The following is a 57,671-nucleotide window of genomic DNA, read 5'->3' as shown; positions in this document are numbered from 1 at the left end:
CCACAATTAGAATTGATAAAACATATAATGGATACAGAGTAAATGTGTACTCCTCTTTGCTTAATGGCATGGATAACTTTGAGTTATTAGGCATGCAAAAAGGAGATATTGTTTGTCGTGCTAAATTGAATGGAGAAAATGCTGAGATTGCTATAGATATACCTAAATCTGACTTAGAACAGGGGTTAATACAGTTTCAACTTTTAAATAAAAACGGCACTATATTAAGTGATGAAATTGCCTTTATTGACACTAATAATTTAGATCAAAAGGTAACCTTAACTCCATTAAAAGAAACTTTTGAGAAGAATGACATAGCTGAAATTGAAATTAATTTTGACCAACTATTAGAAGAAAACATAAAAGCAAACATGTCAATATCAGTTACACAAGTTAATCCTTCAAAGAATGATGCTAGTGATTTAGACATAAAATCTCATTTGCTTTTAAACCCTGAAATAAGAGATAATATTGAACAGTTTGATATTTATTCTTCAAATGATTTAAACAGAAAAAAAATATTAAACCAATTATTAATTTCTCAGGATGGCAAACTCATTTTAAGTGAAGACACCCCAAAAAATAATGAATTAAAGTTTTCGCCTGAATCTGGTTTAAACTTAAAAGGAACAGTTAAAGAAATACATAAAGGCAAACCTGTAAAAGCCAGTGTAACGGTTACATATAAAAATGGCAATGAAATTGGGCATGATAAAACGGTAACCGATGATTTAGGTCGTTTTAGTTTTGATGGGCTTAATTTTGACGAAAGAACTTTTGTAGCAATTAAAGCTAAAAGATTAAAAGCTAGCTATTATAGTAAAGATTTTATTATTGTGTTAGACTCCACTATTCCGCCTCAACACAAATACGCTAGTACTTCTAATGGTAATATAGTTTTAGATTCTAAAATAGAGCAAAATAAGAATATAGGATTTGCACCTCAAAAAGGCGAAGTTAAGTTAGATAAAGTAAAGATTAATGCTATTAAAAAACGTTTAGATAGGTTTTCAAAAAAAAGAAAAGCATCATTATATTTAAGCCCATCTCATACTTTAGATTTTAAAAATTTACGCATTTCTCCATCGGCTAATAATCCTATTCAAGCTTTACAAGGTAAGTTTCCTGGGGTACATGTAATAGGAGATAATATAACATTAAGAGGGAGGAATTCATTAACAGGAAATAATGAACCTTTATTTTTGCTTGATGGCTTACCTACTGATCGTGATCAAATTCTTTCATTACCAATTTTTGATATAGATTTCATTGATGTTATACAAGCTGTAAGAGCATCTGTTTATGGGTCTAGAGGAGGAGGTGGTATTATAGCTGTTTATACAGTAGATGGTTCAGAAGAAAATGAGGAAAAAAACAATAGGAATGTAACTACTAGTTTTTATCACCCAGGGTTTTACCAAGCAAGAAAATTTAATCAAGATGAAAATAACTCCTCAACACTCTATTGGAATCCCGATTTGAAACTAAACCCATCTGAAAACACGAAAATAACATTTAACACTGCCAATAAATCGGCTACCTATAAAGTTTTGCTAGAAGGCATTACTTCCAATGGAACACCTTTTAAATCTGTAGCCTATTTTGATGTAAATTAGCTACATGCTTTTAATCTTGTTTAATGAACTCCATTTCATAATTGGTAGCTGCAAGCTTCATAATGGTTTTATAAATATATTCGCAAACCTGTTTTTGTCCATTAATATTTATTAAATCAACTGTGTCTTCAGGTGTATGGTATTGAGGATGGCCTCCTGTATGCATCCCCAAAACCGAAATCCCTTTTCTGTAAAAGGATACATGATCAGAGCCGCCAACTGAACCTGCATGCACAATAGGGTTTAGACCTAATGATTTTCCTAAGGTTTGCATAAAATTTACGCCATCAGGGAAAGTGCCAGCTCCACCCATATAAACATGCTTTTCTTTATTTAATCTGCCAACCATATCCATATTAATCATTAACTTAATCTGCGATAATGGCACTAAAGGATTTTCAACAAAATATTTACTTCCTAATAAGCCTTGCTCTTCTGCCCCAAAGGCAATAAAAATAATGCTTCGTTTTAGTAGGCTTTTATTAGAAGCTATTTTTTCAGCAATTTCTAATAAAGCTGCTGTTCCACTAGCATTGTCATCTGCTCCATAATGAATTGTATTTTTCTTATCAGATTTTGACGATGGTCCGCCTAAACCTAAATGGTCATAATGTGCGCCTAGAACAATATATTCGTTTTTAAGAACCGTATCATTACCTTCAATAAACCCTACAACATTACAGGTTTTTACAACAGGTTTTTTATCAGCTCCTTTTTCTATTCTAAGTGTTGCTTTAAAGACTTGCTTATACCCTAAGTCAAAAGGTATAATTCTTATTTTTTTAAATTCATTTTTTAAATACTTAACAACACGTTTGTTTTCTTTTCCACCAGGGTATCGCCCTGCATTTGTTTCTGAAGTTAAAAATAATAAGTGATCTTTTAATTCGCTCTCTGTAATATCAGATTGAGAATACATATTATGGTTAATAATAATTAACAGCAAAAACAAAAAAAACTTACTCATAAACTCACCGTTTTTATAATCTCAAATATATAATATGTTAACTACAACTTTCATTGGTTTTGTTTATTTTTGAGGAATAAATTTATCAATCATGAAAAAAATAATACTTAATCTTTTAGTACTTACCATTATTATGGCGTGCAAAAATGATAAAAAAGAAAAAAATGTAGTAATTGTGAATTATCCCGAAACGAAAACAGTAGATACTGTAGACACATATTTTGATGTAGAAGTAAAAGACCCTTACCGCTGGTTAGAAGATGATAGAAGTAAAGAAACTGAAGCATGGGTGAAATTACAAAATAAAAGTACCTATGGCTATTTAGATAGTATTCCATTTAGAAGCGAGCTTAAAGAGCGTCTATCAAAACTATGGAATTATGAAAAAGTAGGCTCACCGTTTATTGAAGGTGAGTACACGTATTTTTCAAAAAATGATGGTTTACAGAATCAAAATGTTTATTACAGAAAAAAGGGAGATGAAGAAGCTGAAGTGTTTTTAGATCCCAACACTTTTTCTGAGGACGGTACAATTTCTATGGGCAGTGGTTTAAATTTCTCAAAAGATAGTAACATGCTGGCGTATTCAATTTCTGAAGGCGGAAGCGATTGGAGAAAAATTATTGTTATGAGTCCTGAAACTCGAGAAGTTGTTGAAGACACACTTAAAGACATAAAATTCAGTGGTATTTCTTGGTATAAAAACGAAGGGTTTTATTATTCTAGTTATGATAAACCGAAAGGAAGTGAGCTTTCTGCAAAAACCGATCAGCATAAAGTCTATTATCATAAATTAGGGACTCCTCAAAAAGAAGATGTATTAGTTTATGGTGGAACACCTGAAGAAAAACATCGTTACATTTTTGCTAGTGTAACCGAAGACAATCGCTATTTAATAGTTTCTGCCAAAAAATCTACATCTGGAAACAAGCTATTTATAAAAGATTTATCTGTTCCAGATAGCGAACTAGTAACTATTTTAGATCACACAGATAGCGATACTTATGTTATTGAAAACGAAGGAAGCAAGTTGTTTTTAGTAACCAATTTAAATGCTCCAAATAAAAAAGTTGTAACCGTGGATGCCTCAAATCCAACGCCAGAGGTTTGGGAAGATTTTATTCAAGAAACTGAAAACGTTTTAAGCCCCTCAACTGGAGGTGGGTTTTTCTTTGCTAAGTATATGGTTGATGCGATTTCCCAAGTTAAACAATACGATTATAAAGGAGCTTTAGTGAGAGACGTATCGCTTCCTGGATTAGGAACCGCAAATGGTTTTGGAGGTAAAAAAGAAGAAAAAACAGATTACTTTTCTTTTACCAACTACAATACACCTACTAGTATTTATAAATATAATGTCGAAACTGGCGAATCTGAATTATACTGGAAACCTAGTATCAATTTCAACAGTGATGCTTTTGAAAGTAATCAAGTATTTTACACATCAAAAGATGGTACCAAAATACCAATGATGATTACACATAAAAAAGGCTTAGAGCTTAATGGAAAAAACCCAACAATTTTATACGGCTATGGTGGTTTTAACATAAGCCTAACTCCTTCGTTTAGCATAACCAATGCTGTTTGGATGGAGCAAGGTGGTATATTGGCCGTCCCTAACTTACGTGGTGGTGGTGAATACGGTAAAATATGGCACGATGCAGGAACTCAGATGAAGAAACAAAATGTATTTGATGATTTTATTGCGGCAGGTGAATATTTGATTGAAAAGAATTATACGTCTTCAGATTATCTAGCTATCAGAGGTGGTTCTAATGGTGGTTTATTAGTTGGGGCTGTAATGACTCAACGTCCAGATTTAGCCAAAGTTGCATTGCCCGCTGTTGGTGTTTTAGATATGCTTCGCTACCATACTTTTACAGCTGGAGCAGGTTGGGCTTACGATTATGGTACTGCCGAGCAAAGCAAAGAAATGTTTGAATATCTAAAAGGATACTCTCCTGTACATAATGTAAAAGAAGGTGTTGAATACCCTGCGACTTTAGTAACTACTGGAGATCACGATGATAGAGTAGTACCTGCGCATAGTTTTAAGTTTGCTGCCGAATTACAGAGTAAACAAACAGGAACTAACCCAACATTAATACGCATTGAAACTGATGCTGGTCATGGTGCTGGAACACCGGTAAGTAAAACTATTGAGCAATATGCTGACATCTTTGGTTTTACCCTTTATAACATGGGGTTTGATGTATTACCAAGTAAAACAAAAGAAAAAATAAAAGGGTAATATCCTACTTAAAGAATATTTAAAAATTCGCTCATTTAGGGCGAATTTTTTTTATACTATTTTTGCAATTCTTAAAACTTTATGCTTCAAGTTAAAAACATACTATTTAGTTATAAAAAAACACCCGTTTTAAAAGCTGTTTCTTTTAACGTAAATCAAGGTGAACACTATTCAATTATAGGGGAAAGCGGTTCAGGAAAAAGTACACTTCTAAAATTATTATACGGAACATATGATTTAAGTGAGGGGCAAATATTCTGGAAACATGAAGAAATTCTTGGGCCAAAACACAACCTTATTATTGGTCCAGAATACATGAAATATGTTGCTCAAGAATTTGATTTGATGCCTTTTATTACGGTAGCTGAAAATATTGGAGCTTTCCTATCCAACTTTTATCCTGAAGAAAAAAAAGAACGCATTAAAGAGCTTTTAAATGTAGTTGAGCTAATGCCTTTTGCTAATACAAAAGTAAAGTATCTTAGCGGTGGACAAAAACAAAGAGTAGCTTTAGCTAGAGCAATAGCTAAACAACCAGAAATAATTTTATTGGACGAGCCGTTTAGTCACATAGATAATTTTAAAAAGCAATCTTTACGACGAAGCCTGTTTAAATATCTTAAAGAAAAAAACATTACTTGCATAGTAGCCACACACGACAAAGAAGATGTATTACCGTTTTCTGATCAAATGATTGTTTTACACGATGCAGAAATTATAGCAAATGGCAAACCTGAAGACATATATAATAATCCAAAAACACCTTTAATTGCTTCGTTTTTTGGAGAGTTTAATACTATAAATGATAAAATTGTTTATGCTCATCAACTTGAAATTGTTGAAAAATCAGAGCTTAAAGTAACTGTAGTTAAATGTTATTTTAAAGGTAATTACTATTTGGTTGAGGCAGATTTAGATGGTAAATCTATCTTTTTTGAGCATTTTAAGTCTTTAAAACCTGGTTTAAAAACATCTCTTAATATTAAGAAAAATAAATTACAATAGTTTTTTAATTTTAAATTTTTGATTTCTAAAAACAATCTCATCATCTATTGTTTTTCCAATTAGTAATTGTCCTATTGGAGTGCTCGGAGAAATAGCATAAAATTTATCATTAGTTGTCCTTAGCTCTCCTGCACTAATTGCTAAATAATAATTAGCTACAGTAGTATAAATTACACTTCCCAACCCAACTGTTTTAATAGATTTATCTATATCTATTCTTGAAAGTGTCTCTTTTATTTTGATAATTTCGGCTAATTGATTTCCTGCCTTTTCTCTTTCTAACTGTAGCATCGCACGACCAGTTTCATGCTTATCTCCAGCACTACTTTTGGTTTCAGATGTTAATGATTCTTGAATTTCAGCTATAGTCTTTTGAATAGTTTGTAATCTGCTGTCTGTAAATTCAAGACATAGATTGAATAATTCTTTTTTGATTGCCATTATTATATTAGTTCTGCTAATTCTTTTCCTACTAAACTGCCTATAGCAACCCCCATTCCTCCAAGTCTAACACCACAAAACACATTATTGTTTAATTGCTTAACTATAGCTTTTTTTTGGTTTCCTACGCCCATAATGCCACTCCATCTAGAATCAATTTCAAAAGGGATGTTTGGTAGAATAGTCATTTTTAAAAGACCTTCTAGCTTATTTTGAACAAGCTCTGTCTGCCCAAACGCCGAAGTCTCTTCTGCTTTAAAATCCAAATTCCTCCCACCACCCAGTAAAATCCGATTATTAATATTTCGAAAATAATAATAACCTTTATCTAAATGAAACGTACCCTTTATGTGTAAGTTTCTAATTGGTTTTGTAATTAAAACTTGTGCGCGAGCTGGTTTTACATTTTCTTCTAAAAGCTGTGATGCAAAGCCATTTGTAGCAATTAATAATTTTGAAGTTGAAAACTCAAACTGATTAGTTTTTACTTTTACAGCATTTAAGTCTTCTGAAAAACTCTTAACAGCTATATTATTTAGTATTTTAATACCCAATAGTTGTACTTTATTAAGCAAGGACTCCATCATTTTTCCAGTATCTATCTGCCCTTCAAATTGATTGAAAATATAATTAGCTTTTATGTTCTGAAAGTGGAAAGTGTTTTCTTTTAAACTATAAACATCGTTAGCAAAAAAAGGCTTCAACAAAGTGTTTATTTGTTCTTTTTTTGATAAACATTCTTCTAATAAATCATCATTATTAGAAAACAACTCATAACCTCCAAGTTGATGGTAATCAATCGTTTTATCTCCTAAAGTTTGACGCATTAATTGTAACCCATCAATTCTTTTTTTAACAAGCTGAATAATCTCTTCTTCAGAATGTGACTTTAAATCATCTACAATTTCGCTTAAACTGCCAAAGCATGCAAATCCAGCATTTTTAGTACTAGCCCCTTGTGGTAAAACACCCTTTTCTAAAACTAAAATATTGGATTTGGGAAAACGCTTTTTAAGCTGTAGTGCGCAATTTAAACCAACAATACCACTACCAACAATAGTATAATCTACATTAGTAAGCCATGATTTAATTTCCCAATAAGATAAGTTCAAAGTATTATTTTTTTTCTTGCTCTAAAGCCAACTTTAATGCTTCTAACTTATCTGGATAAGATAATGCTAAATTATGTTGCTGTGCTCTATCTTCTTTTAAATTATATAGCTGATATATAGTATCTCTGCCTGTTTCTATATTTACCCATTTATTAGTCATTTTCGACCCTTTATGAGGTGGAATCAAAACCCAATCTCCTTGTCTGTATGTTGTAATACCATTCTGCCCCAAAATAAGACCCTGTCTACCTGTCGAAGATTTTCCTAAAAATGCATCTAATATATTTTCACTATCAGGAGTTGTATTGGTTTGTCCTGTTAAAGATGCAAAAGACGCCGTAAAATCCATTTGAGACACCAATGCATCTGAAACCCCTGGTTTTATTGTTCCTTTCCACCTAACCATAAAAGGCACGTGAGTTCCTGCATCAAAAAGACTATACTTTCCTCCTCTCAGCCCTCCTCTAGGGGTGTGCTTTCCTATTTTAACAACAGCATCGTCTTTATAACCATCATCTAAAACAGGGCCATTATCACTAGAAAAAACAACTATGGTGTTTTCAGAAAGCCCTAACTTATCTAACTCATCCAAAAATTGACCTATGGCCCAATCCGCTTCAACAATAACATCGCCTCTTGGTCCTTGTCCAGACGAACCTACAAAACGAGGATGTGGGACTCTAGGTACATGGGGCTGATGTAATGCATAAAATAGAAAAAACGGATTGTCTTTATTTTTATTAATATACTTAATAGATTCTTTTAAAAAATCATCACCCATATTTTCATCAATAAATAAAGCCGATTTCCCACCTTTCATATAACCAATTCTTGAAATTCCATTGTGAATACTCATATCGTGACCATGGCTTGGGTGTACTTTCAATAATTCTGGGTTTTCTCTACCAGTAGGCTCCCCTTCAAAATTCTTTTGATAACTTACATAAATAGAGTCTTTATCGGTTAAGCCAACAACTTTATGGTTCTCGACATATACAGATGGTACTCTGTCATTAGTAGAGGCCATAATATATGCATAATCAAACCCTATTTCCAACGGTCCAGGAGCAACTTTTTTATTCCAATTCATTTTGGCATCTCCCAAACCTAAATGCCATTTACCTACAACTCCTGTTTGATATCCGGCTTCTTGTAGCATTGAAGGTAGTGTCTGTTTTCCTAATTCAAAAAGTAAAGGAGCATTTCCTGGTAAAACTTTTGCTCTTTTTGTTCTAAAAGGATATGTCCCAGATAATAACGAATATCTACTAGGTGTACAAGTTGGTGATGTTGCATATCCGTTTGTAAATCTAATCCCTTCATTAGCTATACGGTCTATGTTTGGGGTTAACAACTCTGTGGAGCCATAACTACTTACATCTCCAAAACCCAAATCATCTGCATAAATTATAACGATATTTGGATGGTTTTTCTTTTTGTTTATTTCTGAATCTTTTTTAGAATCATCTTTACAACTCACAAAAACAATTAAAAAAATTATACTCAAAATTTTGCTGTAAGTCTTCATAAGTTTTAAAGTCTTGGCTTTTTATTAGGTTAAAAAATCTAAATTAAAAAAAAACTCCGAAATTGCTTTCGGAGTCCTATTATTTATTCTTCAATTTGTTTTTCTATTACAAAATCTTCCATAAATTTAGTAGTATAATTTCCTGCTAAATAATCTGGATGATCCATTAGTTGCCTATGAAATGGAATAGTGGTTTTGATACCTTCAATTACAAATTCATCTAAAGCACGTTTCATCTTGTTAATAGCCTCTTCTCTAGTTTGCGCCGTTGTAATTAACTTAGCAATCATAGAATCATAATTTGGAGGAATAGAATAGCCCGCATAAACATGAGTATCTAAACGAACACCATGACCGCCAGGAGCATGTAAAGTTGTTATTTTTCCTGGTGATGGTCTAAAGTCATTAAACGGGTCTTCAGCATTTATTCTGCACTCAATTGAATGCAAGTTTGGTGTATAATTTTTACCTGAAATTGGAACCCCAGCTGCTACAAGAATTTGCTCTCGAATTAAATCGAAATCTATTACTTGTTCAGTTATTGGGTGTTCTACTTGAATACGTGTATTCATTTCCATAAAGTAGAAGTTTCTATGTTTATCGACTAAAAACTCTACTGTTCCTGCACCTTCATATTTAATATATTCTGATGCCTTAACTGCAGCTTCTCCCATTTTTTTACGAAGGGCTGCTGTCATAAATGGAGAAGGAACTTCCTCCGTTAGTTTTTGATGACGACGTTGTACAGAACAATCTCTTTCTGATAAATGGCATGCTTTACCAGTAGAGTCTCCAACAATTTGAATTTCGATATGCCTAGGCTCTTCAATAAGCTTTTCCATGTACATATCATCATTTCCGAATGCTGCTTTGGATTCTTGACGCGCTGAGTCCCAAGCATCTTTAAGATCTTCTGGTTTCCAAACAGCACGCATACCTTTTCCACCACCACCAGCGGATGCTTTAAGCATAACAGGGTAACCTGTTTCTTTTGCTGTTTTTTCACATTCTTCGAAAGACTCAATAATGCCTTCGCTTCCTGGCACACAAGGTACACCTGCAGCAAGCATAGTTGCTTTCGCGTTAGCTTTGTCTCCCATTCTGTCAATCATCTCAGGTGAAGCACCAATAAATTTAATGTCGTGCTCTTCGCAAATTTTAGAAAACTTTGCATTTTCTGATAAGAACCCATATCCAGGGTGAATAGCGTCTGCATTTGTTATTTCAGCAGCAGCTATAACATTAGACATTTTTAAATATGATTCACTACTTGCTGGTGGACCAATACATACGGCTTCATCAGCAAACTTGACATGTAAACTATCTGCATCAGCTGTAGAGTATACTGCTACAGTTTTAATGCCCATTTCTTTACAGGTTCTAATAACACGTAATGCTATTTCTCCTCTGTTGGCAATTAATATTTTTTTAAACATAACTTTTAAATATTTAAAATCTCAAATTCCAAACTCCTATAAATCAGAAATTGTATTTTGGAATTTTAAATTTGGTTATGATGGATCTACTAAAAATAATGGTTGATCGAATTCCACAGGCGAAGAGTCATCAACTAAAATCTTAACTACCTTTCCTGAAACCTCAGATTCTATTTCATTGAAAAGTTTCATAGCTTCAATAATACACAACACATCTCCTTCTGCTATAGTTTGCCCCACCTCAACAAATAGAGGTTTATCTGGTGATGGCTTTCTATAAAATGTTCCTATTATTGGTGATTTTATAGTTATATATTTTGAATCTTCTGTTGCTGCTGGAGCTTCAGGTTGTTGAGCTGCTGCTGGAGCACTAGCTTCGACTACTACAGGTGCTGCTGCTACTTGAGGAATTTGAGTAGCTGGTACTTGATGTACAATTGTAGTATCAGATTCTGACCCTGTTTTAATAGTGATTTTTATATCATCCATTTCCAATTTAACTTCGCTAGCACCAGACTTGGCAACAAACTTAATTAAATTTTGAATTTCTTTAATATCCATAATTTTGCTTATTAGTTAGTGGTTAGTTTTATGAATTATATGCCCATTTTAAATAAATAGACCCCCAATTAAATCCGCCTCCAAAAGCGGCAAATATTAAATTGTCTCCTTTCTTTAATTGTGATTCGTAGTCACTTAAAAGTAAAGGCAAGGTCGCTGATGTTGTATTACCATACTTATGTATATTCATCATTACCTTTTCTTCTTCCAACTCTATTCTGTTGGCTGTAGCATCAATAATGCGTTTATTAGCTTGATGTGCTACTAACCAATCAACGTCATTTTTGGTTAAATTATTTCGTTCTAAAATTTTAACGGTTGCATCTGCCATATTAAACACGGCATTCTTAAATACGGTTCTTCCTTCTTGAAAAGCACAATGCTCCCCTTTTTCAATCGCTTCTGCTGTTATTGGAAATGATGAGCCTCCGTATGTTGCCTGCAAAAATTCTCTGCCTGTTCCATCACTTCTAAGGTATTCATCTTTTAATCCAACATTTTCTTCTGTTGGTTCAAACAAAACAGCCCCGGCACCATCTCCAAATATAATGCACGTAGCTCTGTCCTTATAATTAATCATTGAAGACATTTTGTCTGCACCAATTAAAAGTACATTTTTATAACTTCCTGATTCTATATATTTCGCCGCGACCGACATTCCGAAAAGAAAACTTGAGCAAGCAGCGTCTAAATCAAAAGAAAAAGCATTAACAGCTCCAATGTTGCTTGCTGTAAAAGCCGCAGTTGATGCTGCTTTCATATCTGGTGTTGCTGTTGCAACAATTACAAGCTCTATATCTTTGGGATCTATTCCTCTTTTTTTAATAAGGTCTTTAGCTGCATTAATAGCTAAAAAAGAAGTTCCTTTGCCTTCGCCCTTAAGTATACGACGTTCTTTTATTCCTGTTCTACTAGTTATCCATTCGTCGTTTGTATCAACCATTGTCTCAAGAATTTGATTGGTTAATACATATTCTGGCACATACGCGCCTACAGCTGTAATCGCCGCTGAGGTTTTACTCATAACTTTATAGTTAATTTGACCAAAAAAACATTAAAATTGGACAAAAACGTTCAAAATTTCGTGAAAACTACTAAATTTTAGCTAAATAACACACAAATTATACGTTTTTGTCTTTTAGAAAACACATATCATAAAAAAAACGCTCACAGGTGAGCGTTTTATAATATGCGTGCATAGTATTTATGCTACGTTTTCTACTTCTTCTGAGTTGTCAATTAAAACTTGACCTCTGTAATATAGTTTCCCTTCATGCCAGTGTGCTCTGTGATATAAGTGAGCTTCACCTGTTGTTGGGCATGTAGCAATCTGTGGCGCAGTTGCTTTATAATGTGTTCTTCTTTTATCTCTTCTTGTTTTAGAGATTTTTCTTTTAGGATGTGCCATTTTTTATATTATTTATCCGTTAATAATTTCTTTAATGTATTCCATCGAGGGTCAATTTCCTCGTTAGTGTCTTTATTTTCTTTAAGCTTTGGGCTTAATTCTTCTAGTTTTTCAAGTATTTCTGAGTTTAGTGTACCATCTTCAATTCCAGGGTGTACACGCTTGATTGGTACAGAAAGTACAATTAATTCGTATATATATTGTTGGATACTAATCTCGTAAGTTCCATGAGGAACAATTAGAATATCAATGTTTTCATCATTATATTCATCTCCAAACTTAACCACTAAATCAAATTCATTTTTAATAGTTTGATTAAATGGTTCGTTTGTTAAATCGCAATTAATATTAACATACCCTGAAGCTTTAAAGTGTAACTCTAGTAGTGTTGTTTTTTTTTCTAATTCAACATCAACTTGAATGTTTACATCATTAAACTCCTCATACTCAAAATGCTCAAAGAACGTTTGCTCAATTTTATACTCAAAATGATGCTTCCCTATCTTTAACCCTACAAATGGAATTGTAAACTCTTTCAATGGCTTCATTATCACATCTATTTTGAGCCTGCAAATATATAACTTTTTTATTTACTCAACTCTACTTATAAACATTTTTTTGTTTACATCTTTTTTGGTGCTTTTTTTAACGGATTTGAAGTAAGTTGCTCGTAATCAAACCTGTTATTAAATATCTTTATGGCAGTAAACATGGCTTCTTTAAATGAGTTTTCATCAGCTAACCCTTTTCCTGCTATCTCATATGCTGTACCATGATCTGGAGATGTTCTAACTTTATTTAAGCCTGCTGTATAATTAACACCTTGTCCAAAAGATAATGTTTTAAATGGTATTAACCCTTGATCGTGATACGCTGCTATAATGGCATCAAAATTTTTGTAGTTGTTTGATCCAAAAAAACTATCGGCTGCATAAGGCCCGTAAACTAGCTTGCCTTCATTTTTAATTTTTTCAAGTGTTGGTCTTAATACATCATCATCTTCACTACCAATTACTCCATTATCACCTGTATGAGGGTTAATACCTAAAACGGCAATTTTTGGTTTTCTTATTTTAAAATCTTTCTCAAGAGATTTATAAACAGTCTCTATTTTTTTAATAATTAATTCTTCTGAGATATGCTCTACAATATCCTTTACAGGAACATGATCTGTCAACAATCCTACTCTTAAAGTATCATTTACCATAAACATTAGGCTTTCTCCTTCCAGTTCTTTAGCTAAATAATCGGTGTGCCCTGGGAAATTAAATACATCAGATTGTATATTGTGCTTATTAATAGGTGCGGTTACTAATACATCAATGGCATTGTTTTTTAATGCTTTTGTTGCCGCTTGTAATGATTTAATAGCAAACTCACCTATTTTAACGTCTTCTTTTCCAAATTGTATTTCTACATGTTCGTTCCAACAATTCAATACATTAACTTTTCCATGAGCTAATTGCTCTATGTTTTTAATGTTATTTAAACTTATTGTCGATTTAAAATGCGTTTTTAAAAACCCAATAGTTTTCGAAGAAGCAAATATTATTGGTGTGCAAAAATCTAAAATCCTATTATCTTCAAATGTTTTTAAAACAATTTCGCCACCAATACCATTTAAGTCTCCTATAGATATGCCTACAATTATATTTTCTGCTTTCTTCATAAAAAATGACAACTTTTGTTTGTAATTTTGATGTTGCAAATTTAACCAAATAAACAGATAATATTATGTTTACAGGAATTATTGAAGACGTAGGTGTTATTACCTCTTTAAATAAAGAATTAAATAATCTTCATATTTCAATAAAGAGTTCAATCTCTTCTGAATTAAAAATAGATCAAAGTGTCGCACATAATGGAGTTTGTTTAACTGTTGTTGAGATTAATGATGATGAATACACAGTTACTGCTATTAAAGAGACTTTGGACAAAACTAATTTAGAAACTTTAAGGGTTAGCGATATGGTAAACCTTGAACGTGCTATGAAACTAGGAGATAGGCTTGACGGACATATTGTACAAGGGCATGTTGACCAAACTGCTATTTGTACCAAAATTGAAGAGGACAACGGGAGTTGGGTGTTTACTTTTAATTATGATTCTAAACTAAATAATTTAACTATTGAAAAAGGTTCAATAACTATTAACGGAACTAGTTTAACTGTTGTAAACTCAAAAAAAGATAGTTTTAGTGTTGCCATAATACCTTATACTTATGAGCATACTAATTTTAAAACCTTTATGGTTGGAACCGAGGTGAATTTAGAATTTGATGTTTTAGGAAAATATGTTACAAAGCTCTTAGAGTCAAACTTTTTTAACAAATAACTAGCTTCTTTTTAGTAGCTTTTTAGCTCCATAAAATAGCGCAAAACAAGCACCTGCTATTAGCCCTCCATCTATGGGAGTACCAGGTGGGACTGGCGGTGCAGGTGGTGGAGGTCCACTTCCTTGAGAGACACACACAAAACTTATTAATACAAATAAGATTGAGGCAAATATTCTTTTATTTTGTATTGTCATTGGTACGCAAATGTATGAAAAAAAGCGAGTTAGCAAAACAAATATATAATATTTCATTAAAAAACATCTACGAAACGTTATATTTTATCGATGAAATGCAATATTCTTGTTTTAAAATACCTATTAAAAAACGCGCTTTTTTCTATAAAATTATATGAATTAAAAAAATGATCCCTCAATTTTTTTTCACAAAACAAATATATATAATTTGGGAAGAATATAAAATTAAAATATAGGTATGATTTTTAGATTGTTACAAGCTAAAAAAAGCCTCGCATTTCTGCAAGGCTTTACAATTTCTAAAAGTGGTCCCACTTGGGCTCGAACCAAGGACCACCTGATTATGAGTCAGGTGCTCTAACCAACTGAGCTATGGGACCGAAATTGGAGTGCAATATTACTACTTATTTTAATTGTTAGCAAGAAAAATTATTTCTTTATCTCTTGGCACAACTCAATTAAAACACCATTTGAAGATTTAGGATGCAAAAAAGCCACCAGCTTATTATCTGCTCCTTTTTTTGGAGTTTCGTTTAAAACTTTGAAACCTTCCTTTTTTAAGCGTTTTATCTCCGCCTTAATATCGTTTACATCAAAAGCTATATGGTGTATCCCTTCTCCTTTTTTCGCAATAAATTTAGTAATAGGGCTCTCATCATTGGTTCCTTCTAACAATTCTATCTTGTTTTCTCCTACTTTAAAAAACGATGTGTTTACACCTTCGCTAGCAACTTCTTCTATTTTATAATGTGTTTCTCCAAACAACTTAGCAAACAACTTATTAGAATCATCAAGGCTTTTTACCGCTATACCAATATGTTCAATCTTATTCATTAATGCTTCTTTTGGTTTAATATATAAATTTTACAAATCAAAAGTAAGATAATCTTTAAATATCCTTTATTTTTGCACTGTAAAAAAGCACAAATATTTATTTTAACTTATTTAAAACATGTGCTTTATAAAAAATAATTAATTGGAAGAAAGTCAAAGACAAAAAAAAATAGGATCTGTATTACAACGCGATTTGGTTGATGTTTTACAAAATGCTGCTACGCAAGGTGGCATGCAAGGTGTTTTAATCTCGGTAACCAAGGTGAAAGTAACGGTTGATCTTTCTGTTGCTAAAGTGTATTTAAGTATTTTTCCTAATAATAAAGGTGCTGCACTTATTGAAGGCATAAAGTCTAACGCGCCTTTAATTAAGCACGAATTAGCACAACGCACTAAGCATCAATTAAGGCGTATGCCTAAATTGGAGTTTTTTATTGATGACTCTTTAGAATATATTGATCAAATTGATAAGTCCTTAAAAAGAACCGAAAACCCAATAAAAGACCCATCATTTCTTGACAAACGAAAAAAATCGTAATTGGTTTAATATCCTCAAAAGCAAAATGCTTTAAATTAAAAACTCATTTTTCTTTTTATATTTAAAGCATGAATGTTTCCTTATATATCGCAAAACGTTATCTGCGTTCAAAAAGCAGTAACAATGCTATCAACATTATTAGCATCATTGCTGTTGTAGGGGTTGTATTAGGTGCTGCAGCATTATTTATAGTGCTATCTGGTTTTGCAGGGTTAAAAGACTTTACACTACAATTTTCTACAGTTGTAGACCCCGATTTGAAAGCCGAAGCTTCTATCGGGAAATCTTTTTTTATTACAGACGAAAACATCAATAAGCTAAATAATTTAGAAGATGTTGCTGTGTTTTCTAAAGTTATTGAAGAGCGTGTTATTGTTGCTTTAAACGATAAAAACTATTTAGCCTCAATAAAAGGTGTCGACGCTCAATTTAAAAAAGTAGTTGACATAGATTCTGTAATCACTCAAGGCAGTTGGTTTGATCAAAAAACTAATCAGATAGTAGTTGGTTGGGGCATATCAAACAATCTGTCTTTTGGCGTATTAGATTACGCCAAAGCCATAAATTTATATGTTCCCAAACCAGGAAAAGGTCAAATTACTTCGATTGAGAATGCGTTTAACTCTGTTAACGCTATTAATGTTGGCGTTTTTGACATTAACGAGAATTTAAACGACACCTATGTTTTTGCTCCTATTGGTTTAGCGCAAAACCTTCTAAACTATAAACCCAACCAAGTATCTGCTATAGAATTTAAGCTAAAAAAAGGTGCTGATGAGTTTAAAGTAAAAGAAGATATTCAAGCCATTTTGGGCGATAACATTATTTTAAAAAACAGAGCCCAACTTAACGATGCTCTATATAAAATGTTAAACAGCGAAAACCTTTTGGTTTATTTACTACTAACCTTAGTGTCTGGTTTATTAATTTTTAATGTTATTGGCTCAATAATAATGATGATATTAGAAAAAAAGCAATCCTTAAAAACACTTTTTAGTCTAGGGCATCCCATAAAAAAAATACGAAATATATTCTTTATTCATGGCTCAATAATGACCATTGTTGGGTGTATAATTGGTTTACTAATAGCTTTATTGATTGTGGTTTTGCAAAAAATATTTGGCTTTGTACCTATTACTCCATCATTAGCTTATCCTATGAGTATTTTATTAGAAAACTTTATAATTGTATTTTTTACAATAACTGTTTTAGGTATTATCGCCTCTAAAGTGGCATCAAGTAGAGTTACAAAAAAACTAATCCAATCTTAACATTTTGGACTAGTTTGATGCATTTAACATTCGCTCAATTTCAAACTATAATCGTAGCATAGATGAAAAAACTGTTTTTAAATTTAATTATACTTTTAAGTTTTTCTTGCATTAATTCGCAAGAAAGCAGTATTGATGAAAATAAAATCAAAGAAGATTTAAACGAAATCTTAAATGATATATCGCTAAATTATGTTTACCTACAGGATAAAAACGTAGACCTAAAATGCATCAAAATTTATTATGCTAATCAAATAAAAAACATAAAAACTGAAGAAGAAACAGTATTGTTTTTTGAATATTTACTTAATGAGTTCTATGATAATCACCTTACTTTACGAACCAACAGAAATTCTTCATATCGCCTTTTCTCACCTATTTATTCTATAATAGAAAGAGGAAAACCTATAATTTCAAATGTTTGGCAAACTCAAATAGAAAACCTGAGTGAAGATATAATTGGAGCTGAAATTATAAAATTTAATGGTATTGATTTTGAACAAGTCATCAAAGATTTTCCAACACATTGTAGCAACAAAAGTGTTCCTGAAATCAAAGAATGGATTGCTAATAAAGTTTTAGCTGGTCGCTATAATGAGCCCCGAGTATTAACTCTAAAGTTATCCAATAAAAAAGAAATTGAGCTTGATATTGATAAAATCAAAATAAAGAACAACCATGGTTTACTAACTACCCAAACTATTAACGATGTTGGAATAATAAGAATAAACAACTCACTTGGAAACGACAACTTGGTAAGTGAATTTGATAATGCCTTAAATGATTTATCAAACACAAAAGGTTTAATTATCGATTTAAGAAATACAATATTTGGTGGAGACTCATACGAAGCTCGTGGTATTATGAGTAGGTTTATAGATGAGCCAAAACCATATCAAAAGCATTCGTACATTGCAAAATCAGAAAACAATCCAGATGTTGAAAGAAGTTGGATTGAATATGTTAGTCCACGTTATGAACAGTATAAAAACCCAGTAGTAATATTAGTTGGCCGATGGACAGGGAGTATGGGCGAAGGACTCGCTATTGGTTTTGAAGGAATGGGGAGAGCAGGTGTTGTAGGCTCTGAAATGAGACGGTTAGCAGGCGAGGTTTATGATTTTGGTTTCAAGCACCAAAAGTATGGTTACAAACTTTCAACAGCAAAATTATATCATGTAAACGGAACAATAAGAGAAAGGTATGTTCCAACAAATTATGTAAAGCAATCAACAAACAAAAAGGACGAAGTGCTTGAAAAAGGCATTGAGCTAATTAACAAAATGACCGAATAAAACAAAACTGCAGGCCTTTCTAAATTTTATCTACATTCGGAATAACATTAAAGTCTTGGCAAACACATGCAAAAGCGATAGTAGTGGTTAGCTTTTGGCGAGGCGAGCATCGAGCCAAAACTAGTAACGAATAGCGCGGTGGCTTGCCATTTGCCAAACCATAAATTATTCTGTAAACTGATGTCCTGCAAACTTTTCGAGCACCTCATCAAACGCAGCAAATACATCTTTTGAGTCGTCGCTTGTTACCATTTTCATTCGGTATTCTTTAAAATGTGGAATCCCTTTAAAGTAATTAGTATAATGTCTTCTGGTTTCAAAGACACCTAAAATTTCGCCTTTCCAATCGATAGCCATTTGTAAATGCCTACGAGCAGCATCAACGCGTTCTTCTAAAGTAATAGGCGCTAAATGTTCTCCTGTTTTAAAAAAGTGCTTTACTTGTTTGAAAAACCAAGGATTCCCAATACTTGCACGCCCAATCATAGCGCCATCAAGTCCATAACTATCACGCATTTCCATAGCTTTTTCTGGAGAAGTTATGTCGCCATTTCCAAATACAGGAATATGCATTCGGGGATTATTTTTAACCTCGGCAATAGGCTTCCAGTCGGCATCACCTTTATACATTTGCGCTCGTGTGCGTCCATGAATAGCAATCGCTTTACAACCTACATCTTGTAATCGCTCTGCAACCTCAACTATTTTTATAGAATCATGATCCCAGCCTAAACGTGTTTTTACTGTAACTGGAATATTGGTGCGTTTAACCATTTCGGCAGTAAGTTGTTCCATTAAGCAGATATCTTTTAAAATACCAGCCCCGGCACCTTTACTTACTACTTTTTTTACTGGACAGCCAAAATTAATATCGATAATGTCTGGTTTTGAAGCCGAAACAATATCAATAGTCTGTAGCATGCTATCTAAGTTTGCACCGAATATTTGAATTCCAACAGGGCGCTCTTTTTCGTAAATATCAAGTTTCATAACGCTTTTAGCTGCATTACGAATAAGGCCTTCACTTGAAACAAATTCAGTATACACCACATCTGCACCTTGCTCCTTACATAAAGCACGAAACGGGGGGTCACTAACATCTTCCATTGGAGCTAATAGCAATGGGAAATCTGGTAGTTCTATGTTATCTATTTTTACCAAGTAGATTCAATTTTGGCGCAAAATTACCATTTTTTTCTTGTTAACACCCAAATACTACAAAATCCTAATATTAATTCACCTATTGTACCATACACATAAGCATCTGTTGGCATACCATCAATTATTATACTTATAAGTCTTCCAAAACCTAAACCAAACATAAAAACCATATTGGTTATCAGCGAAATTTTTAAATATTTTGCATTAAAAATACCGAGTATCCAGAGTAATGAAAACCCAATATATAAACCCATAACTGCTTTAAAAGCATTAAACTCATCAACGGTACTTAAGTGAATATCAAATTCAGAATCGGGTGCAAATCCATAAATGAAAGCAACAGGAACTACAATAATTACCGAAATGATTAAATGTATTTTATAAATGAAGTTTTGTTTTTTAGAAGTCATATTAAACCTACAGTTTCATCAAAAGTAAGAAAGATATTATTAGCATATAAAAATCCGTTATATTTATAAAAAATTCATGCCTTGCTCATTCCATTCGAACCACAACTCTTTGGTTTCAATATCAATATTCATTTAGTTTTAGAATACTTAGCCTTTTTTATTGCCTATAGATATTATGTGGTTTTAAGACGAAATAGTAATGATACTATTTCTTCAAATAATAGATTATCTATCATTCTGGGTGCTGCTTTAGGTGCTTTAGTAGGCTCACGGTTAATTGGTTTTTTAGAAAACCCAATGATTGAATTTTCTAAAGAAATCTTTATTCATTTACTCAACACCAAAACCATTATGGGTGGGTTGTTTGGTGGGTTGTTAGGCGTAGAGTTTGCTAAAAAGCGCATTAATGAAATGCAATCTTCTGGTGATCTATTTGTGTTTCCAATTATTCTAGGCATTTTCATTGGTAGAATTGGTTGCTTTCTTTCTGGAACCAATGAGTTTACTTACGGCATAGAAACCACTTCCGTTTTTGGTATGAACCTAGGAGATGGTGTATTACGCCATCCAACATCCTTATATGAATTAGCATTCCTTATTATTCTGTTTTTTAGTTTAAAACACATACAAAAACGTAATAGCTTAAAAAGTGGAGACTTATTTAAGTGGTTTATGGTTCTATACTTCGGCTTTAGGTTCTTTATAGAATTTCTAAAACCAAATGTGTTTTACATTCTAGGACTAAGCACTATTCAACTTTTATGTGTAATTTGTTGGTTCTATTATTCAAAGTTTATCATTCAAAATATAAAATATGCCCGTTAGAAAATATACCTATTATGATTTTACTTTAAGCCTATGTCCTGAATGCTTAAAACGGGTTGATGCCAAAATAGTTTTTGAAAACGATAAGGTTTATATGTTAAAACGATGTAATGATCATGGTAATTCTAAAGTGTTAATTGCTGATGATGTTGAATATTATAAAAACATGCGAAACTACAATAAGCCAAGTGAAACGCCTTATACATTCAATACCAAAACACACTATGGTTGCCCTTACGATTGTGGTTTGTGCCCAGACCATGAGCAACATTCTTGCTTAACAGTTGTGGAAGTAACCGATCGTTGCAATTTAACCTGCCCAACTTGCTATGCTGGTTCTTCTCCAACCTATGGAAGGCACCGTACTTTGGGTGAAATAAAAACCATGCTCGATACTATTGTGAAAAACGAAAAAGAGCCTGATGTGGTTCAAATTTCTGGAGGAGAACCTACCATACATCCTCAGTTTTTTGAGATTTTAGATTATGCTAAATCGCTACCCATTAGGCATTTAATGTTGAACACAAACGGTATTAAAATTGCTAAAGACTTTGCTTTCGCAGAACAACTTAAAAGTTATGCTCCTGATTTTGAAATTTATTTACAGTTTGATTCTTTTGAAAACAAAGTGCTACAAGAATTACGAGGTGCAGACCTGAATGATATTCGCAAACAAGCGTTAAAAAACCTGAATAAACTGAATTTGTCTACAACCTTAGTTGTAACTCTTCAAAAAGGTTTGAATGACCACGAAATTGGAAAAATAATTAACTATGCGCTCCAACAGAAATGTGTTCGAGGTGTTACACTTCAGCCTACACAAATTGCAGGGCGATTAGATAATTTTAATCCAGAAACCGATCGCATGACCTTAACCGAAGTACGCAGAAAAATATTAGAACAAACCTCTATTTTTAATCCAGACGATTTGTTACCTGTACCCTGTAACCCCGATGCTTTAGTTATGGGATATGCTCTAAAATTAGGCGGTGAAGTATTTCCTTTAACACGATATATAAATCCGAATGATTTATTAGATAATAGCAAAAACACCATTATTTACGAACAAGATGAAAACCTTCATGGAAAGATGATTGAACTGTTTAGTACAGGGAATTCTGTTGAAGTAGCTGAAGAAAACTTAAAATCTATCATGTGTTGTCTTCCAAATATTGATGCTCCAAATCTGGGTTACGACAATTTATTTCGTATTATTATAATGCAATTCATTGATGCTTATAATTTTGATGTACGGGCAATTAAAAAATCGTGTGTACATATTGTAGATAAAGACAATAAAATTATTCCGTTTGAAACGATGAATTTGTTTTATCGAGATGATAAGAAGGAGCGATTAGAGGAATTAAGAAATGAAGTCATATGACGCACTTTTTAGAAATAGGTAATGGTATTATATGGATGATTCTAATTTTTTTAATTTTAGCATTAAGTCCTGCAATAATAATGACAATTATAGGTTTTGCAATTAAAAAGAACAAACCTAAATCTGCCAAAGTATTATTTATAATTGCTACCGCTTACACCATCATAGGACTAGGGGTTTGTGGCGCAATATTATCTAGTTAATATGATTCTTTTAAGCCCAAATATGAATTTAGATGGTTTAATTTTTTTAATTATTGCCATTATATTTGGTCCAGCAATTCTATTAACTATTGTTGGGTTTGCCATACTCAAAAAAAACAAAAAAGCAGCAAAAGTGCTGTTTATTCTTGCTGCCGTATACGTAATAATAAGCCTGGGCATTTGCGGCAGCATGATGATGTAATCATATTCAGTAATCCATTAGTTTTTATTAGGCTTAACAGCTTTAAACTTCACTAAATTCCTCTATATTTGCAAATTAAATCTAGGTATAGATTCACTTATGAAGCACATCAGAAATTTTTGCATCATTGCACATATAGATCATGGTAAGAGTACGCTTGCAGATCGTTTATTAGATTACACTGGCTCTGTAACTGCCAGAGAAAAGCAAGACCAATTGCTGGATAGTATGGATTTGGAACGCGAACGTGGTATTACTATTAAATCGCACGCTATTCAAATGGATTATGAGTATAATGGCGAACAATATGTTTTAAATTTAATAGACACCCCAGGTCACGTAGATTTTTCTTATGAAGTGTCACGTTCTATTGCTGCCTGCGAAGGCGCACTATTAATTGTTGATGCTGCACAAAGTATACAAGCTCAAACCATTTCTAATTTATATTTAGCTTTAGAAAACGATTTAGAAATTATTCCAGTTCTTAATAAAGTTGATTTACCAAGCGCTAACCCAGAAGAAGTTACCGACGATATTGTTGACCTCTTAGGCTGTGACCCAGAAGAGGTTATTCATGCCAGTGGAAAAACAGGCTTTGGTGTCGATAATATTTTAGCTGCTATTATTGAGCGTGTTCCAGCACCAGAAGGTGATCCTAATGCACCTTTACAAGCTTTAATTTTTGATTCGGTTTATAACACATTTAGAGGAATAGAAACTTATTTTCGTGTTTTTAATGGCGAAATTAAAAAAGGGCAAAAAATTAAATTCGTAGCCACAGATAAAGAGTACTTTGCTGATGAAGTTGGAACTTTAAAACTAAATCAAGTTGCAAAACAAAGCGTAAAAGCTGGCGATGTTGGCTATTTAATTACTGGCATAAAAACCGCTAAAGAAGTTAAGGTTGGTGATACCATTACCGATTTTGCTAAACCGACAACCAATATTGTTGAAGGTTTTGAAGATGTGAAGCCAATGGTTTTTGCTGGTATTTATCCAGTGGATACTGAAGATTATGAAGAGCTACGTAACTCTATGGAAAAATTACAACTAAACGATGCTTCGTTAGTTTTTGCTCCAGAAAGTTCTGCAGCATTAGGTTTTGGTTTCCGTTGTGGGTTTCTAGGCATGCTTCACATGGAGATTATTCAAGAACGTTTAGAACGCGAGTTTGATATGACTGTTATTACAACAGTTCCCAATGTATCGTACCACGCATTCACTAATAAAAATCCTGATGAAGCTTTTATAGTAAACAACCCTTCCGATTTACCAGAGCCTTCAACCGTAAACCGAGTTGAAGAACCTTATATAAAAGCTACTATTATTACAAAAGCTGATTTTGTGGGCAATGTTATGTCGCTTTGTATTGAAAAACGTGGTATTATTACAAATCAAACCTATTTAACAACAGAGCGTGTTGAATTGACTTTTGAAATGCCTTTAGCAGAAATTGTTTTCGATTTTTATGATCGTTTAAAAACCGTTTCAAAAGGTTATGCTTCTTTTGATTATCATCCAATAGGTATGAAAGTATCAAAATTAGTGCGTTTAGATATTCTACTAAATGCATTACCTGTTGATGCGCTTTCTGCATTAATACATGCTGATAACGCCCAATCAATTGGTAAAAAGATGTGCGAAAAATTAAAAGAGCTTATTCCTCGCCAGCAATTTGATATACCAATTCAAGCAGCTATTGGTGCTAAAATTGTATCGCGCGAAACTATTAAAGCACTTCGTAAAGATGTAACTGCAAAATGTTACGGTGGTGATATTTCTCGTAAACGTAAGTTGCTTGAGAAACAGAAAAAAGGTAAAAAGCGTATGCGACAAGTAGGTAATGTTGAAATTCCACAGCAAGCATTTATGGCGGTTTTAAAGTTGAATGATTAGATTATTGTTCCAACCATTTTCTAAAATCTGAAGTTGTTGAAGAGCTTGTCATTGCTTTTTCTTTAACACCAGTCATGGTAATGAGTAGCCGGTTTTTAAAATGATTTTCTATATTTTCGATATAATCAATACTAACAATTTCGCTTCTGTTTATTTTAAAGAATTTGCTGGGTTGTAATTGTTGATGAATGGTTCCTAGGTTTTGAGAAATAGTATGCCGTTTTCCTTTAAAATCTGTTGCAATACAAAAATCTCCCGATGCTTCAATAGCGCTTATATCAGAAACATTTAATAGCTGAATACCTTTGGTTTTTTTTATTACAAATCGTTTTTTATAGTTATTATGTTCTTCTTTTATCGCCGATTTTAACTCAGAAATAGTTTGTTGATTTAAGGTGTTGTAATCTCCTTGTTTAAATAACGATTGATACTTTTCTATAGCCTTTTTAAAATCTGATTGTGTATATGGTTTTAAAATATAAGCAATCCCATTTGTGTTGAAAGCCTGGAATAAATACTCATCGTGAGCCGAACAAAAAATGATTGGAGATTCGATAGAAATATCGCTATACAAATCGAACGATATACCGTCTAATAATTGAATATCTGATAAAATAAAGTCATATTTATTTTGTTGAAGCAATGCTTTTCCGTCTCTATTTGAACGTGCCCAATCATGAGGTATTTTGTCCTCAAAATAATCATTTACAAAAGAAACTAATTTATTATACGCAGGTATTTCGTCCTCTAATATTAAAATTTTCATCGTATTAGTTTTCATCAATTAACTTAATAATTGGAATTGAAATGTTAAACTCTTTATCTGTATTAATAATAATCATTTCTTTATCCGAAAGCAGCTTGTATCTGGCTTTTAAGTTTTCTAATCCTGTACCAAAAGACTCGTTTTTAGAATGAATACTCGACTTTGTATTTGTTACTTTTAGCAAAGTATCATCTATTAAAATAGTGGCTTTTATGGCGCTACTATTTTGTGGTTTATTGTGTTTTACTACATTTTCTAAAAGTGTTTGCAAGGCACCTGTTGGAATAAATTTATCTTCAATTGTGGTTTTTATATCTATTTTAAAATCGTAGTCGTTTTCAAAACGTGTTTTAATTAAAAATATATAATTTTCTGCCAACTCAATCTCTTCAGACAGCTCCATAACCTCAGCATCTTTTGTTTTAATTAAATAACGATAAATTAAAGACAACCTATTAATGTATTCTTTTGCTTTTTCAGTATTGCTATCTATTAAGGAATCTAAAGTGTTCAGGTTGTTAAACAAAAAGTGAGGATCTATTTGTGAACGTAATAGCTTGAGCTCATTTTCTTTTTGTTGTTTCTCTATCTTTAATAATTCGTTTTGCCCTTCATAGAATTTTTTGGTAAGCAATAATGCAAAAGGAAATGCCGTTTGCTGTGACCCTCGGTTTATCATTCTTAAAACAAAATCTAATCCTTTAGGGTATTTACTCCAATCATTTTCTCCAGACCAAAACCCAACGGTATACTCAATTGCTGTGAAAAAAATTATTGAAAATACACCAAGCAAAATAAATAAAAGGTATTTTTTTTCGTTTACAAATTTTGGAATCAACCAAAAAACAAACAAAAAAATGGTAGCACATATAGTGATTAATTCTGTTGGAAAATCTAATATATACTCTTTTAACATTGCTCCTCTATCATAGTAATCTTTGCCTTGAATAGCATAGGATACTGCAAAGTAAACGGCTAAAATAATAAAGTCTGATTTGTTAAGTTTTTTATTCATGGCTTGTTATTAAAACAAATGTATTGAGAAATTAATTATTATCATCAATTCTATTTTCTTCATCTCTAGATGAGTTTCTTCTGCTTTTCTTTTTACCAAATTTAGAGCCAAAACTATATGCTAATCTTAATTGTACATTTTGCCTTGATCCATTGCTTTCAATATCCGCGTTAATATTATCATAGTTTACGGTTCCTACAAAACCTCTATTTAACACCTTGCTAATGCCTAAATTTACTTTTAGTTTATCGTCTAAAAACTTTCTTCCAAAAGAGAACTCTAAATTTCCAATCCAACCTACATCTATTTGCCCTTCTAAAGCACCAGACCCAAAGTAACTAGACATTTCAGCATTAATTTTCCATGGTAATTCATAGCTAGCTTGTGTGTACCAACCGTAATTCCATTTTGATAATTTTAGTTGAGGGTTTAAATCGTTTGATTGAAATACATTATAATCAACAATAAAACCTGTAAATCCTTCTAAACCTTTAATAAAATCTAATGGTCCAAACAATCTAAAATTCCAATTTTTTCTTTCTGATAAATTAATTGTAGAACGACTAACTTGTGCGGTAGCATCATCTTGCGAAATAAATTGAAATAAATCATCTTTAGTCTCGCTATAAGCTATGGTGAAAAATGGTTGTCTATCAAAAGTTAAATTAAACTGATAATTATTAGTAAACGATGGTCTTAAATTAGGGTTTCCAACTTCAGATGTAAGTGGGTCGTAAAATTGCACAAACGAATTAAGGCTATTATAAGATGGTCTTCTAATACGGTAACTATAGGCTACATTAGCTCCTAAATTCTCGTTTATTTTTCTACTAATAGAGGCGCTAGGGAAAAGTTTTGATATTTTTCTTGATCTGCTATCGTTTGCATTTGTTGAAACACCTTCTGTATCACTATCTTCATAACGCAAGCCTCCAGAAAAAGACCACTTTCCAAAATTGGCATTTAGTTTTGAGTATACAGCAAAAATAGTTTCATCTATTAAAAACCTATTACTGTTATTAGCTTGAAAATCGAAGTTATTAGTAGTAGCGTTTTGGGTAAATGATTTTAAATCGCTATCTGTATTTACAACAGAGTATTTACTACCAAAACTTAACTTTATGTCGTCTGAAAACATTCTAGAATAATCTACTTTATACGTTTTTATTGTAAATTTTCCGTCTTGTAAGTAGCGTTGATTTGTAATAGGTACCGTGTTTCCTGAAGCGGCATAAACATTATCAATATTGTCATTGGTAAAATTTACATAATTAAAATCTGCTACTAATTTGTGTGCATCAGATTTAAACTCATAATACGGGTTAACGCTTATGGTGTTTCTATCTCTATCAAATGAGTTTTCAGAAACTAATTTTTCAGTAGTGCTAGAAGAAATAATATCTGTGCTACTTTTAGATATTCTATTTGATGTTGAATTATTGTAACGTATTCCAAAACCAATGGTGTGCTTATCGCTTATATAATAATCTAAACTTCCGCCTAGCCTAAAGCTTTTAGGGTTATAAGGCTCAATAGTGGCTTGGTTATAAGTGTCTGCACCAACAGTTCTTTTAATAAATAAATCATCTCTCCATGTTAAGCTAGCATAACCCGCACTGGCTTGCCAATTTAATTTGTTTTTATAACTCGCAACAGATGCACTAGTGCCAGATTCAAAGCCTTCGTCTTCACCAAACCAAGTTGCTATATTTCCATGTGTTCCAAGCTTTACGTTTTTCTTTAAAATAATATTAATTATTGGTCCAGAACCTTCGGCATCAAATTCTGCACCTGGTTGCTCAACCAGTTCTACTCTTGCAATATTATCTGCTGGTAAATCTTGTAAAAGCGTTGTTATGTCCATGTAGCTTGTAGTCTTACCATTTATCAAAATTCTAACATCGCTTCTCCCTGCAAAATTAATTCCGTTATTTGTTACAAAAATACCAGGAACACGTTTTATAACATCCTTTAAATTAGAGTTAATCATTTCAGATTTTTCTAAATCTACTACCAATTTTTCTGCAGTTTGCCTTATTACCGGGCGTTTGCTTTTAACAACAACTTCATTTAACATTTGCGATTCTTCCTTTAAAACAAAGTCTAAATTTTTGCTACCTAACAATTCAAAGGTTTCAGATTTTTTAGTTTCGAAGCCTAACGTGGAAACTTCAATGTAATATTTACCTTTTAAAAGATCTTTAAAAATATAAGAGCCTTTTTCATCAGAAATAACACCCGTTATAACCTCATTTGATTCGGCATTGTATAACACAACATTTGCAAATTCTAAAGATTGACTGTTTTCGTCTGTAATTTTTCCAGAGATATTCTGCGAAAAGCTTAGCGCTATACTAAAAAGAATAAAGAAATAACTTAGTGATTTAAATTTCATAACTGTTCGTTTTAAATTGATGAGGTAAATGTATCCTCATTCCTTTTTTTATTAAAACAGTTTCTGATGAATTGGGTTAAAAAAGGGTTGAATTAATACTTTAATTCTATAAAACAAAATGACATTTAGCAGCAAACGATTAAACCAATCTTAATGTAAAAGCGTTTTTATTAAAACAAAGTCCATAATTCAATTGCATAATTACGATTTTATCAACCTTTTTGTTATTAACATCAAATTTTTACTAATATTATTAATCAATCAGGTAAAAGACTGCATTTTCTTCAAAAATTGAGTTTCAATAAAAATGTAAAGTATAATTTTGTATGTTTATTAAAACGCATAAAATATAAATGAAAATTATTCATCTAAGTGCAGAATGCTACCCAATTGCTAAAGTTGGCGGACTTGCAGATGTTGTAGGTGCTTTACCAAAATACCAAAATAATTCTGACATTTCTTCTCAGGTTATTATGCCTTTTTATGATATAAAATTTACTAAAGAAAACACCTTTTCTTCAGTATTTGAAGCTGTGTTGACTTTAGGTGAGAAAACATATAAATATCGCATTCTAACTTTAAAGAGTAAATCATTAGATTTTGATATCTTTTTTGTTGATGTACCCGATTTAATTTTTAAAGAGTATGTTTATTCTTTTGATGACACTGAGCGTTTTTTAGCTTTTCAAATCGCTGCCCTAGATTGGATGCTCACATGGGAAAAACTACCAGGTATAATTCATTGTCATGATCATCATACAGGGTTAGTACCATTTATGCTTCAAGAAAGTTTTAAATATAAAGCTTTTAGAAAAACACCAAACATTTTAACTATCCATAATGCTCAATACCAAGGATGGTTTTCACATGATAAAGTAAACTTAATACCTGCTTTTAATTTTAATAACGTTGGTTTATTAGATTGGGGCGGTACAATTAACCCGTTGGCGGCAGCCATAAAATGTGCTTGGAGAGTGACTACCGTGTCGCCTAGTTATATGGAAGAAATGAAAGTATCTGCTAATGGTTTAGAAAGCTTGCTATCTAGCGAAAGTGATAAATGTGTTGGTATTTTAAATGGTATAGACTGGAAAGTTTGGAATCCTGAAACTGACAATTATATAGAAAAAACCTACAACGAAAAAACCATTGTTTCTGGCAAAAAAGCTAATAAAAAACAATTATGCGATACGTTTAATCTAGATATTAACAAGCCACTTTTTGCATTTATAGGGCGTTTAGTTGGCGAGAAAGGGTCTGATTTATTTCCAGAAGCTTTTAAAGTTGCATTACAAAACCCAAATATTTCCATTCTACTTTTAGGTTCAGGAAACAAAGAAACAGAAGAACAACTAGAAACTTTGAAAAAAGATTTTGGTGGACAATACAATGCCTTTATTGGTTATGATGAAAAACTGTCGCATATTATCTACGCAGGAGCAGATTTTCTTTTAATGCCTTCGCGGGTTGAGCCCTGTGGCCTAAATCAAATGTATGCTTTACGCTACGGCACCATACCTATTGTGCGAAGTATTGGTGGTTTAAAAGATACGGTTACAGACATCTCTGAAGAAAATGGTTTTGGTATTTGTCATGACAACGTTACGGTCTCAGAAATAACTGATGCCATTGAAAGAGGTGCCAGTCTTTATGAGAATCAAACCAAGTTCAAAAAAATAAGAACGCAAATTATGAAGATAGACCATTCGTGGGATGCTTCTGCAAAACAATACATCAATTTATATAAATCTATAAACTAAGAACTATGATTAACAACAGTGTTTTAGCCATAATACTAGGAGGAGGCCAAGGCTCCAGATTACATCCGTTAACAGAGCAAAGATCAAAACCAGCGGTTCCTATTGCTGGAAAATATAGGTTAGTTGATATCCCCATATCAAACTGTATTAATTCGGATATAAAACGTATGTATGTATTAACTCAGTTTAATTCTGCGTCGTTAAATAGGCATATAAAAAACACATATCACTTTAGTTTTTTTAGCTCAGCTTTTGTTGATGTTCTTGCAGCAGAACAAACACCGGACAATAAAGGTTGGTTTCAAGGCACTGCTGATGCAGTTCGTCAAAGCATGCATCATTTTGTAAGACATGAATTTGATTATGTTTTAATTCTTTCTGGTGATCAATTATATCAAATGGATTATGCAGAAATGATTAATGCTCATGTAAAAAGTAAAGCTAAAATATCTATTGCTACCATTCCTGTTAATGCTAAAGATGCCACTTCTTTTGGGATATTAAAATCTGATGATAAAAATGTAATTACCTCTTTTATTGAAAAACCAGATGCTAGCTTATTGCCAGATTGGACATCAGATGTTAGTGATGATATGAAATCTCAAGGGCGTAATTATTTAGCCTCAATGGGTATTTATATTTTTAATAGAGATTTATTGATAAAGTTGATGAAAGACGATTCAACCATTGATTTTGGTAAAGAAATTATTCCTCAAAATATTGAAAAACATAAAACACTTAGTTATCAATATGAAGGCTATTGGACAGACATTGGAACTATTGACTCCTTTTTTGAAGCTAATTTAAGGCTAACCAAAGACATTCCTGATTTTGACCTTTACGATAAGAAAAAACGAATTTATACTAGAGCCAGAATGCTACCAACTACCAAAATAGCAGGAACTATACTAGATGAAACTGTTATTGCTGAAGGCTGTATTATTAGTGCTGGTAAAATTGAAAAGTCTGTTATTGGTATTAGATCCAGAATTGGAGATGAATCTACAGTAATTAAAACCTATATGATGGGTAACGACTATTATCAACCTCTAAGCGATGTAGAAAATTCTAATATAAGTACACTTGGTATTGGAGCTAGGTGTTTTATAAAAAATGCCATCTTAGATAAAAATTGCTGTATTGGTGATGATGTAAGAATAAATGGAGGGAGGCACCTTGAGGATACCGAAACTGAAACTTATGCTGTAAGAGATGGTATTGTAGTAATTAAAAAAAATGCAGTTATTCCTAACGGAACTGTAATTTAATATATGACAAACACAATTGTTCACAGTCTTTTTACCGATTTTGACATAAGTCTTTTTAAAGCAGGTAAGCACTACCGCTTATACGAAAAATTTGGTTCGCATCCATTAACTGTTTATGGTATTGAAGGCACTTATTTTGCAGTATGGGCACCTAGTGCAAAGCAAGTATCAGTAATAGGTGACTTTAATTATTGGAATGGTGAAAACCACCAACTTAATGTGAGATGGGATTCCTCAGGTATTTGGGAAGGCTTTATTCCTCATGTTGGCAAAGGCAATCTTTATAAATATAAAATTCATTCTAACAATAACGGGTACATTTCTGAAAAAGCTGATCCTTATGCTAGACGCTGTGAACATCCCCCAAAAACAGCATCAATAGTTTGGGACGACACCTATAAATGGAAAGACACCAAATGGATGAAGAAGCGTAAAAAACACAACGCTTTAGATGCGCCTTACTCCGTTTACGAAGTTCATTTAGGATCATGGAAAAAACAAATAGAAGAAAACCGTTTTTTATCTTATTTTGAATTAGCCGATGATTTAGTAAATTACGTTAAGGATATGAATTTTACTCATGTAGAACTCATGCCTATTATGGAGTTTCCATACGATCCTTCTTGGGGTTATCAATTAACAGGTTATTTTGCACCTACATCTCGATTTGGTTATCCTGAAGAGTTTAAATATTTAGTAGATAAATTACATCAAAACGATATAGGTATTATTTTAGACTGGGTGCCATCACACTTTCCTGAAGATGCTCATGGATTAGGCTTTTTTGACGGCTCTGCTTTGTACGAACACCCAGACAAAAGAAAAGGTTACCACCAAGATTGGAAAAGCTTAATTTTTAATTATGGCCGAAACGAAGTAAAATCCTTTTTAATAAGCAACGCCGTTTTTTGGCTCGAACAATATCATGCTGATGGATTACGAGTAGATGCTGTAGCGTCTATGTTGTTTTTAGATTATTCGCGCGAGGACGGTGAGTGGGAGCCTAATGAGTTTGGAGGAAGAGAAAATCTTGAAGCTATTGCGTTTCTAAAAGAATTAAACGAAGAAGTTTACAGGTCATTTCCAGATGTGCAAACCATAGCTGAAGAATCAACTGCATTTCCTGGAGTTTCTAAACCTGTATTTTTAGGAGGCTTAGGGTTTGGTATGAAATGGATGATGGGTTGGATGCATGATACCTTAGAGTATTTTTCAAAAGATCCTATTTACAGAAAGTATCATCAAAACGATATTACTTTTAGTTTAGCCTACGCTTTTACCGAAAATTTTATGCTCCCTCTTTCTCATGATGAGGTTGTGTATGGCAAAAATTCTATTTTAGGAAGGATGCCAGGAGACGAGTGGCAACGCTTTGCTAATCTTCGCCTTTTATACTGCTACATGTTTACTCACCCAGGCACAAAATTATTGTTTATGGGTGGCGAATTTGCACAATATAACGAATGGAATTTTCAAGAAAGTTTAGATTGGAATTTATTGGAGTTTGAACCTCATAAAAACTTTCAGGATTTTTTCAAATCGCTAAATAGCTTATATAAATCTACCCCTGCTTTATACGAAAAAGGGTTTAGTAATGATGGGTTTGAATGGATAAGTTATGATGATCATGAAAACTGTGTAATGTCTTACATTCGAAAAGGAAAAAAGACTGAAGACAATGTTGTTGTTGTTTGTAATTTAGCTCCTACTATTAGAGAAAACTATCGTATAGGAATACCTTCAAAAGGAAAATTAAAAGAGGTTTTTAATAGTGATACTAAAACATTTGGAGGAAGTGGTGTTGTTAATAAGAACCAAATAACAATAAAGAAAACACCTTGGAACGGAAAAGATTATTCAGCAGAAATTACATTACCCCCATTAGCTGTTACCATTTTTAAAATTAAGCAATAAAAAATATTAAATTATATAGCTGATATATTGCATTTTATACAATTATCTTTATGTTTTTTTAATAAATAGTAACCGCTCAATACTGCTATTTTTACTATTTTCGTCGATTAATTAAATTGCTAATCATTTATGATTTTAAATACTGAACTAGAATACAAAGGAAACCTGTTTCCCTCAAATATAATAGATTACAAAAAAGATGTAGATGTACTACATTTTTCAACCTCAAACAATATCATTCTTCAACTTACTGTTTTAAGAGATAGTGTACTTCGGTTTCGATATACTACCGTAGGAAAGTTTAATAAAGATTTTTCTTATGCTATCGATGAAAAAGCTAGTAGAGGTTATAATCATTTAGAAATCTCCGATGATAAAGAAAAATACATTATCACAACATCAAAACTCATTTGTCATATTTTTAAAACAGATTTAAGAAAATCTATATTTGATGCTAAAGACAATACTATAATTTGTGAAGACGAATTAGGCTTCCATTGGGAAGAAAGTTATGAGCTAGGTGGTGATATTGTTAAAATGAGTAAAGCGGCTCAAAACGGAGAAAGCTATTATGGGCTAGGAGACAAACCAAATCATTTAAACTTAAAAGGAAAGCGATTTGAAAATTGGGCAACAGATTCTTATGCCTACGGGAAAGACACTGACCCTATTTACAAAGCCATTCCGTTTTATACGGGGTTACACAACAATAAGTCATACGGTATCTTTTTTGATAATACTTTCAAAACCTACTTTGATTTTTGTCAAGAAAGAAGAAACGTAACTAGTTTTTGGGCGCAAGGAGGCGAAATGAATTACTATTTCATTTATGGTCCAAAAATGCAAGATGTGGTAACTAGCTATACCGACTTAACAGGAACACCAGAATTACCGCCATTATGGGCCTTAGGTTATCATCAATGTAAATGGAGTTACTACCCAGAATCAAATGTAAAAGAAGTCACTGCAAAATTTAGAGAGTTAAAAATTCCTTGTGATGCTATTTATTTAGATATTGATTATATGGAAGGTTTTCGCTGTTTCACTTGGAGCAAGGACTACTTTCCAAATCCAAAACGCATGGTAAAAGAACTTGCTGATGATGGGTTTAAAACAGTAGTTATTATCGATCCAGGAATTAAGATTGATATGGATTATGATGTGTTTCGTGAAGGCTTAGAAAAAGATTATTTCTGTAAACGTGCAGATGGCCCTTACATGAAAGGTAAGGTTTGGCCTGGGGAGTGTTACTTTCCAGATTTTACAAGACCAGAAGTAAGAGCATGGTGGGCTGGTTTATTTAAAGAGCTTATAGAAGAGATTGGCGTAAAAGGTGTTTGGAACGATATGAATGAACCTGCGGTAATGGATGTTCCTGGAAAAACATTTCCTTCTGACGTAAGACACGATTACGACGGAAATCCTTGTAGTCACCAAAAAGCACACAATATTTATGGGATGCAAATGGCACGCGCCACATACCATGGGTTGAAAAAGTTTAATTACCCTAAACGTCCATTTGTTATTACACGATCTGCGTATTCTGGTACACAACGCTATACATCTACTTGGATGGGCGATAATGTTGCTACTTGGGAGCATTTACAAATTGCTAACATTCAAGCTCAACGATTAGCACTATCTGGATTCTCTTTTGCTGGATCTGATATTGGTGGGTTTGCTGAGCAGCCTAACGGCGAATTGTATGCGCGCTGGATTCAGCTTGGTGTTTTCCATCCGTTTTGTAGAACACATTCGTCTGGTGATCATGGCGACCAAGAACCTTGGGCTTTTGATGAAGAAATAACTAATGTAGTACGTAAGTTTATTGAAATTAGATATCAGTTATTACCATACTTATATACTTCATTTTATCAGTATTCACAAGATAATGTTCCAATGCTAAAATCGTTGGTATTATTTGACCAAGAAGACTCTCAAACACATTATAGAACAGATGAGTTTATTTGTGGGAATCAACTTTTAATTTGCCCTATAAACGAACCAAATGCTAAAGGAAGACGCATGTATATTCCTAAGGGGGACTGGTATAATTTCTGGACTAATAATATGGTTTCTGGCGGTAAAGAAACTTGGGTTGATGCCGATATAGATAGTATGCCAATTTTTATAAAAGCCGGTGCTATTATACCAAAATACCCAGTACAACAATATGTGGGCGAAAAAATAATTGAAGAGTTAACTTTAGATGTGTATTATAAAAATGGTAAAGAAGACTCTGAACTATATGAAGATGCTGATGATGGCTACGATTATACCAAAGGGCGCTATAGTTTGAAAAAATTTAACTTAGCAGGGTCAGACGATAAGTTAATTATTAGAATTCACAAAAGAGGAAAATATGTGACCTCTTATAATACATTCAAAATTAATTTAATTGGATTGCCTTTTAAGGTAAAGTCTATAAAAGTGGATAACGAATATGTTGATTTAAAAGATGTTAAGTTTAATGGTGATAACTCCCTTATTATCTCTAAAGAGTTTACAAATCTTCAAATAAAAGGATAGTTTTTATAAACACCTAAACCATAAAGCTCTTTAAAAATAAGCTTAAAGGGCTTTATACTTTTTCTACATCAAACGGTTTTCCCAAATATATTAATTGGAAACCCTCTTTTATGGTATTTACCTCTAAATTATAAGACGAGATAATATGTAACTCTCCACCATTGTCTTTAATAAATAAAGGAATGATATCCTTGTCTTCATTGGTTTTTTTAATTAAGCTTTCATAATGTGCTTTATCTTGCATCTCAATTTCTTGAATTGAAGGATACTTTTTAGTTAATTCTGTTAAAGAGTTAAAATCATCTGTATGAGAAAACAAACCTTCTTTAGGATTATTGTTTTCATCCAACATTTCTTCTGTACTAACCAACCTAAAAGAACCATTCTCTCCAAACTGCTTACCAAATTTATTAATAGCATATTTATTTATATCGGAATTACCCGTTAGAGCCATTAAATAACCTACATCATTTAGTTCAATGTTATCCATTAATGTATCAGAATAAATATTATTACTCATAGCTTCTAAACCGAGCTCTTTAGCTATTTCGATGTTGCTTTCGTTGCTGTCAATAAGTACCACATGCCTTCCGTTTGTTTCAAGATAATGCCCTATTAACCTTGATACTTTTGAGGCTCCAATAATTAAAATGCCTTCGGATTTTGTTAAAAAAACCCCTACTATTTTAGCAAACAAACGGGCTGTAGTAGCGTTTAATAAAACGGTTCCTAAAACTATCATAAAAACCAAAGGTGTAATATATTCAGCTCCTTCAATCCCATCCTTTAATAATTTACTTCCAAACAAGGAAGCTATTCCGGCAGCAACTATTCCTCGTGGTCCAACCCAACTAATAAATAATTTTTCATTCAGCTTTAAATTAGACCCGAGCGTACTTAAAAAAACAGCCAAAGGCCTAATAACAAAAACAACCACTGCAAAAAGAATGGCGGTTTTCCAAGTATAAAGCAACATTAAATCTTCAATATTAATATTTGCTGCCAGCAAAATAAATAAAATAGAAATTAACAAAACACTTAGAGATTCTTTAAAATAAAGAAGTTCTTTTAAATTTTCTAATTTACTATTACCTAAAACCATGCCCATTACTACTACTGCTAAAAGTCCAGATTCGTGTGCAAAAATTTCAGACTCAACAAAAACTAATAATACTGTTGACAGCGATACCACATTTAATAAATAATGAGGAATAAGTTTTTTATTAACAGCAAAAGCTAAAGCGTGAGCAAAAGTAAACCCAAACGTTGTTCCAAAAAGAATAATTTTACCAAACTCCATTAAAGCTGTTTTAGTAAAACCCCTGTCACCACCAACGCTAATAAATTCGAACACCAATACAGCAACCAAAGCCCCTATAGGGTCTATTAAAATACCTTCCCATTTTAATACTGCAGATACATCTTTTTTAAGCGGAATATTTCTTAAAATTGGTGTTATTACAGTTGGGCCAGTAACAATAATAAGTCCGGAAAATAAAAATGACAACTCCCAGCTTAAATTAAAAATAAAATGCGCTAAAATACCAGCTCCAAAAAAAGTAATAGCCGAACCCAATGTAATTAGCTTTGTAATTACTGGACCAACATTTTTAATTTCAGATCGCTTTAGGGTTAACCCTCCTTCAAACAAAATAATACTAATAGCAAGCGATACAAAATAATATAGTCCTTCTCCAGGAAAAAGCCCTTTTTTTCCATTCCAAATAGGTTCAATCCATTTCCCACCATCATCGCTTAAATATTCGGCGGCTATAGGTCCAACTAGTAGTCCTATTAAAATTAAAGGTAAAATGGCAGGGATTTTAAATTTCCATGCAACCCATTGGGCAAGTATTCCTAAAATAATAATTCCAGCAAGTTCTAACATCGGCAACTTATTTTTAAAAAACACTAATTTAAGTAAAACTGATGATTTAAAGTTTTCAAAAAATGTTATCTTTCAACTTTGACTAAAATTTGACTAAAAAATAATATAAAGCCTGTGGCATTAAAGCCTTTTAGAAGTATTGGAATTGGGGTGGCTTATTCTCCCAACTTAAAAGCAAATCTCTTTGAAGCAGCTAGGTTAGCTGTTTTTTTTCAATCAAAATTATTCTTAATTCATGTTGGTGAAAGCTCTGAGGATAAAACAACAATGCTTAAAGTTATTCTTAAAAGTTTTGAAAAAGAGGATTTAGATTACGAAGTGGTTTTTAAAACTGGCAATCCAGTTGATGTTATTTTATCAACTTCAGAAGAAAAAAAAATAGACCTTTTGGTTCTTGGTGCGGTACAACGTGAGCGGTTTTTAAAATATTATGTTGGCTCAATAGCCCGAAAGATTACACGTGAAGCTAAATGTTCTGTTTTATTATTAATTAAACCTTCGGTTGAACGCATTGCTTGTGAGCATATTGTTGTAAACGGGTTGAAAGACCCAAAAACTGAGCAAACCATAAAAACTGCTTTTTATGTTGCGAAAAAACTAAGCTCAGAAAAAATAACTATTGTTGAAGAAATTAAACAAGATCAAATTTCTGTAAAAGTAGATGATGACAAATCTTTAAGACGTGCTAACATTATAAAAGAGCGTATTAGACACCGAGAGAACGCTAGAATTAAAGAAATAATTAGTCATATCCCTTCAACATACACCAATAATAAAACAATAAAACTACAACCAATTTTTGGAAAAAAGGGGTATTCCATTGGGCACTATGCGCAAATTTCGCGTGCCGATTTATTGGTAATGAATGCACCTTCAAAAATGACGTTTTGGGATCGCTTATTTCCGCACGATATTGAACATATTTTAACCGAATTACCAACCGATGTTTTAATACTACAATGAGCCCGAAAAAAAACAAAATAAAAGATTTTTTTAAGGCTTTACCTAAAAATATATTTTCTGGGTTTGTGGTTAGTCTTATTGCATTGCCTTTAGGATTAGGGCTTGCCATGGCAAGTGATGCGCCTCCAATTGCAGGTATTATTGCAGCAATAGTTGGTGGTATTGTTGTTTCTATTTTAGGAGGTAGCCATGTTACCATTGCTGGTCCTGGAAATGGTTTGGTTGGTGTGCTTTTAGTAGCTATTTCAACTTTAGGTTTAGAAAATGCTTATATAGCCATTATTTTTTCGGGGCTGCTTTTAATGGGGCTTGGTTTTTTTAGAATGGGTACCCTTGCAGATTTTTTTCCTTCGTCTGCTATTCAGGGCATGCTTGCCGCTATTGGTCTTATTATTTTAGGAAAGCAATTCCATATAATGCTAGCTCATAAAATACAACGAGAAGATACTGTTGATTACCTTTTTGAAATTCCTTTTTCTATTAACGATGCTATACATTATGAGAATAAGGGTTTGATTTTTGCAGCTTTGGCTGGGGTAATCAGTTTAGCTATCATGCTATTTTACTCAAAAATTAGAAATAAGTATTTACAGCTTATTCCTGCACCCATGTGGATTGTTATTTTATCTATTGGGTTTAGTTATTATTTCGAGCTGGGTTTACACCAACCAAACCCTATTTCAAAGGAATATATGATTTCAGGTATTCCATCTATTCAGAATATAATTGCAGATATTCCAATTCCAAATTTCAACAATATATGGACCCTATCATTTTGGGGAAGTGTTTTAGCATTAACTCTTATTTCTAGCATAGAGTCTCTTTTAAGTATTAAAGCTGTTGACAAGCTAGACCCTGAAAAAAGGCGTTCAAATGTTAACAAAGACCTTAAAGCTTTAGGGTTAGCTACTGTTGGAAGTGGGTTTTTGGGTGGTTTAAATGTAGTAACCGTTATAGCCCGTAGTTCTGTAAATGTAAATAATGGGGCAAGTAATAGATCATCAAACTTTTTCCATGCCACTTTTTTAGTGCTCTTTATTGTTTTATTTAGCACACAACTTACTAGAATCCCATTGCCTGCCTTAATGGCTATATTAGTTTATACAGGTTATAAATTGGCATCGCCTAGTGTAATTACAAAGATATTCTCCATAGGCAAAGAACAGTTAATCATTTTTTTTGTCACCTTAATTGTTACTTTAAAAATTGGATTAATTACAGGTATAATTGCTGGTGTAATTGCTACTTTAATTATTCATATAGTAATAAATAAAAGCTTTGGTTTGTTCTTTAGAAATCTTTTGAAGCCAAATGTTTTAATGTTTAAAGAGGCAAGCGATGAAAACAATTTTTATGTAAGCGTTAAACATTTTTGCAGTTTTTTAAATTACTACAGGCTTAAAAAACAACTAGATGCCGTTCCTGAAAACGAAGATGTAATTGTAGATTTTTCTATGTGCGAGTTTGTAGATCATACTGTCATGGAAAACATGCATAGTTATCAAGAATTATTTAATAAACGTGGAGGACATTTTGATGTTATTGGGCTGGATATGCATGATACAGATTCTAAACACCCTTTTGCTTTAAGGCGTATGCTTCCTGTACCAAAAATTATAAAAAACAACTTAACTAGACGCCAAACCAATATGGAAAGTCTAGCTGAAGATTATAAATACAATTACAGTTCTAAAAAAGAAAAAGAGGTCTCTTTTCTGAACAATTTTCAATTTTTCAGCACCAAAAATGTTAATCATATTTACAACAAATTGTCTCACAAAGAAAGTGCTATTTGCATGTTTGATATTGAATTTTCCGAAGGTGAATTTATAGCTAAAGAGGTGGTTCGTTCAACGATGCTTTATATCGAATTAAATGATGACATTCCAAAGTTTACTTTAGATAAAGAAGGTTTTTTAGAAAAAGTATCGGCATTAGCAGGCTTTAAAGACATCGATATTGAAAACCATGATGATTTCTCCGATCGCTTTTATTTGCAAGGTGAAAACAAAATAGCCATTAGTAAATTTTTTAATGATGACGTAACACACTTTTTTGAAAGCAATCCATACTATCATGTAGAGTCTAATGGAAAAGCATTACTACTTTTTGGAAAAGAACGCTTGGCAAGTTTAAAAGAAATAAAGGCTTTATTTGGTTTTGGAAAACGACTTAAAGAAGTTATAATTTCTACTTAAATTATTGATTATAAGTCTTTTAAATAAATGTGTTTTTTGTTAATTATTGGCTTTCTTAATATATTCTTAACTTATCTGCCAATTCATAATAGATTTCTTAATTTTACATCCCTATGAATTTATATCCTATAAATGCTGGTAATTTTAAGCTAGATGGCGGTGCTATGTTTGGTGTTGTCCCAAAATCACTATGGCAACGTACCAATCCTGCCGATGCCAATAATATGATTGATCTTACGGCACGTTGTTTGCTTATTGAAGACGGTAACCGACTCATTTTAATAGACAATGGCATGGGTAATAAGCAATCCAGTAAATTTTTTGGCTACTATCATCCTTGGGGAGATGATACTTTAAACGGTTCATTAAAAAAACATGGTTTTCATACCGATGATATTACCGATGTGTTTATGACACATTTACATTTTGACCATTGTGGAGGAAGCATTAAATGGAATAATGATAAAACGGGCTATGAAACCGCTTTTAAAAACGCATATTTTTGGAGTAATAAAAATCACTGGCAATGGGCCACTCAGCCTAACAGGCGAGAAAAAGCATCGTTTTTAAAAGAGAATATTTTGCCTATAAAAGAAAGCGAGCAATTAAAGTTTACATCGCTACCTGAAGCCGATTTACTTAAAAACTCCGAGCTAGGATTCGACATTTTTTTTGCCAATGGGCATACCGAAAAACAAATGATTCCTATGATTAACTATAATGGAAAAACCATTTGTTTTATGGCAGATTTATTACCAACCGTAGGGCATTTACCAATTCCATTTGTAATGGGTTATGATACTAGGCCACTCTTAACTTTAGATGAAAAAGAAAAATTTCTTAGTCTTGCTGCCGATAATAACTACTACCTGTTTTTAGAGCATGATGCTCATAACGAAATTATTACGGTAAAACACACCGAAAAAGGAGTGCGATTAGCAAATATTTATTCAACAAACGACATATTCAATTAACACATATAAATTTATCAAGATGAAATCAACAAAATCACTCATATTATCTGCTTTTATAGCTTCAATACTTTACGGTTGTGGTAGTACTGCAAGTATTATATCAACTCCAGTTGAAAACATTGATGCTATTCCTTTAAAAGTTTCAGACTTAACCAAAGCTGAAAAACAAAACTGGGGACACTTAGATTTAATTAAAGATACCATTCCTGGCATGAGTGTTAATAAAGCTTACGCTGAAATTATTAAAAATAAAAAAGGAAAATCTGTAATTGTAGCAGTTATAGATTCTGGAATTGACATTGACCACGAAGATTTAGATGATGTGGTTTGGACTAATAGGAAAGAAATTCCTAATAACGGAAAGGACGATGATAAAAACGGATACGTAGATGACATTCATGGCTGGAATTTTTTGGGCGATGCTTATAACGAACAGTTAGAATTTGTACGAATACTTGCGAGTGGAAACTCTGCTAACCCTGATTACGCTAAAGCTCAAGCAGAACATGATAAAGAATATCAAAAATATACAAGTTATAAAACTAATTACGAGCAAACACTTCAACAAATAAAAATTGCAGATGAAGGCATAAAAAAGCATTTGAATAAAACTAGCTATACTAAAGCTGATGTTAATGCTATTAAAACAGAAGACAAAACTCTGCAACAATATGTTTCAATAGCTAAATATGTTTACAGTTTAGATATGGAAACAGTTGATGATTTTATAAAAGAATTGAAAGACGGATTAGTAAGTATTAACGAGCGATTAAATTATAACCTTAATAAAGATTTTAAAGGGCGTAAAACAGGAGATAATCCTGATGATTTTGAAGATAAACCAGGATATGGAAACGGCAATGTTAAGCCTGTTAAAAAAACCGAGAGCCACGGTACACATGTGGCTGGTATTATAGCTGCTGAACGAAATAATGGTAAAGGCGCAAAAGGTGTTGCAAATAATGTAAAAATAATGAGTCTACGCGCAGTGCCAAATGGCGATGAGTATGATAAAGATATTGCATTAGCGATTAGATACGCTGTAGACAATGGTGCTAAAATTATAAATGGAAGTTTTGGTAAATATTATTCTCCACATAGTGATTGGGTTCGCGATGCTATTGCTTATGCTGGCAAAAAAGATGTATTGATTGTTCATGGTTCTGGTAACGAGAGCTTAAATCTAGATGAAAAACAAAGTTACCCGAGTGATGCTATTGGAGTTGGTCCTGAGGTTTCAGATAATTTTATAAATGTTGGTGCTTTAGATTATAAGTATGGCTCATCGATGATAGCAGATTATTCAAATTATGGAAAAGTAAATGTTGATGTTTTTGCTCCTGGTTCGGCCATTTATTCTACCTTTCCTGAGAATGAGTATAAAGCTATAGATGGCACTTCAATGGCATCTCCCGGCGTTGCTGGCGTTGCTGCTTTAATTCGTTCTTATTATCCTAAATTAAAGGCTGGTCAAGTAAAACAAATTCTTATGGACTCTGGTCTTGCGGTTAAAACTAAAGTTATTGTTGGCGGTAATACAGATCATATAAAACCTTTTGCTGATTTAGTGAAATCTTCAAAAATGGTTAACGCGTATAACGCTTTAATTATGGCAGCTCAACTATCTAAATAATTTGTTATTAAACAACTAAAGTATATGAAAAGAATTGTTTTTTCAGTTTTATGCATCTGTCTGTTTTTATCTTGTAGTAGTCAAAAAGATATAGCTACTGCTAAAATAACACCTGCCCCTACTCCACTAACAATACAAAAAGCTGGGTATTGGCAACAGCACGTTGATTATAAAATGGAAATTGATATGGATGTAAACACCTATCAATATAAAGGGAAACAACAGTTGGTATATACTAACAATTCGCCAGATGTTTTGCACCGGGTATATTATCATTTATATTTTAATGCCTTTCAACCTGGTAGTGAAATGGATGTACACTCAAGAAACATCGAAGATCCAGATTCTAGAGTAGGCGACAGAATTAGTAAATTAAAGCCTAACGAGGTTGGCTATATAAAGGTAAAAAGCTTAAAGCAAAATGGAGCTAAAGTTAAGTATGAAACTGTTGGCACTGTTTTGGAAGTTGATTTGGTAAAACCAATTCAACCTGGAGAAAAAATTACGTTTGATATGGTTTTTGATGCCCAAGTGCCAACTCAAATTAGGCGTTCTGGTAGAGATAATGAGGAAGATGTTGCCCTTTCTATGGTACAGTGGTATCCTAAGTTAGCTGAATATGATTTTGAGGGCTGGCATGCAGATCCTTATATAGCAAGAGAGTTTCATGGAGTATGGGGAAATTATGATGTAAAGCTTACTATTAACAGCAATTATGTGGTTGGAGGAACAGGCTATTTACAAGGTGAACCCAAAATAAAAGGAAATAAAAAAACACTTCATTTTAAAGCGCCTAACGTACACGATTTTGCTTGGGCTGCTGACCCTGATTATATTCATGATACCATGCAGGTCCCTGACGGACCAAAACTTCATTTTTATTATAAAAACACTTTAAGCAGCGAGCAAAAAGAAAACTGGAAAAAATTACAGCCAAAAACAGTAGAGCTTATGCAGTATTTTAGTAAGCATATTGGTAAATACCCTTATGAACAATATTCTGTAATTCAAGGAGGTGATGGCGGTATGGAATATGCCATGAGCACTTTAATTACAGGGAAGAGAAGCTATGGGAGTTTAGTAGGTGTTACGGCTCATGAGCTTGCTCATACATGGTTTCAGTTTTTACTAGCAACAAACGAGGCAAAGCATGAATGGATGGACGAAGGTTTTGCTACTTATATTAGTAATTATGCCATGGATTATATTTTTAATCAAGGCAAAAAAAACCCACTCGATAACGCCTATAAAAGCTATATACGTTTGGCTAAATCTGGTTTAGAGCAACCTCTTACTACTCATGCAGACAGGTATCAATTCAATAGTGTATATAGTACTTTAGCTTACAGCAAAGGTGCTGTGTTTTTAGCTCAATTAGGCTATGTTATTGGTGAAGAAAATTTAAAAAAAACCATTAAGAAATATTTTAATGATTTTGCTTTTAAGCACCCAAAGCCGCTAGATATTATAAGAACTGCCGAAAAAGTATCTGGTTTAGAACTCGATTGGTATTTAATTGATTTTGCACAAACCACAAATACTATTGACTACAAGGTTAAAACCATTAAAGGTAATACAGTTACATTAGAGCGTTTAGGCTTAATGCCAATGCCTATAGACTTAACAGTAACTTACACTGATGGCTCGTCAGAAGGTTTTTATGTTCCTTTACAAATGATGCGTGGTGAAAAACCAACAACAGCAACTATTATAAAAGATTGGGCTTGGGCATATCCAACTTATACTTTTAATACAAATAAAGCTATAAAATCTGTTCAAATAGATCCAAAGGAAATCATGGCAGATATTAATAAAAATAACAACACATTATAGTGTGTCTATTGGGTTTTGAGTTGTAGGTTGCGCTACTTTGTGTGCACAATAGTCCGGGCACATACCATACCGCCGAATGTCCCGCGCAGCTACGCTGTCTGTCCTTCGGCACAAACGCCGCAGAATAGCCAACTATACGCCATTTTCCTACGTGAATTAGTTTCACTATTTTCACTTCACAAAACAGCGCATGCGCATAGCTGCGCGGGACATTGGCTGCAATTTGAACAATGAACACTAAAGAATTACTTGGAGAAAGAATTAAAGACATTCTCGTATGGTCAAAAATGGAAGTTGGCGGACTTGACCAAGGACAAGTTTTCATTGAATTGAACAATGGAAAAATCATTTCTATTCCTTGGGGTTTCGAATCTGAAAATATTGAAACGAAACCCGTTACTAAATCTGAAAGTTTAGTTCTGAAATCTAGCGATAAAATTAGAATTGAGTCAACTGAATTTAATTTTCCAGAAGGTAAGACTTGGAAAGACATAAGAGAAGATGTTAAAAGGAATCAAAACTCAACTTTATTCGGACGGCTAAAATATAAACTTGGAATTAAAAACGGAATCCCTAAAAAATACACATCAAAATCAACAAAAATAGTTAGCAACGAAATGAAAAAATTTCAAAATATTAAAATTGTGGATTTCATAATGTTTGAGGATTATGATTCCGCAGGCTTTTTGGAATTAGAAAACGGAAATATAATAACCGAAACACTAACCGCACCTCACGGAACTGGAATGGCTGGACTGAATGTTTTTGAGAATTTAAAAGATTTTGAGGAAAGTTGCGGAACTGAATATAAACGATTAAAAAACAGCTGCTAACAACGTGTATAAAACCGTTGTATACAATACAGACTTTACTACTAAATTGAATAACATGTCCTTTGAAAGAATATTTAGAGAATCAAAAATAATTTTAACAGAAGGGGCATTAGTCGAAAGGTTAAAAACTGAATTTAATGTAGAAATGGATGCTTTTCTAAATCATGCAATGTTGATTTATGATAACCCTAAGGCGCTTGAATTATTATATAAACAATATATTGATATTGGTTGTAAATATAATCTGCCAATTATGATTATGACACCAACTCGTAAAGTCAATTTCGAGTCAACATTAAAATCTAAAAATATAATATCTGATTCATGCATTTTCTTAAAAAACATAAAAGAAAGTTATCTTAATTATTCTAAAAACATAATGATTGGAGGGTTATTAGGGTGTAAAGGAGACGCTTATAGTGGAGAAAAGAAATTTGACATTAGCCAAGCATATAACTTTCATAGTAGACAAACCCTAAACTTTAAAAAAGAGAAAATTGATTTTTTGTTTGCAGGAATAATGCCCGAAATTAATGAAGCAATCGGAATGGCAAAAGCAATGTCAGAAACAAAAATTCCATACATTATTAGTTTTATGATTAGAAAGGATGGTTGTTTGATTGACGGAACCACATTATCAAATGCAATTAAATTAATTGACGAACAAGTAAATCCTAAGCCTACTTGTTATATGACTAATTGTATTCATCCTACAAACCTGAATGAGGCTTTAAATAATAACGAGGATAAATCAAAGCTAATAAGATTTAGTGGAATACAAGCAAATGCATCAATTTTAAGTCCTGAAGAATTAAATAACTGTGAAGTTCTTCAACAAGACGATTTTGATAATATCATTGATGAAATATTTTTGTTATATAAGCAATATAATTTAAAAATAGTTGGTGGTTGCTGTGGAACTAATGATAAATTCATCGAAGGTTTGTCAAAAAAATTAACAAATACTGAACACAACACCATATAAAATTAATTGCTAGGCTCGAGTGGGTTTACGAAAATTCGGTCAACATGCTGAAAACCTAGCTAATTAAAAGGTTCAGGCAACCATTTAAAAAGATTTTACGTCTTTATAAATAGTGAGACACACTTGAATTGTAAAACTCTAAAGAATATGTTAGAAAACCCGAAAGTAAATGTCAAAATCAAACTTGCTTCTTTATGGACTTCCGCAACTTTATGCTACTTATATGGAGATTATTTTGAACTATACACACCAGAAAAAATAAACAGTTTACTTACAGGCGAAAATATTTTAGACAGTCCCACTAAATTATTAATAGCTACAATAATTTTGGCTATTTCATCAGTAATGGTTGCGCTTTCAATTATCCTAAAACCTAAAATAAATCGTGTTCTCAATATCGTATTTGGAATATTGTTTACAATAATGATGTTATTTATTGGCTTTAATTCAAATACTGGATGGTATGGGTTCTATGTGTTTTTAGCATTTTTAGAAAGTATTATTACTGCTTTAATTGTTTGGTGCGCTTGGAAATGGCCTAAAGAAAATTAGTGCTTTAAAAAGTTTTGAACTAATAGCCTAAAGAATAAAAGCCCGTTGCTAACAACATGTATAGTTCATAGTGAATCAAGATAAAGTCTATTTAGGAAATTCTACCGAATTTCACGTATGTTCGTCTCTTTTTGCTAACTTAGTTTCCAACACCACAAACCATACACAAAACTGTTGCAATTAAGGCCTAAGAACATGAAAACCTTAAAAAAAACTTTAAAATGGGCATTTAGAATTCTAGTTGTTTTAATAATAGGAATTCTTATTTATGGCACCATAACTCAATCTAGTTATAACAAAAAATTAGTTAAGGAGTTTAAACCAAATGGAAAGCTGGTTGACCTGACTAGCGGACAATTACATTACAAACTAATTGGAAATGGAGAATTCACCTTTGTTCTTGAAGCGGGTTTGGGAGAAAACATGGAAACTTGGAGCAAAATTCAAGATTCTCTTAGTAGAATTGGCAGGATTTTCATGTATGATCGCGCAGGGCTTGGTTTTAGCAAAACTAATTCAGAGCCAAGAACAACAAAACAAATAGCACAAGAATTAAATGAACTTCTCAATAAAGAAAAAATTCCGGGTCCATATATTATGGTTGGGCATTCAATTGGAGGTGCGCATATTAGATACTTCGCAAACGCGTTTCCTAATGATATAGTTGGGCTTTTTCTTATAGATCCTAGTCATGAAAAAATGTGGGATGATGCGCCTTCGCCATCATTATTCGAAAAGTTTTTGAATTTTTCATTAGTTAACCTTTCTTGGAGTGGAATACCGTATTACTTACTTCCAGAACCGCCACACCCCACATATAAAACCTCTAAAAGCATCAAAGCTTATGGAAAGGAAAGAGCAGCTATAGCAGAATCGATTAATCTTTTTAAATCTGCAAATGTTAATCTTTCTAGTCTTCCTATCTATATTCTTTCGGCAACCGCTACAGATGGAGATTATAAAGAAAGAAGTCTTGCTTTAATGAAAGAATTAATTAATCACTCTAAAAGCAATATCAAAGAACATAAGGTTTATGATAAGCCGCATCATATTCATGTAACTGACCCGAAAATTGTTATTGCAGATTTGAAAGAATTCACAAATAGAATATTTAATAAAACAACTGTGGCTAAAAATGAGTATAATTAAAAAAACGTAACTCGAATTGAAAATTATAGAAAAACACAAAAATGAATATGTGATTTCTACCGACAAAAATAAGTTGGATATTTCATTGATTCACAATTTTTTAACAAACGAGTCTGGTTGGAGTGACGGAATATCCTATGAAAAGGTTGAAAAATCAATTAACAATTCATTGAATTTCGGAATATATTTTGAAAAAAAACTAATTGGGTATGCAAGGGTAATTTCGGATTTTTCTACTATCGCATATTTAGGAGATATTTTTATTTTAAAAGAATATAGAGGGCTTCGATTAAGTAAATGGCTTATGGAAGTAATTATGGAACATGAAGAATTACAAGGTTTAAGACGTTGGATTTTATTGACAAGCACGGCGGAATGGCTTTATGAAAAATACGGGTTTACAAAACTGCCAAAACCTGAGCTTTATATGGAAAAATTCAATCCGAATGTTTACCGAAATGAAAAAAAAACTAATGTCAACCCCGTATAAAACAATTGCTACTTTAGGTTTAATCAATTATTTAGTTTTCTATACATGGAAGGTGTTATACCCTCAAACTTTTTAAAAGCGCTATTAAATGAAGATAGACTGCTAAACCCTGTATCAAAGGCTACTGAAGAAATAGTAAGTTTTTGACTTTCAAAGTCTGAAAGTGCTTTTTTTGCTTCTTGAATTCGATAATAATTAATAAAATCATTAAAGTTTCGTTTTGCAAATTGATTTATAATAGAAGATGTTTTTTGAGTGCTTTGTCCTATTAATCCGCCTAATTTTGAAAGTGATAAATCTGATTCTAAATACAATTTATCTTCTACAACTAATTTAGAAATTTCTTTAAACAATAAAATGCTATCATTTGCTTTGAAAGCCTCTCCGTCAATCTCTGTGGTTTTCAATTTAAAGGCTTTGTAGCTTAAAAAATAGATAACAATAGAATAGACAATTGGTCCTATTATGTAAGGTACTTTGTCATCTAAAATATTTAAAACATAAGAAGCCCAAATAATAACTAATCCGATAATAATCAATTGTAACCAATCAAAAATTGCTTTTTGAGACTTTGTAAGTTCTTCATTCTTATAGTTCTTTTTCACGGTTTTTACGATTTTCCATGATAAAAAAATATAAAAAGCAAAATGGAAATAAATAAAGATTAGAACACTGGCGAATAAGAAAATTGCCTCTCTGCTGTTGGCATCAAACCAATCTTTGGTTAAAAAGAAACTCGAAAAAAAAATTAACCCGAAAGGTATTAACTCTAGCAGATACTTTTTTGTTAATTTAAAGTTAGGTCTTGTCATTCCTAACATATACCAACAAAACAACGGGCCTATTAAAAGTAAAAGAGCTAATCCTGCAAAAATAAAAATGGGCTCCAAATCGTCGCCAAAATTCTTCATTACAGATTTACCAACCCTAAAAGCCATAAAGACTAAAATCAGTCCTAATAAAAAGTTAGTTATTGTTTTTTTCTTTTTAAAAAAGCATAAGTAAAATGCAAATAACACACCATGCAAAAGACCTGCACTACTAATAATGATAAGAAGTATTTCTAAATAACTCAATATAATATTTTCTCAAATTTAAGAATATTACTAGGAAAAAGCCTAAATCATTTAAGGGGTTATCCTTTCTAAATCAACTATAAGTAGTTTTATCTAATTTATTTTAGATTTCTTTTTTGCATATGAAGTTAACCCAAGTAAACCAAAAAAACGACCAATTTCTCCATTCATAGCAGCAATCACACTATGAGAAGCTATTAATAATCTATCAATAGATTTTTTTTCTTGGATTAATAATTTATCTATTAATTGTTTTGCTTTATCTGAACCTTCTCTTTCATAAACTAATAAAATCTTTCCTGCATTTTCTTCGCCTGTTATTTCTCTATATTTCGGTGTATAACCTAATTGCTCTATAATGGTTTCTGCTAATTTCCATGTAGACCAAGGGTTTTGCCCCGTGATTAAATTATTATCATGACTAATTGTTTCTAGATACATCGCACCCTTGTTGAATTTAGCTCCTCCTGCGATTAGTTTATCTTGTAAAAGAAAAGGGAAAATTGATTTTGCATCAGAAATTAAAAGCAATTCTTCTTCATTTGTAAAGCTACTTACCATCTTGTTTTCTAAAAGATGTGTTCCGTTATCTAATGTTACATTTACTAAAGCTGCAGGTCCGTGACAAACCGCTCCTACAACTTTTCCAGATTGATAATACTTCTTTACAATTTCTTGAATGAATTTATTTTCTGGAAAATCGAACATGGCGCCTTTTCCTCCAACAAAAAACACAGCGCTATAATCTTCCGCACTTACATCATTTATAGCTATGGTATTACTTGCTTTATTTTGTGCAATTGAATCGTTTAAAAAAGCGTAATCGTATATTCCCATATCATCGTCATCAAGAACAACAGGAGGTTTTCCTCCTAATGGGCTTGCAATATCAACTTCAAAACCATTAGCTTCAAACACATAGTACGCACGTGACAATTCAGTTAATTCATAACCTGTCTTTTTACCGCTATTTCCCATAGTTTCGCTATTAGTAACTACAGCTAATATTTTTCCTCTTTTAGGGGTTTTATTTTGTGATAAATATTGAATCTCTTCAACCTTGCTATTTGTTAAGTCTTTTTTCATTTCTTCTATTGGTAAGAGGTTAATAAACCACGCTCCAAATGAAATAAGAAGAATAAGTAAACTAAAGATTGATATTAATGCCCATTTAATTTTAGGGTGTTTTTTAAGCCTAAAAGTAGCCCCAGTAGCAGCTCCTATAACTACTCCAACACCAATCCAAACTGGTAAATTATTTATAGCCAATCCTATTGCAATACCAAATGCTGTTCCTAGAACTATTCCTATTCCAATTTTTTTTTCTGACTTCATTGTATAAATATGTTTCTAATTATGCTACGAATTACAGCAAACTAGTCTACAAAAACTGAAGAAATGATAATTCCGTCAGAGTAAAAGATGATTTAAGTAGAGAAAAAACCTTATTGTGCTAAGAAATATGGCGCAAACAACGTATATAGTTAATTGCTTGGAAACTTTCGTCTCACTAAAATTCCATTAGGGGTTTTTATTTGTAATTTGTTTGCTAAATTAGTTACTTAAACACACAGCTAACCATATAAAAACTATTGTGGCCAATTAAAATGAATTTCAACAATAGCATTATGAATCTATTGAACTCTTTTATTATATTTTTTATTTGCACTAGTCTAACAGCACAAATAAAACATGAATATGGTTTTGCTGATAAATCTGTCCCAGAACTTGCTCAATTTGAGTATTACCGTGGTAAATGGATATCTGAAATGGAGATGAAACTGAAAGATGGAACTTTTAAAAAACTGAAAGTTAAGGCAACTATTCAAGGCAAGTATTTAGATGACCACAAAACCTTTCAGTCTCAGTTTACAACTAATAAAGGTTTTTTTTCAACAGATATTCGAACGTACAATTCAGCTACAAAAAAATGGCATGCGCTTTTTCTAAATGCAAAAGCTCAACGCTGGCATGAATTTACTTCTAAAATAGTGGATGGAAAAATGACGACAATTGTTAAAGGTGGATATAGCGGTAAAGAGGCGTTTGATGTAAAAATTGTTGATGTTGTGATAACTGACAATCATTATTTGAAAAATGTATATCATTCTTTCGATCAAAGTAAAACGTGGGAGCTTGTCTATAAAATAAATGTGAAAAAAATTGAATATTAGAAAAGCGACAGAATTCGATTTTGACAAAGTTTGGGAAATATTCTCAAAAGTCATTAAAACAGGAGATACTTACGTCTTTAATCCAAATACTCCAAAAGAGGATTTAAAAAAACATTGGTTTGCCGACTATATGGAAACCTTTGTGATTGAAGAGAACAAACAAATACTTGGAACATATATTATAAAGCCTAACCAAATTGGTTTAGGAAACCATATTGCCAACTGCAGTTACATGGTGAATCCGAATACTCAAGGAAAAGGAATTGGAAAAAAACTTTGTGAACACTCGATTGAAGTAGCTAGAAAAAAGAATTTTGAAGGGATTCAGTTTAATATTGTGGTAAGTACAAATGAAGGTGCTGTTGAGTTGTGGAAAAGATACGGTTTTAAAATAGTTGGAACCACACCTAAAGGGTTTAGACATTCTGATTTAGGTTTAGTGGACACATATATTATGCATAAGTGTTTAAACGAATAAAAATTAAGACAGGAAGTAAAACAGGTGGTTGTGAAAAATTGGGTTAATTTAAAATATGGCACTACTCTTACTAATAGAATTAATGATATGTCCAATTAATAAGTAAAAAACTAAATGAAAATAACACAAACTTTAATTGTGATATTTGTATATACTGCCAGTACTCTATTGTCTTGTAATAGTACAAATGATAAAAATTTAACTTCAGCTGATGTTGTTGTTTATGGAGGTACTTCAGCTGGTATATCTGCTGCTATTCAAACTGCTCGACTTGGTAAATCGGTGATATTAATTGAGCCAACAAGTCGTCTTGGAGGATTGACTACAGGCGGCCTTGGACAGACCGACATAGGAAACAAACAGGTGATTGGCGGTATTGCTCGTGAGTTTTATCAAAATATAAAGAAACACTACGAAGGTTCTTCAAGTTGGGTTTGGCAAACAAGATCAGAATATAAAGATGGCGGACAAACACGCTCCGATAAAAATGAAGATGCTATGTGGACATTTGAGCCTTCTGCAGCATTGAAAGTTTTTCATGATATGATTAAACACCTTAACATCAAAGTGGTTTATAATCAAAAAATTAACAGAGAAACCGGTATATCAAAAGTTGGCAATGCTATTCACTCTATTACTATGGAGTCTGGGGTTACCTACTTTGGTAAAGTTTTTATTGATGCAACTTACGAAGGCGACCTCATGGAAGCATCAGGAATCTCCTATACAGTAGGCAGAGAGCCTAACTCTCTATACAAAGAATCTTTAAATGGTATTCAAGCCAATAAAGTGAGTAAAACATTACTTGGAACTGTTTCTCACAATAGCATTCACCATGATTTTATAGAGGGTGTCGACCCCTACATTGTAAAAGGAGATCCCACTAGTGGTCTTTTACCATTTATTAATTCAGGCGGACCAGGAATTAATGGTTCTGGCGATAAAGGAATACAAGCTTATTGCTTCAGAATGACATTAACAGATCATCCTGATAATCGAATACCTTTTAAAAAACCAGAAAACTATAACGAACTAGAGTATGAACTTCTCTTCCGTAATTATGAAGCCGCCAATGGGCCATTAGAAAAAATGTACTCTTATGGTGATCCTCTAATTCCTTGGATAAACTCAGCGATGCCTAATCGAAAAACCGATACCAACAACCAAAAAGGGTTTTCAACTGATTTTATCGGACAAAACTGGGATTATCCAGAAGCGTCCTATCCCGAACGAGAAAAAATTGTAGAACGTCACCGTTTATACCAGCAAGGGTTAATGTGGACTCTGGCATACCATAATCGTATTCCAAAAGAAGTAAGAGAAAAAGTATCACAATGGGGGACATGTAAAGACGAATATGAACGTGAAGATGGTTGGCAACAACAGCTTTATATAAGAGAAGCTCGTCGAATGGTTAGTTCTTATGTAATGACACAGAAAAATTGCGAAGGCATTGAAAAAGTTTACGACCCAATTGGTATGGCTGCTTATGGGATGGATTCTCATCATGTAAAGCGTTATGTAAACTCTAATGGATATGTGTCCAACGAGGGAAATGTAGAAGCACATGTTAAAGCTCCTTTTCCAATAAGTTATCGCTCTATTGTGCCTAAAAAGGAAGAATGTAATAATTTGCTTGTACCAATATGTCTCAGCGCATCACACATTGCATATGGATCAATCCGTATGGAACCAGTATTTATGGTTCTTGGTCAAAGCTCCGCGGTTATAGCCAGCTTAGCAATTGATGAGGGTAAATCTGTTCAAGATATAGAATATTCTAAATTAGAGAAAGAATTGACGAAGCAAGCGCAAATATTGCAATAAGAGTTCACTATAATGTTACACTGAAGCATTGAACGGAAAAATTAAATAGTAAGGAAATTACCCCAGAGTAGGATAATCGAAAGTAAAACCTTGAATTAACTAAAACAGGATAAAATACTGAATGAAACAATCAATAGCTCACATTGCGCTAGTTGTTAGAGATTATGATGAAGCAATTCAATTTTATACAAAAAAATTGAACTTTGATTTAATTGAAGATCTATATCAACCCAAACAGGATAAAAGGTGGGTTGTAATAGCGCCTCCTAATTCTACAGGAACAACAATTTTACTAGCAAAAGCTTCAAAAGAAGAGCAAAAATCTTTTATTGGAAATCAAACAGGAGGAAGGGTTTTTCTATTCTTAAATACGGATGATTTTTGGAGAGATTACAGTGAAATGGTATCAAAAGGAATTGAATTTATTAGAGAACCAAAAAAGGAAGATTATGGAACAGTGGCTGTATTTAAGGATTTGTATGGTAATTTATGGGATTTATTGGAATTGAATTCCGATCATCCAATTATGAAAATAATGAGATGATTATAATAAAAACAAACTAAAACTTAAAGCTAATCACTATTTTTTGTCTATCTAGAAATTTTCTTATACCAATCTTCATTTTTATACATTTTTGTTTTCGCTTCTTTTTCGCGACTAAATAACCTTAAATGAGTAGCACCCTCTTGCTTACTTCTATATCCTAACAAATGAAAAAAGGGTTTTGCTAAAAATTTGGCAATTCTTAGGTTTACTATTAAAGCGCCTCTAGTGTTATTTATCCAAGAAATTCCTGGCAGAAATACTAATAATTCATCAAAACGAATACTCCTCAAAAATTCAGATAGTCTTAAATAAAACGGCTTTATCGTTTTTATAATAAAAAAACCGTCGTTCCCTTTTGTTTGGTATAAAGGCATAAAAATTTTAGCGTTGTATCTTGATAAGATTTCAATATTATTGCTTGTTGCTATTGGTGTTCCTTTTTTAATAGGCTGAAAACTTTTAAAGCCGTTAATCATTTTAAATTTTTCGTTAGGATGAATTTTATACTGGTAAATAACTTCAAAAACATTTTTTATTTGTTCTGCCTCATTTTTTAAAACCTCGAAATGCTTTTCAAAATTTAATACATGCTCTTTTTCCATAATACCTGTGAAATTCAGGGTTAAAAAAGTAAAAGCAATGCAATTTGTTATAGAGGTTTTTAAATCATGTTGCCCTGCTTCAAAACCTAAGGACACATACCCCAATTGATTAATATAACTTAACAACGGCCCTTCTAAAAACTCTTCAATACCCAAAACAATAGGCACTGGAAATAACTTTGAAAACTTCCGGTTAATTAACGCATCATTAATTGTTATAAAAGGTAGCGAAACACTTGATGTTGTATGGAAATCTATAAAGTAAAATGGTCCTTTATGTTTTTTCAAAATGGTTTGTAAAACATAATATAATTCAATAGCCTCTTGTTCTTCGTTGCTATAGTTACTATTATTTAAAATAGTTTCAATTTTAGAAGGAACCCAAAGCCTGTTTAAATCTTCATCAATATATCTTTGGTTTAAGTTAAGTGCTTTTATATTTCCTAAAAGACCATAAATATTACCCTTCACCTGTTTCTTCTTAATATGTTTAAAAGCATGTTGTAAGGCTGTTACCCCTGCCTTTTCATTGCCATGCATTCCTGCAAAAAATACTACGGTTGCTCCTTTTGTTTTACCTTCAGTTTTGCCAATTATTCTGTTAATAATAGTAGAGGTTTCAAGTATTTTACGTTCCGATTCAACCATCAATCAAAATCGTTTAGGGTAATTAAACCAATTATTTTTCCATATTTAATAACTGGTAAGCAGCTTATTATATGTGTTTTCATAAGGCTTTTGGCTTTATCAATAGAATCGGTTTCAGAAACAGAAATAATATTTGTTTTCATTATTTTTTTAACAGAATCATTTTGTTCTCGAATATTGCCTATATAGGCTTTTACATCGTGCCAAGAAATAAGCCCAACCATTTCTCTTTTTCTATTAATTACTGGCATATGATGAATATTTTTCCACTTCATAATATGAAGTACCAACTCTACACTAT

Annotated in this window: 52 protein-coding genes and 1 tRNA gene (2 of these 53 cut by a window edge); 30 read left to right on the top strand and 23 right to left on the bottom strand. The window is 32.5% G+C overall.

Annotated features, from left to right (window positions below; genetic code table 11):
* Positions 1-1,616 carry the 3' portion of a TonB-dependent receptor plug domain-containing protein gene (locus M3P09_RS00805; RefSeq protein ID WP_249971671.1) on the top strand. 766 nt of this gene lie to the left of the window's left edge, so 1,616 of the gene's 2,382 nt are visible here — the last part of the coding sequence; the start codon falls outside the window, past its left edge; the stop codon is at positions 1,614-1,616.
* Between the two features lie 10 nt (positions 1,617-1,626).
* Here M3P09_RS00805 and M3P09_RS00800 read toward each other — a convergent pair whose 3' ends face one another.
* Positions 1,627-2,583, bottom strand: coding sequence for a M28 family metallopeptidase (locus tag M3P09_RS00800; protein ID WP_249971670.1), 957 nt, complete (start codon positions 2,581-2,583; stop codon positions 1,627-1,629).
* 91 nt (positions 2,584-2,674) lie between these two features.
* On the opposite strand from M3P09_RS00800, the gene M3P09_RS00795 reads away from it, so the two are divergent.
* Positions 2,675-4,834, top strand: coding sequence for a prolyl oligopeptidase family serine peptidase (locus tag M3P09_RS00795; protein ID WP_249971669.1), 2,160 nt, complete (start codon positions 2,675-2,677; stop codon positions 4,832-4,834).
* An 81-nt stretch (positions 4,835-4,915) separates the two neighbouring features.
* Positions 4,916-5,839: an ABC transporter ATP-binding protein gene (locus tag M3P09_RS00790; RefSeq protein ID WP_249971668.1), complete on the top strand. Its 924-nt coding sequence runs from the start codon at positions 4,916-4,918 to the stop codon at positions 5,837-5,839.
* Here the strand turns inward: M3P09_RS00790 and M3P09_RS00785 are convergent.
* From M3P09_RS00785 to pdxA, 9 genes are all read right to left on the bottom strand, one after another.
* Positions 5,831-6,280, bottom strand: a complete 450-nt coding sequence (locus M3P09_RS00785) for a GreA/GreB family elongation factor (RefSeq protein ID WP_099565098.1) — start codon at positions 6,278-6,280, stop codon at positions 5,831-5,833. The two genes, M3P09_RS00790 and M3P09_RS00785, sit on opposite strands and share 9 nt — an antisense overlap.
* 2 nt (positions 6,281-6,282) lie before the next feature.
* Positions 6,283-7,392, bottom strand: coding sequence for an NAD(P)/FAD-dependent oxidoreductase (locus tag M3P09_RS00780; RefSeq protein ID WP_249971667.1), 1,110 nt, complete (start codon positions 7,390-7,392; stop codon positions 6,283-6,285).
* A gap of 4 nt (positions 7,393-7,396) precedes the next feature.
* On the bottom strand, positions 7,397-8,899 hold the full coding sequence (locus tag M3P09_RS00775; protein WP_249971666.1) for a sulfatase family protein: 1,503 nt from the start codon (positions 8,897-8,899) through the stop codon (positions 7,397-7,399).
* A 104-nt stretch (positions 8,900-9,003) separates the two neighbouring features.
* A complete protein-coding gene (gene accC / locus M3P09_RS00770; protein ID WP_099565101.1) occupies positions 9,004-10,356 on the bottom strand; it encodes an acetyl-CoA carboxylase biotin carboxylase subunit in 1,353 nt (450 codons plus the stop codon).
* A 75-nt stretch (positions 10,357-10,431) separates the two neighbouring features.
* Positions 10,432-10,917, bottom strand: coding sequence for an acetyl-CoA carboxylase biotin carboxyl carrier protein (gene accB / locus M3P09_RS00765; protein ID WP_099565102.1), 486 nt, complete (start codon positions 10,915-10,917; stop codon positions 10,432-10,434).
* A gap of 28 nt (positions 10,918-10,945) precedes the next feature.
* Positions 10,946-11,941 (bottom strand): beta-ketoacyl-ACP synthase III, encoded by a 996-nt coding sequence (locus M3P09_RS00760; RefSeq protein ID WP_249971665.1) that lies wholly within the window; start codon positions 11,939-11,941, stop codon positions 10,946-10,948.
* A 180-nt stretch (positions 11,942-12,121) separates the two neighbouring features.
* Complete coding sequence (rpmF, locus tag M3P09_RS00755) at positions 12,122-12,325, bottom strand: 50S ribosomal protein L32 (RefSeq protein ID WP_034042489.1); 204 nt, start codon at positions 12,323-12,325, stop codon at positions 12,122-12,124.
* Between the two features lie 8 nt (positions 12,326-12,333).
* Positions 12,334-12,873, bottom strand: coding sequence for a YceD family protein (locus tag M3P09_RS00750; protein ID WP_099565104.1), 540 nt, complete (start codon positions 12,871-12,873; stop codon positions 12,334-12,336).
* Positions 12,874-12,947: 74 nt separating this feature from the next.
* Positions 12,948-13,994, bottom strand: a complete 1,047-nt coding sequence (gene pdxA, locus M3P09_RS00745) for a 4-hydroxythreonine-4-phosphate dehydrogenase PdxA (RefSeq protein WP_099565437.1) — start codon at positions 13,992-13,994, stop codon at positions 12,948-12,950.
* A gap of 65 nt (positions 13,995-14,059) precedes the next feature.
* Between pdxA and M3P09_RS00740 the strand changes: the two genes are divergently transcribed.
* Positions 14,060-14,659 (top strand): riboflavin synthase, encoded by a 600-nt coding sequence (locus M3P09_RS00740; protein ID WP_249971664.1) that lies wholly within the window; start codon positions 14,060-14,062, stop codon positions 14,657-14,659.
* Here M3P09_RS00740 and M3P09_RS00735 read toward each other — a convergent pair whose 3' ends face one another.
* The 3 genes from M3P09_RS00735 to mce form a co-directional block, all read right to left on the bottom strand.
* Complete coding sequence (locus M3P09_RS00735; protein WP_099565106.1) at positions 14,660-14,854, bottom strand: PID-CTERM protein-sorting domain-containing protein; 195 nt, start codon at positions 14,852-14,854, stop codon at positions 14,660-14,662.
* 306 nt (positions 14,855-15,160) lie between these two features.
* Positions 15,161-15,234 (bottom strand) — tRNA-Ile (locus tag M3P09_RS00730).
* Positions 15,235-15,283: 49 nt separating this feature from the next.
* Positions 15,284-15,688 (bottom strand): methylmalonyl-CoA epimerase, encoded by a 405-nt coding sequence (gene mce, locus M3P09_RS00725; RefSeq protein ID WP_099565107.1) that lies wholly within the window; start codon positions 15,686-15,688, stop codon positions 15,284-15,286.
* Between the two features lie 142 nt (positions 15,689-15,830).
* Between mce and rbfA the strand changes: the two genes are divergently transcribed.
* The 3 genes from rbfA (at position 15,831) to M3P09_RS00710 (ending at position 18,792) form a co-directional block, all read left to right on the top strand.
* Complete coding sequence (rbfA, locus tag M3P09_RS00720) at positions 15,831-16,226, top strand: 30S ribosome-binding factor RbfA (RefSeq protein WP_099565108.1); 396 nt, start codon at positions 15,831-15,833, stop codon at positions 16,224-16,226.
* Between the two features lie 68 nt (positions 16,227-16,294).
* Positions 16,295-17,497, top strand: a complete 1,203-nt coding sequence (locus M3P09_RS00715; RefSeq protein WP_249971663.1) for an ABC transporter permease — start codon at positions 16,295-16,297, stop codon at positions 17,495-17,497.
* Between the two features lie 62 nt (positions 17,498-17,559).
* Positions 17,560-18,792: a S41 family peptidase gene (locus M3P09_RS00710; RefSeq protein WP_249971662.1), complete on the top strand. Its 1,233-nt coding sequence runs from the start codon at positions 17,560-17,562 to the stop codon at positions 18,790-18,792.
* A gap of 165 nt (positions 18,793-18,957) precedes the next feature.
* Here the strand turns inward: M3P09_RS00710 and dusB are convergent, their stop codons facing one another.
* Both dusB and M3P09_RS00700 read right to left on the bottom strand, forming a co-directional pair.
* Positions 18,958-19,953, bottom strand: coding sequence for a tRNA dihydrouridine synthase DusB (gene dusB / locus M3P09_RS00705; protein WP_099565111.1), 996 nt, complete (start codon positions 19,951-19,953; stop codon positions 18,958-18,960).
* A gap of 23 nt (positions 19,954-19,976) precedes the next feature.
* Complete coding sequence (locus tag M3P09_RS00700) at positions 19,977-20,363, bottom strand: DUF4345 domain-containing protein (RefSeq protein WP_249971661.1); 387 nt, start codon at positions 20,361-20,363, stop codon at positions 19,977-19,979.
* Positions 20,364-20,444: 81 nt separating this feature from the next.
* Between M3P09_RS00700 and M3P09_RS00695 the strand changes: the two genes are divergently transcribed.
* The 5 genes from M3P09_RS00695 to lepA all read left to right on the top strand — a co-directional run bounded on the left by M3P09_RS00695 (position 20,445) and on the right by lepA (position 24,873).
* A complete protein-coding gene (locus tag M3P09_RS00695) occupies positions 20,445-21,188 on the top strand; it encodes a prolipoprotein diacylglyceryl transferase (protein ID WP_249971660.1) in 744 nt (247 codons plus the stop codon).
* On the top strand, positions 21,178-22,572 hold the full coding sequence (locus tag M3P09_RS00690; protein ID WP_249971659.1) for a radical SAM protein: 1,395 nt from the start codon (positions 21,178-21,180) through the stop codon (positions 22,570-22,572). Before M3P09_RS00695 ends, M3P09_RS00690 begins: the two co-directional genes overlap by 11 nt.
* Positions 22,569-22,775: a hypothetical protein gene (locus M3P09_RS00685; protein WP_099565115.1), complete on the top strand. Its 207-nt coding sequence runs from the start codon at positions 22,569-22,571 to the stop codon at positions 22,773-22,775. Before M3P09_RS00690 ends, M3P09_RS00685 begins: the two co-directional genes overlap by 4 nt.
* A gap of 22 nt (positions 22,776-22,797) precedes the next feature.
* A complete protein-coding gene (locus M3P09_RS00680) occupies positions 22,798-22,977 on the top strand; it encodes a hypothetical protein (protein WP_249971658.1) in 180 nt (59 codons plus the stop codon).
* A 99-nt stretch (positions 22,978-23,076) separates the two neighbouring features.
* Positions 23,077-24,873: a translation elongation factor 4 gene (lepA, locus tag M3P09_RS00675; protein ID WP_099565117.1), complete on the top strand. Its 1,797-nt coding sequence runs from the start codon at positions 23,077-23,079 to the stop codon at positions 24,871-24,873.
* A 1-nt stretch (position 24,874) separates the two neighbouring features.
* Here the strand turns inward: lepA and M3P09_RS00670 are convergent, their stop codons facing one another.
* Genes M3P09_RS00670 through M3P09_RS00660 form a run of 3 tightly spaced genes read right to left on the bottom strand, consistent with a single transcriptional unit; the run spans position 24,875 to position 29,049 of the window.
* A complete protein-coding gene (locus M3P09_RS00670) occupies positions 24,875-25,639 on the bottom strand; it encodes a LytR/AlgR family response regulator transcription factor (RefSeq protein ID WP_158231455.1) in 765 nt (254 codons plus the stop codon).
* Between the two features lie 4 nt (positions 25,640-25,643).
* On the bottom strand, positions 25,644-26,654 hold the full coding sequence (locus M3P09_RS00665) for a sensor histidine kinase (RefSeq protein ID WP_249971657.1): 1,011 nt from the start codon (positions 26,652-26,654) through the stop codon (positions 25,644-25,646).
* Between the two features lie 31 nt (positions 26,655-26,685).
* Positions 26,686-29,049, bottom strand: a complete 2,364-nt coding sequence (locus M3P09_RS00660) for a TonB-dependent receptor (RefSeq protein ID WP_249971656.1) — start codon at positions 29,047-29,049, stop codon at positions 26,686-26,688.
* Positions 29,050-29,402: 353 nt separating this feature from the next.
* Between M3P09_RS00660 and M3P09_RS00655 the strand changes: the two genes are divergently transcribed.
* From M3P09_RS00655 to M3P09_RS00640, 4 genes are all read left to right on the top strand, one after another.
* The gene (locus tag M3P09_RS00655) at positions 29,403-30,809 is read left to right on the top strand and encodes a glycogen synthase (RefSeq protein ID WP_249971655.1); all 1,407 of its coding nucleotides are present in this window, start codon (positions 29,403-29,405) and stop codon (positions 30,807-30,809) included.
* A gap of 5 nt (positions 30,810-30,814) precedes the next feature.
* Positions 30,815-32,077: a glucose-1-phosphate adenylyltransferase gene (locus M3P09_RS00650; RefSeq protein ID WP_099565122.1), complete on the top strand. Its 1,263-nt coding sequence runs from the start codon at positions 30,815-30,817 to the stop codon at positions 32,075-32,077.
* Positions 32,078-32,080: 3 nt separating this feature from the next.
* Positions 32,081-33,991 carry a 1,4-alpha-glucan branching protein GlgB gene (glgB, locus tag M3P09_RS00645; protein WP_249971654.1) on the top strand — a complete coding sequence of 637 codons (1,911 nt, stop codon included), beginning with the start codon at positions 32,081-32,083 and terminating at the stop codon, positions 33,989-33,991.
* 129 nt (positions 33,992-34,120) lie between these two features.
* Positions 34,121-36,520 (top strand): glycoside hydrolase family 31 protein, encoded by a 2,400-nt coding sequence (locus tag M3P09_RS00640; protein WP_249971653.1) that lies wholly within the window; start codon positions 34,121-34,123, stop codon positions 36,518-36,520.
* 52 nt (positions 36,521-36,572) lie between these two features.
* Here M3P09_RS00640 and M3P09_RS00635 read toward each other — a convergent pair whose 3' ends face one another.
* Positions 36,573-38,408 carry a cation:proton antiporter gene (locus tag M3P09_RS00635; protein ID WP_249971652.1) on the bottom strand — a complete coding sequence of 612 codons (1,836 nt, stop codon included), beginning with the start codon at positions 38,406-38,408 and terminating at the stop codon, positions 36,573-36,575.
* Between the two features lie 114 nt (positions 38,409-38,522).
* On the opposite strand from M3P09_RS00635, the gene M3P09_RS00630 reads away from it, so the two are divergent.
* The 10 genes from M3P09_RS00630 to M3P09_RS00585 all read left to right on the top strand — a co-directional run bounded on the left by M3P09_RS00630 (position 38,523) and on the right by M3P09_RS00585 (position 50,018).
* Positions 38,523-39,371 (top strand): universal stress protein, encoded by an 849-nt coding sequence (locus M3P09_RS00630; protein WP_099565126.1) that lies wholly within the window; start codon positions 38,523-38,525, stop codon positions 39,369-39,371.
* Complete coding sequence (locus tag M3P09_RS00625; protein WP_249971651.1) at positions 39,368-41,569, top strand: SulP family inorganic anion transporter; 2,202 nt, start codon at positions 39,368-39,370, stop codon at positions 41,567-41,569. The genes M3P09_RS00630 and M3P09_RS00625 overlap by 4 nt, the downstream gene beginning before the upstream one ends.
* 113 nt (positions 41,570-41,682) lie before the next feature.
* Positions 41,683-42,543, top strand: coding sequence for an MBL fold metallo-hydrolase (locus M3P09_RS00620; RefSeq protein ID WP_249971650.1), 861 nt, complete (start codon positions 41,683-41,685; stop codon positions 42,541-42,543).
* Between the two features lie 19 nt (positions 42,544-42,562).
* Positions 42,563-44,176 carry a S8 family peptidase gene (locus M3P09_RS00615; RefSeq protein ID WP_099565129.1) on the top strand — a complete coding sequence of 538 codons (1,614 nt, stop codon included), beginning with the start codon at positions 42,563-42,565 and terminating at the stop codon, positions 44,174-44,176.
* A 24-nt stretch (positions 44,177-44,200) separates the two neighbouring features.
* A complete protein-coding gene (locus M3P09_RS00610) occupies positions 44,201-46,009 on the top strand; it encodes a M1 family metallopeptidase (RefSeq protein WP_430886758.1) in 1,809 nt (602 codons plus the stop codon).
* A gap of 230 nt (positions 46,010-46,239) precedes the next feature.
* A complete protein-coding gene (locus tag M3P09_RS00605) occupies positions 46,240-46,842 on the top strand; it encodes a hypothetical protein (RefSeq protein WP_249971649.1) in 603 nt (200 codons plus the stop codon).
* A 55-nt stretch (positions 46,843-46,897) separates the two neighbouring features.
* On the top strand, positions 46,898-47,827 hold the full coding sequence (locus M3P09_RS00600) for a homocysteine S-methyltransferase family protein (protein ID WP_249971648.1): 930 nt from the start codon (positions 46,898-46,900) through the stop codon (positions 47,825-47,827).
* Between the two features lie 147 nt (positions 47,828-47,974).
* Positions 47,975-48,379, top strand: coding sequence for a DUF6326 family protein (locus M3P09_RS00595; protein ID WP_249971647.1), 405 nt, complete (start codon positions 47,975-47,977; stop codon positions 48,377-48,379).
* A gap of 195 nt (positions 48,380-48,574) precedes the next feature.
* Positions 48,575-49,528, top strand: a complete 954-nt coding sequence (locus M3P09_RS00590) for an alpha/beta fold hydrolase (RefSeq protein ID WP_249971646.1) — start codon at positions 48,575-48,577, stop codon at positions 49,526-49,528.
* A gap of 16 nt (positions 49,529-49,544) precedes the next feature.
* Positions 49,545-50,018: a GNAT family N-acetyltransferase gene (locus tag M3P09_RS00585; protein ID WP_099565139.1), complete on the top strand. Its 474-nt coding sequence runs from the start codon at positions 49,545-49,547 to the stop codon at positions 50,016-50,018.
* A gap of 23 nt (positions 50,019-50,041) precedes the next feature.
* Here M3P09_RS00585 and M3P09_RS00580 read toward each other — a convergent pair whose 3' ends face one another.
* Both M3P09_RS00580 and M3P09_RS00575 read right to left on the bottom strand, forming a co-directional pair.
* On the bottom strand, positions 50,042-51,094 hold the full coding sequence (locus M3P09_RS00580; protein WP_249971645.1) for an AraC family transcriptional regulator: 1,053 nt from the start codon (positions 51,092-51,094) through the stop codon (positions 50,042-50,044).
* Positions 51,095-51,187: 93 nt separating this feature from the next.
* On the bottom strand, positions 51,188-52,429 hold the full coding sequence (locus M3P09_RS00575; RefSeq protein ID WP_249971644.1) for a type 1 glutamine amidotransferase domain-containing protein: 1,242 nt from the start codon (positions 52,427-52,429) through the stop codon (positions 51,188-51,190).
* Positions 52,430-52,722: 293 nt separating this feature from the next.
* Between M3P09_RS00575 and M3P09_RS00570 the strand changes: the two genes are divergently transcribed.
* From M3P09_RS00570 to M3P09_RS00555, 4 genes are all read left to right on the top strand, one after another.
* Positions 52,723-53,268, top strand: coding sequence for a hypothetical protein (locus tag M3P09_RS00570; RefSeq protein WP_249971643.1), 546 nt, complete (start codon positions 52,723-52,725; stop codon positions 53,266-53,268).
* Entirely contained in the window at positions 53,258-53,746 is a 489-nt protein-coding gene (locus M3P09_RS00565; protein ID WP_249971642.1) for a GNAT family N-acetyltransferase, read from the top strand. Before M3P09_RS00570 ends, M3P09_RS00565 begins: the two co-directional genes overlap by 11 nt.
* A gap of 138 nt (positions 53,747-53,884) precedes the next feature.
* A complete protein-coding gene (locus M3P09_RS00560) occupies positions 53,885-55,573 on the top strand; it encodes an FAD-dependent oxidoreductase (protein ID WP_249971641.1) in 1,689 nt (562 codons plus the stop codon).
* Between the two features lie 121 nt (positions 55,574-55,694).
* Positions 55,695-56,117: a VOC family protein gene (locus M3P09_RS00555; RefSeq protein ID WP_249971640.1), complete on the top strand. Its 423-nt coding sequence runs from the start codon at positions 55,695-55,697 to the stop codon at positions 56,115-56,117.
* Positions 56,118-56,164: 47 nt separating this feature from the next.
* Here the strand turns inward: M3P09_RS00555 and M3P09_RS00550 are convergent, their stop codons facing one another.
* Both M3P09_RS00550 and M3P09_RS00545 read right to left on the bottom strand, forming a co-directional pair.
* Positions 56,165-57,370, bottom strand: coding sequence for a succinylglutamate desuccinylase/aspartoacylase family protein (locus M3P09_RS00550; protein ID WP_249971639.1), 1,206 nt, complete (start codon positions 57,368-57,370; stop codon positions 56,165-56,167).
* Positions 57,370-57,671 carry the final stretch of a CBS domain-containing protein gene (locus M3P09_RS00545; RefSeq protein ID WP_249971638.1) on the bottom strand. The gene runs 1,555 nt beyond the window's last position, so only the last 302 of its 1,857 coding nucleotides appear in the window; its start codon lies off the right edge, out of view; its stop codon occupies positions 57,370-57,372. The genes M3P09_RS00550 and M3P09_RS00545 overlap by 1 nt, the downstream gene beginning before the upstream one ends.

Source organism: Jejuia spongiicola (assembly GCF_023502325.1).
In the GTDB taxonomy this organism is placed as follows: Bacteria; Bacteroidota; Bacteroidia; order Flavobacteriales; family Flavobacteriaceae; genus Wocania_A; species Wocania_A spongiicola.
The sequence above is the reverse complement of the archived record's forward strand: the minus strand, read 5'-3'. Positions and strand labels throughout refer to the sequence as shown.

Excerpts from the sequence above, each read along its gene's own strand:
- M3P09_RS00590 (WP_249971646.1), top strand. The coding sequence starts at position 48,575 with ATGAAAACCTTAAAAAAAACTTTAAAATGGGCATTTAGAATTCTAGTT.
- M3P09_RS00575 (WP_249971644.1), bottom strand. The coding sequence starts at position 52,429 with ATGAAGTCAGAAAAAAAAATTGGAATAGGAATAGTTCTAGGAACAGCA.
- M3P09_RS00670 (WP_158231455.1), bottom strand. The coding sequence starts at position 25,639 with ATGAAAATTTTAATATTAGAGGACGAAATACCTGCGTATAATAAATTA.
- M3P09_RS00800 (WP_249971670.1), bottom strand. The coding sequence starts at position 2,583 with ATGAGTAAGTTTTTTTTGTTTTTGCTGTTAATTATTATTAACCATAAT.
- mce (WP_099565107.1), bottom strand. The coding sequence starts at position 15,688 with ATGAATAAGATTGAACATATTGGTATAGCGGTAAAAAGCCTTGATGAT.
- M3P09_RS00715 (WP_249971663.1), top strand. The coding sequence starts at position 16,295 with ATGAATGTTTCCTTATATATCGCAAAACGTTATCTGCGTTCAAAAAGC.
- M3P09_RS00640 (WP_249971653.1), top strand. The coding sequence starts at position 34,121 with ATGATTTTAAATACTGAACTAGAATACAAAGGAAACCTGTTTCCCTCA.
- M3P09_RS00690 (WP_249971659.1), top strand. The coding sequence starts at position 21,178 with ATGCCCGTTAGAAAATATACCTATTATGATTTTACTTTAAGCCTATGT.
- M3P09_RS00735 (WP_099565106.1), bottom strand. The coding sequence starts at position 14,854 with ATGACAATACAAAATAAAAGAATATTTGCCTCAATCTTATTTGTATTA.
- M3P09_RS00555 (WP_249971640.1), top strand. The coding sequence starts at position 55,695 with ATGAAACAATCAATAGCTCACATTGCGCTAGTTGTTAGAGATTATGAT.
- M3P09_RS00790 (WP_249971668.1), top strand. The coding sequence starts at position 4,916 with ATGCTTCAAGTTAAAAACATACTATTTAGTTATAAAAAAACACCCGTT.
- M3P09_RS00750 (WP_099565104.1), bottom strand. The coding sequence starts at position 12,873 with ATGAAGCCATTGAAAGAGTTTACAATTCCATTTGTAGGGTTAAAGATA.
- M3P09_RS00660 (WP_249971656.1), bottom strand. The coding sequence starts at position 29,049 with ATGAAATTTAAATCACTAAGTTATTTCTTTATTCTTTTTAGTATAGCG.
- M3P09_RS00600 (WP_249971648.1), top strand. The coding sequence starts at position 46,898 with ATGTCCTTTGAAAGAATATTTAGAGAATCAAAAATAATTTTAACAGAA.
- M3P09_RS00700 (WP_249971661.1), bottom strand. The coding sequence starts at position 20,363 with ATGACTTCTAAAAAACAAAACTTCATTTATAAAATACATTTAATCATT.
- M3P09_RS00620 (WP_249971650.1), top strand. The coding sequence starts at position 41,683 with ATGAATTTATATCCTATAAATGCTGGTAATTTTAAGCTAGATGGCGGT.
- M3P09_RS00570 (WP_249971643.1), top strand. The coding sequence starts at position 52,723 with ATGAATCTATTGAACTCTTTTATTATATTTTTTATTTGCACTAGTCTA.
- M3P09_RS00595 (WP_249971647.1), top strand. The coding sequence starts at position 47,975 with ATGTTAGAAAACCCGAAAGTAAATGTCAAAATCAAACTTGCTTCTTTA.
- M3P09_RS00680 (WP_249971658.1), top strand. The coding sequence starts at position 22,798 with ATGAATTTAGATGGTTTAATTTTTTTAATTATTGCCATTATATTTGGT.
- M3P09_RS00550 (WP_249971639.1), bottom strand. The coding sequence starts at position 57,370 with ATGGTTGAATCGGAACGTAAAATACTTGAAACCTCTACTATTATTAAC.
- M3P09_RS00785 (WP_099565098.1), bottom strand. The coding sequence starts at position 6,280 with ATGGCAATCAAAAAAGAATTATTCAATCTATGTCTTGAATTTACAGAC.
- glgB (WP_249971654.1), top strand. The coding sequence starts at position 32,081 with ATGACAAACACAATTGTTCACAGTCTTTTTACCGATTTTGACATAAGT.
- pdxA (WP_099565437.1), bottom strand. The coding sequence starts at position 13,994 with ATGAAGAAAGCAGAAAATATAATTGTAGGCATATCTATAGGAGACTTA.
- M3P09_RS00605 (WP_249971649.1), top strand. The coding sequence starts at position 46,240 with ATGAACACTAAAGAATTACTTGGAGAAAGAATTAAAGACATTCTCGTA.
- M3P09_RS00665 (WP_249971657.1), bottom strand. The coding sequence starts at position 26,654 with ATGAATAAAAAACTTAACAAATCAGACTTTATTATTTTAGCCGTTTAC.
- M3P09_RS00710 (WP_249971662.1), top strand. The coding sequence starts at position 17,560 with ATGAAAAAACTGTTTTTAAATTTAATTATACTTTTAAGTTTTTCTTGC.
- rpmF (WP_034042489.1), bottom strand. The coding sequence starts at position 12,325 with ATGGCACATCCTAAAAGAAAAATCTCTAAAACAAGAAGAGATAAAAGA.
- M3P09_RS00610 (WP_430886758.1), top strand. The coding sequence starts at position 44,201 with ATGAAAAGAATTGTTTTTTCAGTTTTATGCATCTGTCTGTTTTTATCT.
- M3P09_RS00760 (WP_249971665.1), bottom strand. The coding sequence starts at position 11,941 with ATGAGTAAAACCTCAGCGGCGATTACAGCTGTAGGCGCGTATGTGCCA.
- M3P09_RS00685 (WP_099565115.1), top strand. The coding sequence starts at position 22,569 with ATGACGCACTTTTTAGAAATAGGTAATGGTATTATATGGATGATTCTA.
- M3P09_RS00625 (WP_249971651.1), top strand. The coding sequence starts at position 39,368 with ATGAGCCCGAAAAAAAACAAAATAAAAGATTTTTTTAAGGCTTTACCT.
- M3P09_RS00635 (WP_249971652.1), bottom strand. The coding sequence starts at position 38,408 with ATGTTAGAACTTGCTGGAATTATTATTTTAGGAATACTTGCCCAATGG.
- M3P09_RS00615 (WP_099565129.1), top strand. The coding sequence starts at position 42,563 with ATGAAATCAACAAAATCACTCATATTATCTGCTTTTATAGCTTCAATA.
- M3P09_RS00650 (WP_099565122.1), top strand. The coding sequence starts at position 30,815 with ATGATTAACAACAGTGTTTTAGCCATAATACTAGGAGGAGGCCAAGGC.
- M3P09_RS00795 (WP_249971669.1), top strand. The coding sequence starts at position 2,675 with ATGAAAAAAATAATACTTAATCTTTTAGTACTTACCATTATTATGGCG.
- M3P09_RS00740 (WP_249971664.1), top strand. The coding sequence starts at position 14,060 with ATGTTTACAGGAATTATTGAAGACGTAGGTGTTATTACCTCTTTAAAT.
- accB (WP_099565102.1), bottom strand. The coding sequence starts at position 10,917 with ATGGATATTAAAGAAATTCAAAATTTAATTAAGTTTGTTGCCAAGTCT.
- accC (WP_099565101.1), bottom strand. The coding sequence starts at position 10,356 with ATGTTTAAAAAAATATTAATTGCCAACAGAGGAGAAATAGCATTACGT.
- M3P09_RS00655 (WP_249971655.1), top strand. The coding sequence starts at position 29,403 with ATGAAAATTATTCATCTAAGTGCAGAATGCTACCCAATTGCTAAAGTT.
- lepA (WP_099565117.1), top strand. The coding sequence starts at position 23,077 with ATGAAGCACATCAGAAATTTTTGCATCATTGCACATATAGATCATGGT.